This is a genomic window from Gordonia sp. LMA484 (assembly GCF_058129505.1).
Genome location: NZ_CM176700.1, coordinates 3,506,368 through 3,564,038 on the forward strand (window position 1 = coordinate 3,506,368; position 57,671 = coordinate 3,564,038).

50 protein-coding genes, 1 tRNA gene and 1 pseudogene (1 of these 52 running past the window's edge) are annotated in these 57,671 nt (G+C 66.9%); 28 read left to right on the top strand and 24 right to left on the bottom strand.

Annotated elements, in window-relative coordinates; genetic code table 11:
• Positions 1-237 carry the 3' end of a ClpP family protease gene (locus tag AC4AMJ_RS15435; RefSeq protein ID WP_489900272.1) on the top strand. The gene continues 354 nt to the left of window position 1, outside the view, so the window shows 237 of its 591 coding nt (coding positions 355-591); its start codon lies beyond the left edge, outside the window; the stop codon is at positions 235-237.
• 3 nt (positions 238-240) lie between these two features.
• On the opposite strand, the gene AC4AMJ_RS15440 is transcribed toward AC4AMJ_RS15435, so the two are convergent.
• Both AC4AMJ_RS15440 and AC4AMJ_RS15445 read right to left on the bottom strand, forming a co-directional pair.
• The gene (locus AC4AMJ_RS15440; RefSeq protein ID WP_489900271.1) at positions 241-594 is read right to left on the bottom strand and encodes a helix-turn-helix domain-containing protein; all 354 of its coding nucleotides are present in this window, start codon (positions 592-594) and stop codon (positions 241-243) included.
• 96 nt (positions 595-690) lie between these two features.
• A complete protein-coding gene (locus tag AC4AMJ_RS15445; RefSeq protein ID WP_489900269.1) occupies positions 691-1,779 on the bottom strand; it encodes a 3-deoxy-7-phosphoheptulonate synthase in 1,089 nt (362 codons plus the stop codon).
• A 376-nt stretch (positions 1,780-2,155) separates the two neighbouring features.
• On the opposite strand from AC4AMJ_RS15445, the gene AC4AMJ_RS15450 reads away from it, so the two are divergent.
• Complete coding sequence (locus AC4AMJ_RS15450) at positions 2,156-2,794, top strand: LysE family translocator (RefSeq protein ID WP_489900268.1); 639 nt, start codon at positions 2,156-2,158, stop codon at positions 2,792-2,794.
• Positions 2,795-2,827: 33 nt separating this feature from the next.
• On the opposite strand, the gene AC4AMJ_RS15455 is transcribed toward AC4AMJ_RS15450, so the two are convergent.
• Positions 2,828-3,274: an Lrp/AsnC family transcriptional regulator gene (locus AC4AMJ_RS15455; RefSeq protein ID WP_489900267.1), complete on the bottom strand. Its 447-nt coding sequence runs from the start codon at positions 3,272-3,274 to the stop codon at positions 2,828-2,830.
• Between the two features lie 97 nt (positions 3,275-3,371).
• Here AC4AMJ_RS15455 and rocD point away from each other — a divergent pair, with 97 nt between their 5' ends.
• The gene (gene rocD, locus AC4AMJ_RS15460; protein WP_489913139.1) at positions 3,372-5,420 is read left to right on the top strand and encodes an ornithine--oxo-acid transaminase; all 2,049 of its coding nucleotides are present in this window, start codon (positions 3,372-3,374) and stop codon (positions 5,418-5,420) included.
• Complete coding sequence (locus tag AC4AMJ_RS15465) at positions 5,417-6,058, top strand: histidine phosphatase family protein (protein ID WP_489900265.1); 642 nt, start codon at positions 5,417-5,419, stop codon at positions 6,056-6,058. The genes rocD and AC4AMJ_RS15465 overlap by 4 nt, the downstream gene beginning before the upstream one ends.
• 440 nt (positions 6,059-6,498) lie before the next feature.
• Here the strand turns inward: AC4AMJ_RS15465 and AC4AMJ_RS15470 are convergent, their stop codons facing one another.
• The 6 genes from AC4AMJ_RS15470 to mca all read right to left on the bottom strand — a co-directional run bounded on the left by AC4AMJ_RS15470 (position 6,499) and on the right by mca (position 12,064).
• Positions 6,499-7,800 (bottom strand): RNA polymerase sigma factor, encoded by a 1,302-nt coding sequence (locus AC4AMJ_RS15470; protein WP_489913141.1) that lies wholly within the window; start codon positions 7,798-7,800, stop codon positions 6,499-6,501.
• A 6-nt stretch (positions 7,801-7,806) separates the two neighbouring features.
• A complete protein-coding gene (locus tag AC4AMJ_RS15475; RefSeq protein ID WP_489900259.1) occupies positions 7,807-8,193 on the bottom strand; it encodes a YciI family protein in 387 nt (128 codons plus the stop codon).
• 140 nt (positions 8,194-8,333) lie between these two features.
• Positions 8,334-8,837, bottom strand: a complete 504-nt coding sequence (locus AC4AMJ_RS15480) for a GNAT family N-acetyltransferase (protein ID WP_489913143.1) — start codon at positions 8,835-8,837, stop codon at positions 8,334-8,336.
• Between the two features lie 2 nt (positions 8,838-8,839).
• A complete protein-coding gene (locus tag AC4AMJ_RS15485; RefSeq protein ID WP_489900803.1) occupies positions 8,840-10,828 on the bottom strand; it encodes a thioredoxin domain-containing protein in 1,989 nt (662 codons plus the stop codon).
• A gap of 37 nt (positions 10,829-10,865) precedes the next feature.
• A complete protein-coding gene (locus AC4AMJ_RS15490; RefSeq protein ID WP_489900257.1) occupies positions 10,866-11,171 on the bottom strand; it encodes a hypothetical protein in 306 nt (101 codons plus the stop codon).
• A complete protein-coding gene (gene mca / locus AC4AMJ_RS15495) occupies positions 11,168-12,064 on the bottom strand; it encodes a mycothiol conjugate amidase Mca (RefSeq protein WP_489900256.1) in 897 nt (298 codons plus the stop codon). Before mca ends, AC4AMJ_RS15490 begins: the two co-directional genes overlap by 4 nt.
• 48 nt (positions 12,065-12,112) lie before the next feature.
• On the opposite strand from mca, the gene AC4AMJ_RS15500 reads away from it, so the two are divergent.
• The 3 genes from AC4AMJ_RS15500 (at position 12,113) to greA (ending at position 13,976) form a co-directional block, all read left to right on the top strand.
• The gene (locus AC4AMJ_RS15500) at positions 12,113-12,604 is read left to right on the top strand and encodes a DUF4307 domain-containing protein (protein WP_489900255.1); all 492 of its coding nucleotides are present in this window, start codon (positions 12,113-12,115) and stop codon (positions 12,602-12,604) included.
• Positions 12,601-13,356, top strand: a complete 756-nt coding sequence (locus AC4AMJ_RS15505; protein WP_489913145.1) for a queuosine precursor transporter — start codon at positions 12,601-12,603, stop codon at positions 13,354-13,356. The genes AC4AMJ_RS15500 and AC4AMJ_RS15505 overlap by 4 nt, the downstream gene beginning before the upstream one ends.
• Before the next feature lie 125 nt (positions 13,357-13,481).
• Positions 13,482-13,976, top strand: coding sequence for a transcription elongation factor GreA (gene greA / locus AC4AMJ_RS15510; protein WP_489900253.1), 495 nt, complete (start codon positions 13,482-13,484; stop codon positions 13,974-13,976).
• Between the two features lie 90 nt (positions 13,977-14,066).
• Here greA and AC4AMJ_RS15515 read toward each other — a convergent pair whose 3' ends face one another.
• Positions 14,067-14,942 carry a hypothetical protein gene (locus AC4AMJ_RS15515; RefSeq protein ID WP_489900252.1) on the bottom strand — a complete coding sequence of 292 codons (876 nt, stop codon included), beginning with the start codon at positions 14,940-14,942 and terminating at the stop codon, positions 14,067-14,069.
• 124 nt (positions 14,943-15,066) lie between these two features.
• On the opposite strand from AC4AMJ_RS15515, the gene AC4AMJ_RS15520 reads away from it, so the two are divergent.
• On the top strand, positions 15,067-15,387 hold the full coding sequence (locus AC4AMJ_RS15520) for a hypothetical protein (protein ID WP_489900251.1): 321 nt from the start codon (positions 15,067-15,069) through the stop codon (positions 15,385-15,387).
• Here the strand turns inward: AC4AMJ_RS15520 and AC4AMJ_RS15525 are convergent.
• Positions 15,330-16,172 carry a phosphatase PAP2 family protein gene (locus AC4AMJ_RS15525; RefSeq protein WP_489900250.1) on the bottom strand — a complete coding sequence of 281 codons (843 nt, stop codon included), beginning with the start codon at positions 16,170-16,172 and terminating at the stop codon, positions 15,330-15,332. The two genes, AC4AMJ_RS15520 and AC4AMJ_RS15525, sit on opposite strands and share 58 nt — an antisense overlap.
• Positions 16,173-16,259: 87 nt before the next feature.
• On the opposite strand from AC4AMJ_RS15525, the gene AC4AMJ_RS15530 reads away from it, so the two are divergent.
• The 3 genes from AC4AMJ_RS15530 to AC4AMJ_RS15540 are packed head-to-tail and all read left to right on the top strand — an operon-like array spanning position 16,260 to position 19,425.
• Positions 16,260-17,561 carry a hypothetical protein gene (locus tag AC4AMJ_RS15530; RefSeq protein ID WP_489900248.1) on the top strand — a complete coding sequence of 434 codons (1,302 nt, stop codon included), beginning with the start codon at positions 16,260-16,262 and terminating at the stop codon, positions 17,559-17,561.
• A gap of 56 nt (positions 17,562-17,617) precedes the next feature.
• Positions 17,618-18,589, top strand: a complete 972-nt coding sequence (locus AC4AMJ_RS15535) for an ATP-binding cassette domain-containing protein (RefSeq protein WP_489900247.1) — start codon at positions 17,618-17,620, stop codon at positions 18,587-18,589.
• Complete coding sequence (locus AC4AMJ_RS15540) at positions 18,589-19,425, top strand: ABC transporter permease (RefSeq protein ID WP_489900246.1); 837 nt, start codon at positions 18,589-18,591, stop codon at positions 19,423-19,425. Before AC4AMJ_RS15535 ends, AC4AMJ_RS15540 begins: the two co-directional genes overlap by 1 nt.
• Before the next feature lie 37 nt (positions 19,426-19,462).
• On the opposite strand, the gene AC4AMJ_RS15545 is transcribed toward AC4AMJ_RS15540, so the two are convergent.
• Positions 19,463-22,750, bottom strand: a complete 3,288-nt coding sequence (locus AC4AMJ_RS15545; RefSeq protein ID WP_489913147.1) for an AfsR/SARP family transcriptional regulator — start codon at positions 22,748-22,750, stop codon at positions 19,463-19,465.
• 60 nt (positions 22,751-22,810) lie between these two features.
• Here AC4AMJ_RS15545 and AC4AMJ_RS15550 point away from each other — a divergent pair, with 60 nt between their 5' ends.
• Entirely contained in the window at positions 22,811-23,329 is a 519-nt protein-coding gene (locus AC4AMJ_RS15550) for an SRPBCC family protein (RefSeq protein ID WP_489900244.1), read from the top strand.
• 328 nt (positions 23,330-23,657) lie between these two features.
• Here AC4AMJ_RS15550 and ilvA read toward each other — a convergent pair whose 3' ends face one another.
• The 3 genes from ilvA to AC4AMJ_RS15565 are packed head-to-tail and all read right to left on the bottom strand — an operon-like array spanning position 23,658 to position 28,633.
• Positions 23,658-24,857 carry a threonine ammonia-lyase gene (ilvA, locus tag AC4AMJ_RS15555; RefSeq protein WP_489900243.1) on the bottom strand — a complete coding sequence of 400 codons (1,200 nt, stop codon included), beginning with the start codon at positions 24,855-24,857 and terminating at the stop codon, positions 23,658-23,660.
• 47 nt (positions 24,858-24,904) lie between these two features.
• Positions 24,905-27,862 carry an ATP-binding protein gene (locus AC4AMJ_RS15560; protein WP_489913149.1) on the bottom strand — a complete coding sequence of 986 codons (2,958 nt, stop codon included), beginning with the start codon at positions 27,860-27,862 and terminating at the stop codon, positions 24,905-24,907.
• Between the two features lie 18 nt (positions 27,863-27,880).
• Positions 27,881-28,633: a PIG-L deacetylase family protein gene (locus AC4AMJ_RS15565; RefSeq protein ID WP_489900241.1), complete on the bottom strand. Its 753-nt coding sequence runs from the start codon at positions 28,631-28,633 to the stop codon at positions 27,881-27,883.
• A gap of 155 nt (positions 28,634-28,788) precedes the next feature.
• Between AC4AMJ_RS15565 and AC4AMJ_RS15570 the strand changes: the two genes are divergently transcribed.
• A complete protein-coding gene (locus AC4AMJ_RS15570) occupies positions 28,789-29,859 on the top strand; it encodes a methyltransferase domain-containing protein (RefSeq protein ID WP_489913151.1) in 1,071 nt (356 codons plus the stop codon).
• A gap of 66 nt (positions 29,860-29,925) precedes the next feature.
• On the opposite strand, the gene AC4AMJ_RS15575 is transcribed toward AC4AMJ_RS15570, so the two are convergent.
• Both AC4AMJ_RS15575 and AC4AMJ_RS15580 read right to left on the bottom strand, forming a co-directional pair.
• Positions 29,926-31,098: a cystathionine gamma-synthase gene (locus AC4AMJ_RS15575; RefSeq protein ID WP_489913153.1), complete on the bottom strand. Its 1,173-nt coding sequence runs from the start codon at positions 31,096-31,098 to the stop codon at positions 29,926-29,928.
• A 9-nt stretch (positions 31,099-31,107) separates the two neighbouring features.
• Positions 31,108-32,502, bottom strand: coding sequence for a cystathionine beta-synthase (locus tag AC4AMJ_RS15580; protein ID WP_489900238.1), 1,395 nt, complete (start codon positions 32,500-32,502; stop codon positions 31,108-31,110).
• Positions 32,503-32,638: 136 nt separating this feature from the next.
• On the opposite strand from AC4AMJ_RS15580, the gene AC4AMJ_RS15585 reads away from it, so the two are divergent.
• Together AC4AMJ_RS15585 and AC4AMJ_RS15590 are read left to right on the top strand one after the other, a co-directional pair.
• Entirely contained in the window at positions 32,639-33,565 is a 927-nt protein-coding gene (locus tag AC4AMJ_RS15585) for an SGNH/GDSL hydrolase family protein (RefSeq protein WP_489913155.1), read from the top strand.
• 187 nt (positions 33,566-33,752) lie between these two features.
• Positions 33,753-34,976 (top strand): acetyl-CoA C-acetyltransferase, encoded by a 1,224-nt coding sequence (locus tag AC4AMJ_RS15590; RefSeq protein ID WP_489900236.1) that lies wholly within the window; start codon positions 33,753-33,755, stop codon positions 34,974-34,976.
• A gap of 125 nt (positions 34,977-35,101) precedes the next feature.
• Here AC4AMJ_RS15590 and AC4AMJ_RS15595 read toward each other — a convergent pair whose 3' ends face one another.
• From AC4AMJ_RS15595 to AC4AMJ_RS15605, 3 genes are all read right to left on the bottom strand, one after another.
• On the bottom strand, positions 35,102-36,607 hold the full coding sequence (locus AC4AMJ_RS15595) for an MDR family MFS transporter (RefSeq protein ID WP_489913157.1): 1,506 nt from the start codon (positions 36,605-36,607) through the stop codon (positions 35,102-35,104).
• Between the two features lie 225 nt (positions 36,608-36,832).
• Positions 36,833-37,690 (bottom strand): Bax inhibitor-1/YccA family protein, encoded by an 858-nt coding sequence (locus AC4AMJ_RS15600; protein WP_489900234.1) that lies wholly within the window; start codon positions 37,688-37,690, stop codon positions 36,833-36,835.
• 120 nt (positions 37,691-37,810) lie between these two features.
• Positions 37,811-40,099, bottom strand: coding sequence for an MMPL family transporter (locus tag AC4AMJ_RS15605; RefSeq protein WP_489913159.1), 2,289 nt, complete (start codon positions 40,097-40,099; stop codon positions 37,811-37,813).
• A 191-nt stretch (positions 40,100-40,290) separates the two neighbouring features.
• On the opposite strand from AC4AMJ_RS15605, the gene AC4AMJ_RS15610 reads away from it, so the two are divergent.
• From AC4AMJ_RS15610 to AC4AMJ_RS15625, 4 genes and pseudogenes are all read left to right on the top strand, one after another.
• Entirely contained in the window at positions 40,291-41,409 is a 1,119-nt protein-coding gene (locus AC4AMJ_RS15610; RefSeq protein ID WP_489913161.1) for a phosphotransferase family protein, read from the top strand.
• A complete protein-coding gene (locus AC4AMJ_RS15615; RefSeq protein WP_489900230.1) occupies positions 41,410-42,531 on the top strand; it encodes an Rv3169 family protein in 1,122 nt (373 codons plus the stop codon). It begins immediately after the preceding gene.
• Positions 42,532-42,548: 17 nt separating this feature from the next.
• A pseudogene (locus tag AC4AMJ_RS15620) lies at positions 42,549-44,053 on the top strand (alkaline phosphatase family protein).
• A 44-nt stretch (positions 44,054-44,097) separates the two neighbouring features.
• Positions 44,098-44,171, top strand: a tRNA-Leu gene (locus AC4AMJ_RS15625).
• 136 nt (positions 44,172-44,307) lie between these two features.
• Here the strand turns inward: AC4AMJ_RS15625 and AC4AMJ_RS15630 are convergent.
• Positions 44,308-44,754: a Rieske (2Fe-2S) protein gene (locus AC4AMJ_RS15630; RefSeq protein ID WP_489900227.1), complete on the bottom strand. Its 447-nt coding sequence runs from the start codon at positions 44,752-44,754 to the stop codon at positions 44,308-44,310.
• Between the two features lie 187 nt (positions 44,755-44,941).
• Between AC4AMJ_RS15630 and AC4AMJ_RS15635 the strand changes: the two genes are divergently transcribed.
• From AC4AMJ_RS15635 to AC4AMJ_RS15665, 7 genes are all read left to right on the top strand, one after another.
• The gene (locus AC4AMJ_RS15635) at positions 44,942-45,832 is read left to right on the top strand and encodes an AAA family ATPase (protein WP_489900226.1); all 891 of its coding nucleotides are present in this window, start codon (positions 44,942-44,944) and stop codon (positions 45,830-45,832) included.
• Positions 45,829-46,923, top strand: coding sequence for a vWA domain-containing protein (locus tag AC4AMJ_RS15640; protein WP_489913163.1), 1,095 nt, complete (start codon positions 45,829-45,831; stop codon positions 46,921-46,923). The genes AC4AMJ_RS15635 and AC4AMJ_RS15640 overlap by 4 nt, the downstream gene beginning before the upstream one ends.
• Before the next feature lie 144 nt (positions 46,924-47,067).
• Positions 47,068-47,547, top strand: coding sequence for a (2Fe-2S)-binding protein (locus tag AC4AMJ_RS15645; protein ID WP_489913165.1), 480 nt, complete (start codon positions 47,068-47,070; stop codon positions 47,545-47,547).
• A complete protein-coding gene (locus AC4AMJ_RS15650; RefSeq protein WP_489913167.1) occupies positions 47,544-49,952 on the top strand; it encodes a xanthine dehydrogenase family protein molybdopterin-binding subunit in 2,409 nt (802 codons plus the stop codon). Before AC4AMJ_RS15645 ends, AC4AMJ_RS15650 begins: the two co-directional genes overlap by 4 nt.
• Entirely contained in the window at positions 49,949-50,803 is an 855-nt protein-coding gene (locus tag AC4AMJ_RS15655; RefSeq protein WP_489913169.1) for an FAD binding domain-containing protein, read from the top strand. The genes AC4AMJ_RS15650 and AC4AMJ_RS15655 overlap by 4 nt, the downstream gene beginning before the upstream one ends.
• Positions 50,804-50,805: 2 nt before the next feature.
• Complete coding sequence (locus AC4AMJ_RS15660; protein ID WP_489913171.1) at positions 50,806-51,471, top strand: SRPBCC family protein; 666 nt, start codon at positions 50,806-50,808, stop codon at positions 51,469-51,471.
• A 254-nt stretch (positions 51,472-51,725) separates the two neighbouring features.
• Entirely contained in the window at positions 51,726-53,330 is a 1,605-nt protein-coding gene (locus tag AC4AMJ_RS15665) for a hypothetical protein (protein ID WP_489913173.1), read from the top strand.
• 164 nt (positions 53,331-53,494) lie between these two features.
• Here the strand turns inward: AC4AMJ_RS15665 and AC4AMJ_RS15670 are convergent, their stop codons facing one another.
• Together AC4AMJ_RS15670 and AC4AMJ_RS15675 are read right to left on the bottom strand one after the other, a co-directional pair.
• Positions 53,495-54,142, bottom strand: coding sequence for a cation diffusion facilitator family transporter (locus tag AC4AMJ_RS15670; protein WP_489900219.1), 648 nt, complete (start codon positions 54,140-54,142; stop codon positions 53,495-53,497).
• Between the two features lie 156 nt (positions 54,143-54,298).
• A complete protein-coding gene (locus AC4AMJ_RS15675; protein ID WP_489913175.1) occupies positions 54,299-54,913 on the bottom strand; it encodes a pyridine nucleotide-disulfide oxidoreductase in 615 nt (204 codons plus the stop codon).
• A gap of 269 nt (positions 54,914-55,182) precedes the next feature.
• On the opposite strand from AC4AMJ_RS15675, the gene AC4AMJ_RS15680 reads away from it, so the two are divergent.
• Complete coding sequence (locus AC4AMJ_RS15680) at positions 55,183-55,944, top strand: DUF4386 domain-containing protein (protein ID WP_489913177.1); 762 nt, start codon at positions 55,183-55,185, stop codon at positions 55,942-55,944.
• On the opposite strand, the gene AC4AMJ_RS15685 is transcribed toward AC4AMJ_RS15680, so the two are convergent.
• Positions 55,921-56,574, bottom strand: coding sequence for a TetR/AcrR family transcriptional regulator (locus tag AC4AMJ_RS15685; RefSeq protein ID WP_489900216.1), 654 nt, complete (start codon positions 56,572-56,574; stop codon positions 55,921-55,923). The two genes, AC4AMJ_RS15680 and AC4AMJ_RS15685, sit on opposite strands and share 24 nt — an antisense overlap.
• A gap of 217 nt (positions 56,575-56,791) precedes the next feature.
• Between AC4AMJ_RS15685 and AC4AMJ_RS15690 the strand changes: the two genes are divergently transcribed.
• Positions 56,792-57,595, top strand: a complete 804-nt coding sequence (locus AC4AMJ_RS15690; protein WP_489900215.1) for an SDR family NAD(P)-dependent oxidoreductase — start codon at positions 56,792-56,794, stop codon at positions 57,593-57,595.
• Positions 57,596-57,671 lie beyond the last annotated feature (76 nt).

Here is a 57,671-nt window from a genome sequence, read left to right on the forward strand (position 1 = left end):
CATGCCCGCGTGTTGCTGCATCAGCCGTCCGGGCAGGGACGCGGCACGATTCCCGATCTGATCCTCGCGGCCGAGGAGATCCTCCGCATCCGGGAGGAGATCGAGAAGGCGATGAGCAGGCACACCGGTCAGGACGTCGAGACGCTCCGACGTGACACCGACCGGGACCGGGTGCTGCGCGCCGACGAGATCGTCGCCTACGGCATCGCCGACCAGATCATCGACAACACCCGATGAGGCTCACGCGGCCAAGGCCACCGGCCCCCGTAGGTCGCGCATCGGCACCACCGCGGGGACCGATACGAGGTGCGGGGTGGCCCGCAGGACCGGCACCGGAGCCATCCGGGACAACTCGCGGGCGACCTCGCGGGTCAGGTCGAGCAGGGTCAGTCCGAGCGCACCGGACACCGCCGCCAACAATTCCGACGACGCGTCCTTGCGCCCTCGCTCGAGTTCGGAGAGATATTGACTGGACACTCCGGCGCGCCTTGCGGTCTCCACCAGGCGCTCACCGCGCTCGTGGCGGTGTCGGCGGATGATCCGGCCGGTCACCTCACGCCACAGCGGTTCCGTTTCCGGGAGTCGGCGGTCCATGAAGCGATGGTAGGTCGGCGCCGGCCGGACGCACCGCCGGTTCTGCTATGAGCAGAACCGGCGGCCACTCACCACACTCCGTGTCGGACGTCGCGGTCAGCTGCGGGCCAGCGCCGCCAGCACGGTGGCGCTGGCCTCCCAGTCCATGCACTTGTCGGTCACCGACTGACCGTAGGTCAGCGGCCGGGCGTCGGGCGACTGCGCGCCGGCTTCCAGGAAGCTCTCCAGCATGACTCCGCTGATCCGTGGCGTCTCACCGGCGGCACGGGCGGCCCGCACCGATTCGGCGATCTCGCGGGCCACCTCGGCCTGACGCACGTGGTCCTTGCCCGAGTTGGCGTGCGAGCAGTCGATCATCACGCGTTGCGGCAGGTCCGCCTTCCCCAACGCCGCAACGGCACCGGCGATCGACTCGGCATCGAAGTTGGGGCCGGCGGTGCCACCGCGCAGGATCACATGGCAGTCGTCGTTACCGGCGGTCTCCACCACCGATCCATGGCCGAAGTCGTCGACTCCGAAGAAAACGTGCTGGGCGGCCGCGGCCTTCACACCGTCGATCGCCACCTGAACGTTGCCGTCCGTGCCGTTCTTGAATCCGATCGGCATCGACAGACCGGACGCGAGCTGCCGGTGCACCTGCGATTCCGTGGTCCGCGCGCCGATGGCTCCCCACGCGACCGCATCCGCGATGTACTGCGGGCTGGTCGGCTCCAGGAACTCACACCCGACCGGCAACCCGAGATCGATGATGTCCAGCAGCAACGAGCGGGCAGTGCGCAGGCCCCGCTCCACGTCGAACGATCCGTCCATGCCGGGATCGTTGATCAGACCCTTCCACCCGACGGTGGTGCGCGGCTTCTCGAAGTACACCCGCATGACGATCTTGAGACGGTCGGCGTGATCCCGCGCCAGCGGTGCCAGGCGACGCGCGTAGTCGAGGGCGGCGATCGGATCGTGCACCGAGCACGGACCGACGACCACGAGCAGGCGCTCGTCGCGACCCGCGAGGATGGCAGCGATCTCGTCCCGGTCGGCCTGCACGGTGAGCGCACGTCGTGACGTCAGCGGCAGCTCGCTGCGAATCGTGTCCGGCGAGGGGATGGAACGGAAGGACTTGATCCGACGATCCGAGGTCGATTCGGCGGTCGTTCCTCCGCCAGCGGTCAAGTCTTGGATGGTGGTCACGTCATGCCTTTCGGGGTCAGGCCCTGGTCGTTGCGGGTGGCCCCTGGTTGCTCATGGAGCTATTGCTCGTGGTGAACCGGAGGCCTGAAATGACGAAAGCAGCAACCGATTGGTTGCTGCTCGGGGCTCCGGGTGTTTACGCGCGCGACAGTCAGTGCTTCATCGCGGCCCCACCCGGAGCCTCGATAAAGCGCCAATAGACGCGTGCGGTCTTCATCACGCCGAATAGGCTAACACGACACTCGTCGACGACAAATTGCGTCCCGATCGGGTTGGACGCACGCGCGGTCCATCGGGGTCAGGGAGACACGATCGCGAAGCCGCGCCGATCGATGAAGTGCAGTGTCCGTGCGACCACGGCGATAAGATGCGCTCCATGCCGACCACCCACCAGATCGCGGCGTTCGCGGTGGCCGCGTTCGTGATCATCGTGATCCCCGGCCCCAGTGTCGTCTTCGTGGTCGGACGTGCGCTGGCACATGGCCGACGCACCGCACTCGCAAGCGTGTACGGCAACAGCCTGGGGCTGCTGTTCGTGCTGGTCTTGGTCGCGGGCGGCCTCGGGTACGTGGTGCAGGCGTCTGCCGGTGTGTTTCTGACCATGAAGCTGGTCGGCGCCGGTTACCTCATCTGGCTCGGGGTCCAGGCGTTCCGTCACCGCACATCGCTGCTGTCAACGGCGGATCCGGCGCTCTCCGAGGGCGTTCCAACGGGACGCGCGATCGGCCAGGGCTTCGTGGTCGGGGCGACGAATCCGAAGGCCTATCTGATGTTCGCGGCGGTCATCCCCCAGTTCATCGACCGGTCAGCGGGTCATGTCTCCGCGCAGATGTTGCTGCTGGGCCTGATCGCCTTCGTCATCGGTCTCACCTCGGACAGCATCTGGGCGCTTGCGGCGGGGCAGTTCCGTTCGTGGTTCGTCTCGTCTCCGAGTCGAGCGTCGGCTGTCGGCGCGACGGGAGGTCTGTCCATGATCGGACTGGGGGTCGGGCTGGCCGTCTCCGGGCAGCACTGACCGACGGGAGTTCGCGGACAGAAGCGTCGGTCACTACGGATGCCCGCGATCGATCAGCTGGCTCAGCACGATGATCGACTCGGAATGGTCGACGGGACCGGCACTGCGGATTCGCTCCAGAGCCTGTTCGAGATGACGCACATCCCGAGCACGCACCCGGAGGATCGCGTCGGCCTGTCCGGTGATCGTGGCGGCGCTCACCACTTCCGGAATCGGCTCCCACGCCTCCTTGAGCGCCTCCGGTGAGATGTTGCCCCTACACGACACCTGCACGTACGCCTCAGTGGTCCACTGCATCGCATAGGGGTCGATCACGGCCGTGAAGCCTTTGATGACGCCGTCGTCGACCAGTCGGTCCACTCGACGCTTCACCGCCGGAGCCGACAGCCCCACCGCGTCACCAACCTGCGCGTACGTCGCGCGCGCATCACGAGTCAGGCACGCCAGTACCTTTTCGTCCAGATCGTCCAGCTGGCGCAATGTTTCTCCATCGTCAGGTACTCATACGTTTATCCGTTGCACAAATGCGCAATGTTCGTCGATTGATTGCATTCACGGTCCACGATAGCGTCGATTCATGACGATCACGAGCCCTTCCTTCGTGTCCGCAGATCGGCGATCCGCCCGTCTGCGCACCTATGCGATGACTCCGCCGGTCCATTTCACGGTCTCCTACGCGATCAATCCCTGGATGGACCCGGCCGTCCCGGTCGACACGGAATTGGCGATCAGCCAGTGGCTCGCACTTCGCGAGGTCTACGAATCGCTGGGGCATACCGTGCACACCGTCGACCCTCATCCAGGGCTCCCGGACATGGTCTACGCGGCCAACGGAGGGTTGAGCCTGGCGGCCGGCACGATCGCGGCGCGGTTCGCCTTTCCCGAGCGCGGTCCCGAGGGAGACCACTACGCCGACTGGTTCGCCGCCAACGGCCGCGGGCCCGTGCACCGGACCGAGGGAATCCAGGAGGGCGAGGGAGATTTCCTGGTGGTCGGAGGGCACATCCTCGCCGGAACCGGGTTCCGGACCCATCGCGACACCCACGCCGAGATCGCGGAACTCGCCGGAATGCCGGTCGTCACGCTCGAACTCGTCGATCCGCGCTTCTATCACCTCGACACCGCGCTCGGCGTCCTCGACGACGAGACGATCGCCTACTACCCGCCGGCGTTCTCGGAGACGTCGCGCGCGGTGCTCGCCGACCTGTACCCGAACGCGATCCTCGCCTCCGATGATGACGCCGCCGTACTGGGCCTGAACCTGGTGTCCGACGGTCGCCACGTCGTCATGACCGACGGGGCCCCGCAGCTCGCGACCGCGGTGCGCGCCGCCGGTTTCGAGACCATCTGCGTCGACCTGTCCGAGCTGCTCAAAGGCGGCGGTGGCGTCAAGTGCTGCACCTTAGAATTGAGGAGCACCGACAAGGAGGTCGCCGTGCAGACTCTCGTTGAACCCCATGTGGCGCATAACTATTCACCTCTTCCGGTGTCGGCCGCGACGGCCGAAGGAGCCTGGATCACCGACGTCGATTCGCGGCGCTACCTCGACTGCCTGGGCGCGTACTCGGCCGTCAACTTCGGTCACCGTCACCCGCGGATCGTCGCCGCGGCGATCGAGCAGATGAACCGGGTCACGCTGACCAGCCGGGCATTCCGATCAGATCGACTCGAGCCGTTCTGTGCGGCACTGGCCACGTTGTGCGGCAAGGACATGGTGCTGCCGATGAACACCGGCGCCGAGGCGGTCGAGTCCGCGATCAAGGTCGCTCGCAAGTGGGGTTACGACGTCAAGGGCGTACCCGACGGCATGGCGAACATCATCGTCGCGAGCGGCAACTTCCACGGCCGAACGATCAGCATCGTCAGCTTCAGCGACGACCCCGACGCGCGGAACGGGTTCGGTCCGTTCACACCCGGGTTCACCCGAGTGCCCTACGGCGACGCGGAGGCGATGGCGGCCGCGATCGACGACAACACCGTGGCAGTGCTCGTGGAACCCATCCAGGGTGAGGCCGGCATCATCGTCCCGCCGGACGATTACCTGCCCCGGGTCCGGTCGATGTGCGACGAGAACAATGTCCTGATGATCGCCGACGAGATCCAATCCGGCCTCGGTCGCACCGGAAAGACCTTCGCGGTGCAGCACTGGGACGTCCAACCCGACGTGTACACGCTGGGCAAAGCCCTCGGTGGCGGCATTCTGCCGGTGTCGGCGGTGGTCGCCGACAGCGTTATCCTGGGCGTGCTCCATCCCGGCGAGCACGGCTCCACCTTCGGCGGCAACCCGTTGGCCGCGGCGGTCGGACACACGGTCGTCGACATGCTCGCCGAGGGCACCTGGCAGGCCCGGGCCGCCGAGCTCGGCGATCGGATGCACGCGCGGCTCCGGGGGCTGGTCGGGCACGGCGTGGTCGCGGTCCGCGGCGTCGGCCTGTGGGCAGGCATCGATGTGAACCCCGAACTCGGCACCGGCAAGGACATCTGCCTGCGGTTGGCCGACCGCGGTGTGCTCGCCAAGGACACCCACGGCTCGACCCTGCGGCTCGCACCGCCGCTGGTGATCACCCCCGAAGAGATCGATTGGGCAATCGATCAGTTGGCGGAGGTCGTAGGCTCGGCAGGGTGACCGACGATCGAGGCGAAGTTGTCATCCCGACGAACCGACGCGTGCTGCTGATCCGGCACGGGCAGACCGAGTGGTCATTGTCGGACCGGCACACCGGGCGCACCGACATCGACCTGACCGCGCGCGGCGAAGAGGACGCGCAGGCGCTGGTCGGCATCGCCGACCGGCTCGGATTGGTCGATCCGTACATCTTCGCCTCGCCGCGGAAACGTGCGCGACGAACCGCGCACCTCGCCGGCCTGACGGTCGACGAGGTGGATGATCGGTTCGCCGAATGGGATTACGGCGACTACGAGGGACTCACCCGCGCACAGATCCACGCCGACGGCGACCCACACTGGGCGATCTGGACCTCGGGTGGCCCGCACGGCGAATCGGTCGAGGAGATGACACGGCGCGTCGACAGTGCGGTCGAACTCGTCGAGCATCGGCTGACGAAGTCCGACGTCATCGTCGTGTCGCACGGACACTTCTCCCGGTCCTTCATCTGCCGGTTCCTGGCGTGGCCGATCGCCCAGGGCGCCGCGATCGATCTGCGACCCGCGGGCGCCGCGCTGCTGATGCAGTTGGGACAGGATCGCCGACTCTGCGCCTTGGTGGGCCCCGAGGGCGCGGCGGCCACCCACATGGCGGTCTGACGGTCGCTGCCCCTCACCGCGTCGCCGCTTGCGGAAACGACGCCCCGCCCGCTCACTCCTCAGCAACCGGTGGTTGCGCAAGCCCGCTCCCCAGCAACCAGTGGTTGCGCAAGCCCCGCTCCCCCCGATCCCCAGCAACCGTGGTTGCGCAAGCCCGCTCCCCAGCAACCGGTGGTTGCGCAAGCCCGCTCCCCAGCAACCGGTGGTTGCGCAAGCCCGCTCCCCCCGATCCCCAGCAACCGGTGATTGCGCAAGCCCGCTCCCCCCGATCCCTGAGGAGCCTCCGAGCCTGCGAGGATGCGTCACGAAGGGCCCTTCGTGACGCTCGCAAGCTCGCTCCTCAGGGACCGGGTGGGGACGCTCGCACGCTCGCTCCTCAGGGACCGAGTAGGTACGCTCGCACGCTCGCTCCTCAGGGACCGGGTGGGGACGCTCGCTCCTCAGGCACCCGGGTCGGTTTCCCACGCGCGTCGCGTCTGTGGTCGCATGAACTGCTCGCCGACCGCGCATTGCGCGATGCGACGGTGCAGATGGCGACGTTCCACCGGATTGTCGGTGAGGGCGGCCGCGCGCCGGAAGGCATCGGCGGCATCGGCGAGACAACCTGCGCGGGAGAGCATCTCACCACGGGCGGCGTGCCATAGGTGGTATCCGCCCAGTCCGACGATCGCGTCGACCTCGGCGAGTCCACGTTCGGGACCGTCGACCATGGACGCCGCGATCGCCCGATTCAGCGCGACCACCGGACCGGGGTCGATCCGCTCCAAGATGCGATACAGGTCGACGATCGCGGGCCAGTCCGTGTCCGCCGACGTCTCGGCGGCCGCGTGCAGGGCGGCGATGATCGCCTGGATGCGGTAGGCGCCGACACCTGGAAGCGCGATTGCCGACCGCAGCACCTCGCGGGCACGGCCGATCATGTCCGTGTCCCAACGGCGTCGGTCCTGCTCCGCCAGGACGATCAGATCCCCGGCCCCGTCGAGTCGTGTATCGAATCGCGCCCGGTGGAAGAGTTCGAGGGCCAGCAGTCCACGCGCCTCACCGTCCGCCGGGACGAGTTCGATGACCTGTTCGGACAATCGGATCGCCTCATCCGCGAGGTCGACTCGGACGAGTGACGATGACGCCCCTCTCGACAGGTAGCCCTCGTTGAAGATCAGGTACAGCACTGCCAGCAGTGCACCGACGCGTTCGTCGATGTCGGCCGGGATGGTGAGTGGGATCCGCGCGTCCCGGATCTTGCGTTTCGCCCGTACGATCCGTTGTGCGAGCGTGGGTTCCGGTACCAGGAAGGCCGCCGCGATCTCGGCTGTGGTGAGACCTCCGACGAGGCGCAGGGTCAGGGCGACCTGGGCGTCGCGATCCAATGCCGGATGGCAGCACAACAGCAGCAGCCGCAACCGCTCGTCGCCGACCTCGCGATCGTCGACGATCAGGACGGCGCCGGGCGCGGGATCCGGTTCGGAGATCAATTCGGGCGCAGCTGCGACGAGACGTCGCCGCGACGTCGCGCGCCGCCGCAACTGGTCGACGATCCGGTTGCGCGACACTGTGTAGAGCCACGCCCCGGGGTTGTCCGGGACACCGCGGTCCGGCCACGTCTCGGTCGCTTGCAGCAACGCGTCCTGGACACAATCGTCGGCCAGGTCGACGTCGTCGAACCGGGCCGCGAGGAGGGCGAGCACACGTCCACTCTCCTCGCGGGCCAGCCGGGTGATGGGTGTCGAGACGGTGTCGGTCACCGCGGGTCAGCTCTCGACGAGCGTCGGTGTCCCGTCGTCGGCGGCGAACAACCGAATCGGCCGGATCTCGACGACACCGAACGGCAACGGAATCCGGCCCGCCCATTCCAGTGCGACGTCGAGGTCGGGGGCCTCGATCCGGTAATAGCCACCGAGTTGCTCTTTGGCCTCGACGTATGGTCCGTCGCTGACCGTCGGGGCCTGACCGAGGGTCAGTCGCATCGTGGTCGACGAGCCGCTGGGCTGCAGGCTCGCACCCTCCACCAGCAGGCCGGCGGCCGCAAGTGCCTTCCCGTACCCGGCCCACGCCGCTCGTGTCTCGTCGAAGCCGTCGTCACCCTCCTGCGGCATGGGGACGGACTCGTCGACGGTGATCGCAAGCATGTATTGCATGTCGGTTCCTCTCTTCGGCCGATCGATCGGCGATGATGTCGGCCCGATTGCCTCCATCTGCTCCCATGACGCAGCGATCACCGAAGATCGACAGAGTTCACGAAAAGAATTCTGACAGAAAATTGCCGGCTGGGACCCGACTACCGGAGTAGGAGACCCATCACGACCGCATCCCAGAGCTCTCCGTCACGGCGCCGGTACTGCTGCCGGAGCAATCCCTCCCGCACGAATCCTCGCGATCGGTACAGCGCGATCGCGGGATCGTTGTGTGGCCAGACCTCGAGCATCACCTTGTGCGATCCGCGATCTCGGCTCCAGCGGACGACCTCGTCGAGCAGGGCCGCCCCCACCCCGCGCCGGCGAAATCGGGGATCGACCTGCATGCCGAACTCCACCGGGCCAGGTGATCTGTCGGTCATCCCGGCGCTGCCGATGACGGTGTCGTTCTCGTCGACGGCGATGACGACATGAGCGGTCTCCACGGATGCCATCGCACGGAACTCGTCGGCCAGTTTCTCGATGTCCACGGGCGGCTCGGTGAGCAGCCACCGCCCTTCCGATGCGACCGTCGCCCGTAATCTGCTCACCGCCAATGCATCAGAGGCGCGCCCGTCGCGAAGGCGAAAAGCCGGCCACGAGTCCATGATCAGCCGAGCTGTGCGGCGAGTGCGTCACCGTCGGTGACCGGCAACGCGCACACCGTACCGCGACAGACGTAGGCGGCGTCTGCGCCGTCGACCGGGCCGCGTCCGTCCAGGAGCGGTAGCGAATCCCTTTTCCCGGCAACCACGATCGTCCCGCCCGGTGCGACGGCGAACGCTCGGCCGGCCAGTTCCCCCGAACTTCCCGGCTCCTGGGCGATCGCGATCTGCAGCGGACCCGACACCCGTGCGAACGCCACGGACATCCAATGCCCCGCCGACCGCGGCACTTTTGCGAGCAGCACCGCGCAGCGGTCGAGCGTGTGGTCGAGCAGTTCGGCATAGCGCGTCGCCGGGCCGAATCGGGCCAATGCGGAGGCACCCAGCAGCGCCTCGGCCATCAGCGAGGCACCCGACGGCGTGGCTCCGTCGACGGGATCGCGCGGGCGAGTGATCAACTCGCCATCGGCGGCGTCGTACCAGGCACCGGCCTCCACGGGATCGGCGAACAGGTCGATGGCGGAGTCGAGGAGCGCCAGGGCCTCGTCCCGCCACCTGGTGTCGCCGGTCGCCTGGTGCAACGTCAACAGTGCAGTGACGAGGGCTGCATGATCGTCGAGCGCTGCCGCGGCGAGTCCGACCGAGCCGCCCAGCGAGGAGCGGCGCAGTCGCCCATCGACGATGTGATGGTCGACGAGCTCCCGCGCGCACCACGCGCCGAGTCGGATCCACTCCGGGCGCGAGAGACCAACGCCCGCCTCGACCAGTGCGGTGACGGTCATCGCGTTCCAGCCGGTGACCACCTTGTCGTCGCGAGCGGGTTGCGGGCGGCGTGCCCGCGCCGCGAGCAACGTGCTTCGCACCGCGTCGAATCGGCCCAGGTCATCGGGATCGGTGGGCAATTGCAGAGTCGACGAGCCGTGCTCGAAGGTCCCACCGTCGGTGACTCCGAAAAGGCCTGCCGCCCAGCGTCCGTCGTCTACCCCGAGAACGTCGGCGAGTTCGGTGGGAGTCCACACGTAGGTCGAGCCTTCGACGCCGGCGGCGTCGGCATCCAGCGAGGATGCGAACCCTCCGGCCGTCAGCAGGTCACGGCGCAGGAATTCGACGGTCTCCTCGGTGATCCGATGCGCCAGACGATCCCCGGTCCGTCGTGCGAGATGCGCGTAGACCCGCAACAGCTGTGCGTTGTCGTACAGCATCTTCTCGAAATGCGGTACCACCCAGTCGTTGTCGACCGAATAGCGCGCGAAGCCACCGGCGAGTTGGTCGTAGATGCCGCCACGGGCCATCGCCGCACCGGTCCGGACCGCGGCGTCCAGACCCTGCGAGTCGCCGGTGTGTTCGGAGGACCGGATAAGCGCCTCGAGCAATGCCGACGGCGGGAACTTGGGAGCGCCTCCGAAGCCTCCGGCCTCGCGGTCCTCGTCGCCGAGGGCCGTCGAGACCGCGTGTGCGAGCAACCGAGCGTCGACCGGCACGTCGGCCTTCGGCAGCGCGGCTGCGTTGGCCTCCACATGCTCGCGCACCTGGATTCCCATCGCATCGATCTCCTCGCGGCGGTGCACAAAGGCCTCGGTCACCGCGGTCATTATCTGGGCGAATGACGGCATGCCGCCGCGCGGTGCGGACGGAAAGTAGGTTCCGCAGTAGAACGGTTGCCCGGTGGGTGTCAGGAAACACGTCATCGGCCAACCGCCCTGGCCCGTCATCGCGACGGTCGCATTCATGTAGATGGAGTCGATGTCCGGTCGTTCCTCGCGGTCGACCTTCACGCAGACGAAGTCGCGGTTCATCTGTGCCGCGGTGGCATCGTCGGAGAACGATTCGTGGGCCATGACATGGCACCAGTGGCAGGCGGCATAGCCGACCGACAGCAGGATCGGGACATCGCGGCGCGCGGCATCCGCCATCGCGGCCGCTCCCCATTCCTGCCAGTGCACCGGATTGTCGGCATGTTGACGCAGGTAGGGACTCGTCGAATCGCCGAGCATGTTGCGGGCACGGCTCTGCGCACCGCGCGCGGCTCGGTCAGGTCCCGGCGGACTTTCGTTCATCGGCCTGCACCTCATCAGTGGCTTCGGCGGTGGCGTCGTCTTCGGGGTCGACGGTGTCGGTACCGTCGTCGAACTCCTGATCCGCTTGCGGATGATCGGTGTCGAAGTTCTTGGGCAGTTTCTTCAACCGCTTGTTCATCGACCGGATCAGGAACGCCGTCGCCACCAGCAACACGATGATGATGAGCAGACCCAGCGGCGACGCCTTGCCGAACTCCGGCCCCTCGGGCTCCTGCGCGGCGAGTATCTGGAGGCCGGCGGCCAGGTTCATCGGGTTCATGGTTCCTCAATTCCGGCGAACAGATCGGTTTCCGGAATCGATGTCTTCACACGCGTCTGCGCGAGTTCGAACTCCTCCGTCGGCCACAGTCGCTGCTGCCACTCGAGCGGAACGGCGAAGAACACCCCGTTCGGATCGATCTGGGTCGCGTGCGCACGCAAGGCGTCGTCGCGATTCGGGAAGTACTTCGCACACTCGACCTGGGTGGTCACCCGGCCCATGAGGTCCCCGCGGCTCGGGTCCCACTTGCTCAGCCACTCCTTGAACGGGCTCTCCTGCCCGTTTCGCTCGAACTCGTCCGAGAACAACATCATCCGGTCGCGGATGAATCCGTGCGTGTAATACAGCTTCGACACCGACCACGGTTCGCCGGTTCCCGGGTAGGCGTCGGGATCGCCGGCTCGCTCGAATGCGGCGATCGAGACCTCGTGATCGCGGATGTGGTCCGGGTGGGGATAGCCTCCGCGCTCGTCATAGGTCACCATCACGTGCGGCCGGAACTGGCGAACGACGCGGACGAGCGCTTCGATCGGCCCCTCGATGTCGATTGCGGCGAACGAACCCTCCGGGACGGGCGGGAGGGGGTCGCCTTCGGGAAGACCCGAGTCGACGAAGCCGAGCCACATCTGGTCCACGCCGAGCGCGGCCGCGGCGGCGGCCATCTCCTCCTTGCGGACCTCGCTCATCCGCTCCTTGATGCCGGGACGATCCATCGCGGGATTCAGTATGTCTCCGCGCTCACCCCCGGTGAGCGTGACAACAAGCACATGATGGCCTTCTGCCGCGTATTTGGCGGTCGTCGCGGCACCCTTGCTCGACTCGTCGTCCGGGTGGGCATGCACCGCCATCAGACGAAGACCGGCGTGGGGTCCACCAGTGTGAGATTCGGTCACGCTTCCTCACCTTCGGATCGATACTCCTCCCATGGTAGGTATTGACGCGTGAACAGTTCAGTCGGGGGCACCGGCAACGGTGACGATCGGCCGCACAGCGAAGCCACCGATCAGCCCCGAAGCGGACCCCGGGCCACGTATCCGAGCACCCAGTCCGCGTCGAGCCGCCGCGGCTGGTTCATCGCGATGTCGGTGCTGGTCGTCGTGGCCGGAATCGGGATCGCCTGGCTGGGCTACACGAAGTTCGCCACACCGGATGTCTCCGGCGAGGCAACGGGCTACGAGATCCTCAATCCGTCGACCGTTGCGGTGCAGTTCACGGTCACCCGAAGTGACCCGGCGAAGACCGTGGCCTGTGTCGTTCGCGGACGGTCGCTGGATGGCGACGAGACGGGCCGGCGCGAGATCCTCATCCCCGGCGGCACCCAGACCCAGGTCGGGATGCGCACCGAGGTGGCGACCTCGAAGCCACCGGTCATCGGCGAGGTCTTCGGCTGCACCACGGACGTCCCCGCCTATCTGACCACCTCGACACCGTGACGCAGAAGGTCCGTGATCGAGCGGTCTTCGCGACCGTGTCCAGCCCGAACTACGCGTATCTGATCGCACTGTTCGTCGGCGTGATGCTGATCAGCAACATCACCGGCACCAAGGGCGTGACCCTGTTCGAGAACTGGCTACACGTCTCGCTGGGGCCCATCCAGATGGACGGACTCGTCACCGACGGTGCGTTCTACCTGTTCCCGCTGGCCTATGTACTCGGCGACGTGATCAGCGAGGTCTACGGCTTCCGGGCGATGCGCCGTGCGATCCTCGCCGGATTCGTCGTGCTGTTGATCGCCTCGATCTGCTTCTGGCTGACCATCGAATTGCCGGCCGCCGAGTTCTACGAGGGCCAGGAGGCCTTCCGAACGGTGGCCGGGGTGGTGCCCCAGTTCCTGTTGGCAGGCCTTGCGGGATACCTCGCCGGCGAGTTCCTGAATTCGTTCGTACTGGTCAAGATGAAGGAGCGCGCCGGCGAGCGACGTCTGTGGGCTCGCCTGATCGGATCGACCGTGGTCGGCGAGTTCGCCGACACCCTGGTCTTCTGTTCGATTGCAGCGTCTGCCCTGGGCATTTCCACCTGGGGTGATTTCATCAACTACACCGCAGTCGGATTCGTGTGGAAGACGTTGGTGGAGATCATCATCATGCCGGTGACGTATCTGGTCGTGGGCCGGCTGAAAAAGCGTGAGCCCACCTACCAGGAGGCACTCCGAGAGGTTGCCGAACAACGATCGGATGTGCTTTAGCTCTCAGCGGCTGGTATCCTCGTTTGATACACGGCTCCGCGAGGGGTCGTGTTGCTGCATTTAGAGCAGTCCATATGCCCAGGTGAAGACTGCGCGTGGGCGCGGACGACACAAAGGAGTAACCGATGACCGACACACAGGTGACGTGGCTGACGCAGGAGTCGCATGACCGCCTCAAGGGCGAACTGGACTCGCTGATCGCCAACCGACCGGTCATTGCTGCGGAGATCAACGAGCGTCGCGAAGAAGGCGACCTCAAGGAGAACGGCGGCTACCACGCAGCCCGCGAAGAGCAGGGCCAGCAGGAAGCGCGCATCCGCCAGCTCCAGGAGCTGCTGAACAATGCCAAGGTCGGTGAGGCCCCGACCCAGTCGGGCGTGGCACTGCCCGGTTCGGTGGTCAAGGTCTATTACGACGGTGACGAGAGCGACACCGAGACCTTCCTGATCGCGACCCGCGAAGAGAGCGCGAAGGGCGGGTCCATCGAGACCTACTCGCCGAGCTCTCCGCTGGGCGCCGCATTGATCGACGCCAAGGTCGGCGAGACCCGCGAGTACAGCGTGCCCAGTGGCGCGCTCGTCAAGGTGACGCTGGTCAGCGCCGAGCCGTATCACGGCTGATCTCAGCAAGAAACCCGTTCAACTCCCACAAACACGCGATGCGTTGCGTGTTTGTGGGAGTTTTGCGTGGCGGGCCGGTCCGAGAGGCGATCACGCGGCCGCGATGACATTGAGCGAGCGCAGCGGTGGCAGAGCTTCCCAGCCCGACCGCTCGTAGCTCTGCTTGCCCGGGGGCAACGTGAGCTCGTCGAGTCGAAGCGCCGCCGATCTCTGTGCGGCGCCGAGCCGTTGCATGAAGGTCACGACCGGACCGAGCTCCTCCTGCTCGGGCACAGTGGCGTCGCTCCGACGGGGTACCACGATCGACGTCACATCGGTGAGTGTCGACTCGTACCACGGGTTGAGCTGTGGGATGAGTGATGTCGAGCGACTCCGCGTCAGAATGTGCATGACCGTTGCTTCCGGGCGCAGGGGCGCGACGTCGTCGTCCGAGTCGCTGCTGCCATCCGACGGATCGTCGCCGAGTGACCACCACAGAATGCCGTCGATCCCGATGGCCGTCGGCGTCGGGTCGAACAGACACACTCGTTCGGTGATCCGGTCGACCGGCTCAGAGAAGAGCGCAAAGCCCGCGTTTCCGAGTCCCGCCGCTTGTGTGGTGTCCCGGGGATCGACCGGTGTCGACCGCACCGCGGAGATCGACGGGGGTGGCAGCCACATCGGGGTGAAAGTCCTCAGCACGGCCGCCGCGATCCTCGCATACGCCCGCTCACTGCGCAGTCGGGTGAGTTGATCGGCCCACGCCTCCTGGTCCTCCTCCAATTCCATGTGGAGGTCAGGTCGCACATCCTGCAGCACACCCTCGTCGAGGATCGGCGCGATCTGATCCAGATTCGTTTCGTACCGATGTATGGATCGTGTCTGCGCCACGATGGCGTTGTGGTAGCCACGAGCGAGTTCCGCTCTGATGCGCACCACGTTCTGCGGCGCCCAGAGCTGTTCGGGTTTCCTGTTTCGTCGTCCCATGCAGCGAACGTTAGAGCGGTTCGACGACACCTCAGGATCTTCGTCCACAGCCCTCCGAAGCATCCACAGGCAACCCACAGCCATGCTCAAGATCGTCCCCAACCTGCGGCATCATCCTTGGATCATGAGAAAGAACACATCAACACCCACCGTTGCACTGGTGGTCCTCGACGACGACCCGGCCGTCCTCGACCACGCCCGCGCGCTGTTCCACGCCGACATCCCCTTGGGTGTCGTCAGCAGCCAGTACTCCGCCGTCGTGCCGTTCATGCTCGGCAACAACGGGCACACGGTCGCGCTGGTCGCCGACGTCGACGACCCGGATCAACTCGCGGAGGCGATCGTGCTCGTGGAGCGCAGGCTGGGGCAGGTCAGTGCGGTGATCCGTTACGCCGCGGATCTCCCGGACGGCACCACGGTGCGACGCACCGCCTCTGCCGCCTGACGCCACGGCGCGTAGACAATCGCCATCGCGACCGCGATCACGGCGATGATCGCCACGATGTCGAGCAGATAGTGGTTGGCCGTGCCGACGACGACGAAAACTGTGGTCATCGGGTAGATCACGCCGAGCACCCGCACCCAGGTCCGGCGGGCATAGATGGCGATCGCCAGTCCCGCCCAGATCGCCCATCCGCAGTGCAGCGACGGCATCGCGGCAAATTGGTTGGTCATCGACTCCGGCCCCGGCGATCCGGATGACTCCCACCATCCCCAGGTCGAGGTCTGCGCCATGATGTCGACGTAGCCCGGGTACATCCGTGGCGGCGCGGTCGGGATCAGATAGAAGCCCGCGAGGGCGATCAGCGTGGTGAGCGCCAAGACCAGCGACGCGCGACGATATCCCGGTCGATTCGTCCAGTACAGCCACACCGCGGCTCCGATCGTCACCCACCAGTGCAGCGTGTGATAGTGCAGCGCACAAAGATCGGCGACGAATGGGTGCTCGTGCACCCATTGATTGACCGCCGGTTCGATCTCGATGTGTAGCGTCTTCTCGATATCGGTGATGGCCGTGCCGTTGGCGAAGGCCGGTTCGACGTCCTTCCCACCGAGATTCCGAACGTAGGTGTAGGCCTGGTAGATCCCCCACACGAGGGCGATCTCCAGCCACCACCGCGGTTGTGCCAGGTATCCGCCGACGCGCGAGAGCCAGAGCCGAAGGCGCAGCCACCTCTGGGCCGCCACCCACTCCTGAGTGCGCGCTTCCTCCTGCGCCGTTGTGGCCATCGCCTCCCCGCCGGTTAACATGCAACCAACAACAGTGGTTGATATGTACAACTAAGAGTTACTCCAGAGTAGACCCTGGGGGTTCACGTGGTCGAGAACATTACGCGCCACGGGGTGGTGCCGGACGGCACCGCGGCCGGCGAGAGCGCAACCGATACAGGAATCCGTGCACAGCATGTACCGGTTCTTCGGCGTCTCGGACGCCACCGACTCGAGGCGGTCACGTATCTGGCGTTCGGTGCGGGAGCCTATGTCCTGTTCGCGCTTTCAGGTCTGGACGCCCACATCGCCTGGGCACATTCGGCAGCCATCGGCTATTGCCTGGCCGCGGCGATCTCGGTGACGCCGCTGCCCGCGCATGCTCGACGTGCTCGACTGGCGCGTATCGCAGCCGTGACCGGTGCGCTGATCGTGCCCTTTGTCACACTTCTGACCGGACACCATCAGATTCAGGACGAGGTCGGGGTGATCTCCCGATCCGGTGATCTGCTGTTGTCCAGCGGGATTCCGTATGTACACCACGCCTCGTCGGTCACCGACATCAACCCGTATCTGCCGATGATGGCCGTCTTCGGTCTCCCGGGCGCGCTGCTGAGCAAGGCCGGTATCGATCCGGAGAGTGCCTGGGACGTCGTCGGTGATCCACGGATCTGGTGTGCGGCCATCGCCATCGGTGGCATCGCGGGATCCATTCGGCTGCTCAAAGCGCATTCCCGATGGTCGGCTCATGTGGCCGTCCTGATGATCGCGTCCCCGACCATCGCCCTGGAAATGTGTGCCAGTGGCGTGGATCTCCCTCTCGCCGGGTTCCTGCTGCTCGGACTCGCGCTGGCGGCGACCCGACGTCCCGCACTCGGCGCGGCGTGTCTGGCCGCCGCATTCGCCATCAAATGGGTCGCGCTGCTGTGCATCCCGATCGTCATCGCGTTGCTGATCACCCGGTACGGCCGGGCCGTCACCGCACGATTCGTCGTCGTCTTCGCCGCCGCGTCGGCGATCTTCATCCTGCCCGCCATGCTCTCGATCTCCGACACGATCGCCCAGGTCCTCGAGTTCCCCACCGGTCACGGCGCCGTCCCGACACCGGCGCGCAGCCCGATGCCGGGCGTCCTGCTGGCATCCTTCGGTCCGGCGGGGCACAACGCCGACATGGTTCTCCTGGCCACCTGCGCGGTCTTGCTGGCGGTGTCCGTAATCCGGCGACCGCCCAGCACCTTCGCGTCCGCAGCCACCTTCGCCGGGGTCGGTTTCACCTGCTTCTTCCTGCTCGCCCCGGTCGGCCGATTCGGCTACCTGCTGATCCCGATGCTCTTGTTCGGGCTCGCCTTCATCGCCTACCGGAGTGAGCGCGTGCGCCAGTCGATGTCAGCGGTCGTCGGACTGCCGTAACCACCACGCAAGTGGCTGCAAGGCCCACGACAGCAGCGCCGGGCATGGTCATCGGCATGACAACCACCATCTCGACCGGCCTGGCGATCGAAGCGCACGGGCTGGTCAAACATTTCGGATCGACCCGCGCCGTCAACGGCGTGGATCTGGCCGTCCCGACGGGCTCGGTGTACGGCGTGCTCGGCCCGAACGGGGCCGGGAAGACGACCACGGTGAGCATGCTCGCCACCCTGTTGCGGCCGGATGCCGGCGAAGCGAAGGTCTTCGGCTATGACGTCGTCGAGGACTCCGTTGCCGTGCGTTCCCTGGTCGGGGTCACCGGGCAATACGCCTCGGTCGACGAGGACCTGACGGCGTCACAGAATCTGGTCCTGTTCGCACGATTGCTGGGCATCTCCCGGCCTGCCGCGCGGGCCCGGGCCGACGAACTGCTCGAGGAGTTCTCCCTGACCGAGGCCGCCAACCGTCCGCTGAAGAACTTCTCCGGCGGTATGCGCCGGCGTCTCGACCTCGCCGCCAGCTTGATCGACACTCCCCCGCTGCTGTTCCTCGACGAGCCGACGACCGGTCTCGATCCGCGCACCCGCGCCCAGATGTGGAACACCATCCGCAATCTGGTCAAGCAGGGATCGACGGTCCTGCTGACCACCCAGTACCTCGATGAGGCCGACCAGCTCGCCGACCGGATCGCCGTCATCGACCACGGTGTGGTGATCGCCGACGGCACCGGCGACGAACTCAAGCAGTCGGTCGGCTCGAGCACCCTGCAACTCGTCCCGGTCGACCGCACGAAGGCACCGAGGGTCTGCGAGATCGTCGAAGCCGTGCTCGGTGAGACCGCGACACTCAGCCCGGAAGCCGCCCGCGTGACGGTCGGTCTCCACAAGCCCGACCTGGTCCCGGATGTCCTGATCGCGTTGCGCGAGCACGACATCACCATCGACGAGATCAACGTGCAGAAACCCAGCCTCGACGAGGTGTTCCTGACCATCACCGGCAAGCCGGCAGCAGAAGAGGAGGCGGCGTGATGACCACCACCATCGACCGCGGCGCGCCCGCGTCCGCCATCACCACGAAATCGGCTCGGCCGGAGGCGAAGACGTCGGTCAGCCTGACCGAGACCATCCGCCAGTCCTTCTCGATGGCCTACCGCGGCATCCTGAAGATCCGGCACAACCCCGAACAGCTCTTCGACGTCACGATCCAGCCGATCATCTTCACCCTGATGTTCACCTACATCTTCGGTGGCGCCATCAGCGGCAATGTGTCGGCGTACCTGCCGGTGATCATCCCGGGCATCATGGTGCAGACCGTGATCACAACGTCCATCGTCACCGGCACCCAGTTGCGCGAAGACATGGACAAAGGTGTCTTCGACCGCTTCCGGTCGCTGCCGATCGCACGGATCAGTCCGCTCGCCGGAGCTTTGCTCGCGGATATGATCCGCTACTTCATCGCCACCACACTGACCATCGTGATGGGCCTGATCATGGGGTGGCGACCGGACGCCTGGGGCACGATCGGCGCCGCCGCTCTGATCATCGTGTGCAGCTTCGCGGTCTCGTGGATCTTCGCCCTCATGGGCTGCCTGATGAGCAAAGCTTCAGCGGTCCAGGGTGTCTCGATGCTGATCTTGTTCCCGCTCACCTTCATGTCCAACGCGTTCGTCCCGGTCGACACGATGCCAGGCTGGCTGCAGGCCTTCGTGAAGATCAACCCGGTCAGCCATATCGTGACCGCGGTCCGCGAACTGACGGGTACCGGTCACGCCGGCATCCACGTGCTCTGGGCCCTCGTCGGCGCTGCGGTGATCACCGCGATCTTTGCGCCGCTGGCCGTGCGTGCCTACATGCGGAACACATGATGTGACGGTGTCGACGGGCGCGTGACCGCGCCCGGGGTCACCGCACGGCGCGTCGCGGCGCCAGGAGGGTCCGGACTTCGTCCACCGCCTGGCGCCGCGACATCGTCTGTGTCTGTGCCATCAGCGATTCCCACTGTGTGGGTGAGAGTCCGGAGATCTCGGCCATGTTCGAATACACGAAATGCAGGGCCGGGTAATCCTGTCGCGCGCCGAGCCGCCGGGACACCGCCAACAGACGCGGACCGTCGGTCCCATCCGAATCCGACTCGCAGAGCAGATATCCCGCGGCCATCGCCATCGATCCCGCCTGTGGCTGATCGTGCCAACCGATCGCTCCGAACGTCTCGTTGATCCCGGTTGCCAGCAGTGCGATGAACTCGCTCGCCCGCTCGGTCGCGCCGACCCGGACCAGCCCGGCAACCGATGTGCTGACGAGCATGACCATCCCCGGGTCCTGGGCGCCCAACGGATGATCGGTCTTGATGAGACGCGCTGCCCGCCAGAACAACTCCGCCGACCGTTCGACTCGGCCGCGCGCGAACTCCAGTTCGGCGTAGCTGATCATCATCGCCCCGATGACCTCGGGGTTGCCCTGCGGGTCGGGATCACCCGGCTCCCAGCCGTCGGCGACCACGTCGAGTTCCCTTGCGGCCTCGTCGAGCCGCCCGAGCGCCACGAGCGTGGCGACCAGGTAGCCCCTGGTCTGCAGCTCGTCGTCGCGCGCGCCGAGCCTCCTCAGATTCTCGATACCCTTGCGGTAGTAGCCGACCGCCGTCTGCCATCGCCCCTGCTGACCGTAGAGACTGCCGATGGTCACCTGTGTCATCGCCGACATCCACGTGTTGTGCTGCCTGCTCGCGATCTCGCTGAGCGCGAGACCGTCGGACAGTGCGTGGTCGAGGTTCCCGAAGTTCTCCCGCGCATTCATGCGGATCGACAGTGCCGCGGTGCGCACCTGCTCATCGGCCACGCGTGCGCCGCGGGCGACGAAGCGCATCGCCGCCAGCGGACTCTGACTCAGCGCACACGCGGAGATGAGATCGGTCGGCTCGACGTAGGTCTGATCGGGTCGATGGAGCCGCCTGATGTAGAACCGCCCGGTGGCCACGCCGCGGAGTTCCTTGCGCAGGATCAGGTGGGCCATGCAGGCGAGCACGGTGAATTGCCAGCGCCGACGCATCGCGTCGTCGAGATCGGTCGGCGGTTTCGGCAGCGCACTCAGCAGGCGCGACCCCCACGACATCACCTCACCGTGCAGTCCGCGGGCCATCCAGAACCCGGCGAGCACGGGGAACACCGAGATGATCGTGTCGACGGCCTCCGGATGTCGGGGCTCCGCCGCCCCGGCGACACAGCGGCGCAGCACCCAGACGAGATTGTCGACGTCGGCGGCGATCCAGGCGAAGAGCCGGTCGTCGACGGCGAGTCCGTACCGCGCCACCGCGGTGTCGGCGAAGTCGCGCGCCCACCGCGCCATCGCGCGATCCACCGCATCGGACTCGCCGACTTCGGATTCGCCACCATCGGCGCCGACCAGTTTCCCTTCACCGAACTCGCGGACCATTTCCAGCATTCGATAGCGGATGTGCGTCTCCGTCTCGACGACGGTCAGCAGCGATTGGTTCACCAAGGCCTCGAGGACATCGTCGAGGAGCAAACCCTGCTGACCCACCACCGCGGCCGCGGCGTCGGCGGTGAATCCGGCCGGGAAACGACACAGTCGCCGCATCGCGGCCTGCGCATCCGGCGTCAGCAGGTCCCAGCTCCACTCGATGACCGCATAGAGAGTTCGATGCCGATCGGGTGCCGTCCGGTCCGTGCCACGTAACAGCGCAAACCTCTCCCGCAGTCGCGCGGAGATCTCGGCCACGGTCATCGTGCGGATGCGCGCCGCGGCCAGCTCGATCGCCAGCGGCAGGCCGTCGAGGTGGCGACACAGAGTGGCAACCTCCTCACGCACCATCCGGGCGTCGGGCCGGATGGCGCGCGCCCGACGCTCGAACAACTCGACCGCCGCTCCCCCCACCCCCACGTCGAGAACCGGAAGCAGATAGATCCGTTCGGCGGCGAGCAGCAGTGGTGATCGGCTCGTGGTGAGGATCGACAACTGCGGTTCGGCGGCCAGCAGATCGGCGGCGACCTGCGCACACCTTTCGATGACCTGTTCGCAGTTGTCGAGGATGATCACCGCGTGCTGTCCGCGCACCGCATCGACGAGCCGGTCGGCGAGATCACCGACGGCCAGTCTCGGACGGCCACCGCCACCGATGTCGGTCTCGCCCACACCGAGTGCCGCCGCCACCGCCCCGACGACGTCGTCGTCGTTGCGGATCGGTGCGAGCGGTACGTAGAAGACCGGCCGGCCGGCCGAGGCGAACTCGTCGCCGACACGATGGGCCACCCTGGTCTTCCCGATTCCACCCGTTCCCTGGATGGTGACGAGGCGATGGCTGTCGAAGAGCGCGACGATCGCCGCGATGTCGTCATCGCGGCCGATGAGGTCGGAGGCCTCGACCATCAGTCCGACGGTCCGGCCGCGCTTGGGTCTCCCCGGTGGCTCGTCGGTCCGTCGGTGCGTCGTGTCGGCCGGAATCGATCGAGCCGAGAGCAGTTCGGCGTTGAGAGCGATCGTCTGCGGGCCCGGATCGGCACCGAGCTGTTCGGACAGGGAGCGTCGCAGACGTGCGAACACCGCCAGCGCCTCCGCGACGCGCCCTTCGCCCGCGTACGCGCGCATCAGGTCCACGTGCGCCGATTCGTCCAACGGGTCTGCACGGCATCGCTTGTCGGCGATCACACGGGCGGTGGTGAAGTCCCCCGATGCGAGTGCCGCACCGACGCGACGTTGGTCGAGCGTGTCACGCAGCCGGTCCGCGCGGCCGCGCACGTCGAGGTCGAGACCGTGATCGCCGTCGTCACCGAGATCGTCCCCGGGAATGCCGCGCCACCACCGCGCCGCCCGGTCCAGTCCGTCGACGTCGGGTCCGTCGATCAGGTCGGCGACGATCTCGATGTCGGTTCGGCAGCCGACGAGGCGGTAGCCGTTGGCCACTCCTTCCAACCGGCCGGGGCCGACGAGCGGACGAAGCCGCGAGATCTGGGTGTGCAATGCCGACATCGGGGACCGGGGCGGTTCCTCACCCCAGACGTCGTCGATGAGTCGCTCCGCGGACCGGGTACGACCGTCGGCCAGAGCGAGTGATACGAGCAACCGACGCGCGCGGATGCCGGGCACGGGAACCAGTTCATCCGGCTCGCCACGGCCCTCGCCGACGGCAACGGGTCCCAGCAACCCGATCACCGTAACGCTGGCGGACGCAGACACTCCGCCAGATTAGCGCCAGACGACCTCGCCGATCCGATGCGGACGTGTATGAATGAACGCATGGCGCGCAGCTACGCTCTCGAGTCCATCGACCTCGGCTTCTTCGACACCGCACCGGTGACGTATCGCATGGATGTGAATCTGCCGGTGACACCGCAGCGGGCATGGGCCGAGCTCACCCGGCAGAACACGCTCGACTGGTGTCGCGCAATCAAATCCATCGAGTTCACCTCTGATCCGCCGTACGGTGTCGGCACCATGCGACAGGCAACACTCGGCCCGGGTTTCGCCAATGTGTCCGAAACCTTCTTCGTGTGGGACGAGGATGCGGCGACGGGCAACTATCGCAATGCCTTCCACGCGGTGTCGGCGAACACGCCGGGCCTGAAGAGGTTCGGCGAGTTGACCGAGGTACAGCCCGCCGACGTCGGCTGCCGGCTCGTCTGGTCGTTCGCCATGGAGTTGTCGACGTCGGCGAAAGCGGTCACCGCGTTCTCCGGTCCGACAGCCGCAACCGTGTTCAAGACCGTCGAAACGGACACGATCCGGCATTTCGCGAAGCTGTCGCCACAGACCTGAGCAGGGCGACGGAACCGGTTTCGCGCCACGAGGGCCCCTGCGGCCGCCGAGCGATCCGAGGCGTGGTTCTCTCGGCGCGATTCGGGCGTGTCGCGGCCGGTCATCGATCGATCATCGGTCCCGCACAGACCGCAGAGCCGAACGCCTCCAACGGAAAACCACCCGTCAGCGGGGTGCTGTCGGCGCATCGCCGACGTCGGCCCGCTCGAGGGCGGATTTCAGCGGCGGCCATCAGCTCACCCCACCCCGCGTCGCACCAGCAACGACCCGATCCCCTCCGTCGGCGCGATTCGGGGTTCCGTCGGCGCGAATCGGGGTTCTCTCGACGCTACTCCCGCAGGAAGCCCGCCTCCGACAACGCGCGGCGCACCTCGCGTTGGTGCTCGGGTCCGCGGGTCTCGACACTGACCGTCACCGCCACCTCGTCGAGATACAGATCGTCGGCGACGCGAGAGTGGACGACGTCGACGACACTGGCTCCGTTGTCGCGCAGCAGCTCGAGTACGGCGATCAGGCCGCCCGGACGATCCGATACGGTCGCCGTCACGGTCAGGAACCGTCCCGCGGCGGTGAGCCCGTGGGTCGTCACATGACTCAGCAGCAGCGGGTCGATGTTGCCGCCCGACACCACGACGCACACCTTGCCGGACAACTCGAGATCACCGGCTGCCACCGCGGCGACACCGGCGGCCCCGGCCGGCTCGACCACGAGCTTGGCCCGTTCCAGCATCAGGAGCAGGGCAGTACTGATCGCCTCTTCGCTGACCGTGACGATCGAGTCCACCAGCTCGCTGACGTGCGCGAAGGGGACATCGCCGGGCTTGGCGACCGCGATCCCGTCCGCCATGGTGTTCATCGACGGTAGGGCCACCGGATGTCCTTCGGCCAGCGAACCCGGCCACGCGGCCGCCTGTGCCGCCTGCACCCCGACGATGGTGACCTCGGGCCGCCGGGCCTTGACCGCGGCGGCGATCCCGGCCAGCAGCCCGCCGCCGCCGGTCGGTACGACGATCGCATCGACATCAGGCATCTGGGTGAGGATCTCCACGCCGACGGTCGCCTGCCCGGCGACGATGTCGGGGTGGTCGAACGGATGAATCAACACCGCGCCGGTCTCGTCGGCGTACCGCTTCGCGGAGACCAACGCCTCGTCGACGGTCGATCCTTCCAGGATCACCTCGGCACCATAGGATTTCGTCGCAGCAACCTTCGGCAGAGAAGCGCCGGTGGGCATGTAGACCCGCGCCGAGATACCCAGCTCCTTCGCCGACCACGCGACGCCCTGCGCATGGTTGCCGGCGCTGGCCGCGACGACACCGCGGGCGCGTTCCTCTGCGCTCAGCCGCGAGATCCGCAAGTACGCGCCCCTCGGCTTGAACGACCCGGTGCGCTGCAGGTTCTCGCACTTGAGCCAGACATCGCAGCCGATGCGTTCGGACAGCACCCGGGACGCGACCATCGGGGTGCGGCGCATCACGCCGGACAGCGCGTTGGTGGCGTCTTCGATCGCAGCCGAGTTCAGCATCATGATCCGAGTATCCGCGTCGGGTCGTACAGATGCGTGCAGAAGCGCACTCACATCTCATCGAGTGTCGTGTCCGCAGCGATATCGCGAAGTTCCGCGGCCGCGCGGTCGAGCACCGCCTCCGTTCCCATCACCGCGACGGCCTGGTCCACGTCGGTCACCGACACATCGTCACCTGTCGCCGAAGGTTCGCCGAGCGGGGCGGCAGGATCGCGGCCGGCGCAGGCGAGGAGAAGCAGGGCGGTCTGCCCGCGGCCCGCCGATTCGAGCAGGTCGGCGGCATTGCGCGCGGTGGTCCACAGTTGTGTGAGTTGCCCGGACTCCCGCCATACGCCGAACAGATACGCGAACGCCCCTGCCGCTGTGGGCCGGTCACCGACTCTGGCCACCGATGCCGCGACACCGACTCGCGCGATACCGGCCACGAAGCTCGCACCGACCGTTTCCGCGGTATGGACCGCGCGTCGGTACAGAGCGAGGGCGGTGGACGGATCTCGGGCGGCGACGAGTTCGCCCTGCACGTAATCGAGGAATGCGTACTGCGAGGGCCCGGCGGACGCACCGAGCCGTGCTCGAGCATCCGCGAGCAACGTGGCCGCGCGCGCGTGGTCGCCGTCGTACGACGACGACAGAGCCGCGGAGGCGACATAGGCCGAGCCGATTCTCGGATCTTCGGTCGCGCTGCGCATCCAGTGCTCGGCGGCGAGGCGGTACTGACCGCGGAAATGCGCGACAGCGCCGATCGCGGCATGCGCCTGGGCCACCACGCTCCCACCCGCGTTGTCGCCGTGCACTCGGATCGCACGCGTGGCCAGGTCGACCGCAAGGTCGAACTCACCGATCAGGCGCGCCGCCTCAGCGGCTGCGGAAAGGACCTTGACGTGCCCGGGATGCCCGACCAGGTCCGGATCATCGGCGAGCTCGACAGCCCACGACCACAGTTCCCTGATGTTGCGCCATATGGCGAAGAGCCCGAGTGATGCCGTAAGTTGCACGAGGACATCGATGTCGGATTCAAGTAGCGCGAAATCTCTTGCCGCTCTGAGGTTATCAAGCTCGGCGCGCAACCGGCGATCGGCCTGGGACTCCGACGGCCCAAGCCACTGTTCCCCGACCTCGCGTGCCATCACGACACACCGATCGACGAAACGGGCCTCCGCCGCCCTGCGGCCTCCCACCGAGTCGAGTCGCTCCAGCAGGTACTGTCGCACGATGTAGAGAAGCCGATACCGCCCGTCCGTGTTGTCGAGGGTCACCAGCGAACTCTCGACCAGCCGGTGCAGGGACTCCATCGGATCGACCGGATGCTCGAGAGCCGCAGCGACGGCCTCGAAAGTGCGCAGGTCGACCCCGGCGGGAAACGGTGCGATCGCAGCGAGCAGTTCGCGGTCACCATCGGCGAGGAGATCCAACGAGATGTCCAGGCTCACACGCAGACTCTGCTGACGACGGTCGTCGACCCCCCGCCCGGTCGCCAGATCCAGTGCGCCATCCAGCCTGCGCGCCACGTCTGAGATCGGCATCACCGCGGCCTGGCGAGCGGCGAGCTCGATGCCCAGCGGCAGACCGTCGATCCGACCGAGCACCTCGAGCAACGACGACAGTTCGGATTCGGCGACATGATAATCCGGGACTCGTCGACGCGCGTGTTCGACGAAGGCACGGATCGCCGGCTGCCGCAACGCCGAGTCGAAATCGATGTTCTGGCGTGGAGTCTGCAACGGTTGCAGCCGCACCACGTACTCGGCCACCGACCCGAGCACCACCCGCGAAGTCGCGAGGATGCGCACCTGGGACGCGGATCGGTCGATGGCCCCGCACAGTTCGCGACACGGTTCGACGAGATGCTCGCAGTTGTCGAGCACGAGAAGCATCGGCTCGGGTGGCAATGCCTCCGCGATCACGTCGCTCGAACAGTCCGGGTCGATCTCCAGATGCAGCGCCGATGCCACCGCCTGCCCGACCCGTTCCGGACGGCTGACCGCCGCAAGATCCACCACGTGAACTGAATGGTCGGACAGCACAGTCGGATCGGACGCGATGTCCAGTGCAAGTCTGGTCTTTCCGACCCCGCCCAGCCCGGTCAACGTCAGGAGCCTCTGCTCGGTGAGGATGCGACGGACCTCGGCGCGCTCGCGGTCGCGGCCCACGAGCGGCCCCGTCGGACGGGTCGGACGGGTCGGGCGTCGGCCGGGCCGACCGACCTCCGTCGGACCTGCTGCGCGATCTTCGTCCGCGGGAAGCGCCGCCCCCGCGGCCACCTGGGCTTCCAGTTCGGCCAGGGCCGGACTAGGGTCCAAGCCGGTCTCGTCGGCCAGGCGAGCCCGGAAGCGCTGCCCGGCGGCCATGGCCTCGACCGGACGGCCGTCGCCGGCGAGCGCACGCATCAACAAACGCGTGCTGCTCTCGCGCAGTGGCGCGGCCGCCACCACGCTGGCGGCGACGGCCGTCGCATCGGCCGAACGCGTGCTGATCAGCCCGTCAAGATAGAGGTCGTCCATGCGCAGACGGAGTTCGGCGAGTGAACATCTCTCCGCTTCGAGTTCGAGAACGCCGGCGAACTCGGCAAGCGCGTCCCCGCGCCACAGGCGACGAGCCCTGGTGATCAACGCGAGGCGTTCGGCGGGCACCATCGGCGCAGTCGCCGCGGTGACCAGTCGACGCGCGATGGCAGCGTCTACCGCGTCCGACGCCAGGAGCAGCGTGTATCCCGCTGGTCGTAGCTGCAACTGTGCAGCGTGACCGCCCAGCTGACGACGCAGACGCGAGACCTGATTGTGCAGCGCCGCAGCGGGATCCTCGGGTGGACCGCCGGCCCACAGAGCGTCGATGAGCCGGTCGATCCCCATCCCGTCGCGGCCGGCCATCGCGAGCAGGGCCAGCAGCGTCCGCCGCCGCCTCCCCGGCACCGTGACCTCGATGCCGTCAACGCACAACTGGAGGGGACCCAACACACCCACCCGCACCATCGGGGCGGTGTCATCCCGACTCTCTCGTTGATCGCGCATCCTGTGACCGACCCGACCTCACTGCAACGTGTGCCCCGGATAAGCGTAGGTCTCGACCGAGACCCACGCTCGATATCGGTCCAGGCCGACTGCCTCGGCCAACTCCGCGGTCTGGGACCGCTGTTGCAGCAGTGCACTGACCTTGCGGTCCAGAGCCTCGCCACACAGGTCCACCCGTAGCACCACCTTGTCGACGCGGCATTGCCGTGGTCCGCCGAGCATCCACATGTCGAACTCCTGCGCGAGCTCGACCTCGATGGCGCGCCCGGACGCAACCGGATGCAGGATGACGGGGGAAACCCCGGAGACGTCGATCGCCCCGTGCACCCACCGGTTGACCGCCCGATGATCGGGGTGGCCGGTGACCCCATCCGGTCCGAACGTCAAGACGGTATCGGGCGCAACATCATCGAGCAGGTCGACGATCCGCTCGATCGGACCCGACGAATCGAAGCGGTCCATCTTCCCATCCGGCACGTTGAGCCAGTGATGCTCGTCGACACCAAGTGTGGCGAGAGCCGCCGACAGTTCGTGAGAGCGCACGGCCGCGAGTTCGACGCGTTCCTCTGGCGTGGCCAGATCGTCGGCAGACTCGCCGCGGCTCGCGGTCACGCAGACAACACGCTGCCCGCGATCGCGCAGCGCTGCCATCACACCACCGGCGAGATAGGTCTCGTCGTCGGGGTGCGCCCAGATCGACAACACGGTGCCGAGCCGCCGGAGGTCGAGCGTGAGGTCATCGGACGTTGCTGCCGGTTGTGTCGCTGTCATGCCCTGATGGTGGACAACGCCGCTGTCACCGCCCTGTCATCGGTCTCACCGGTGAGCCGACGTCACGAGGTCTCGGTGACAGTACCGGGACGGCGAAGCAGATCACGCTCGACCGAGACACCGAACGAGTGTCACCGAAAGGAAGTAGCGACATCATGACCACTACCTCATCTGCGCTGGATCTCGCGGCGGTCGAGGCGTTCGCCGGGAAGGTGAGCACCGACCTCACCCACGCGTATCACAGCATCAGCGTCTATCTGGGGGATCGACTCGGACTCTGGGCCGCCCTTGCCGGGATCGGCGAGGCAACCATCGACGATCTCGCCGAGCGCGCGGGCGCGGCGCCGCGTTACGTCGAGGAATGGCTGTGCGCGCAGGCGGCCGCCGGCTATGTCACCTACGACCCGACCACCGAGACATTTCGACTCCCTGCAGAGCATGCGATGGTATTGGCCGAGGAGACCAGTCCGGCCGCCATCGTGGCGGGCTTCGAGGTCGCGGCCTCGGTGTGGGCATCCGTCGATCAACTCGCCCACGCATACACGACGGGCGAAGGCGTGGCCTGGGATGCGCACGACTCGCGCCTGTTCACCGGCGTCCAGCGTTTCTACGGAACCATCTACCGAGCTTCTCTGCTGACGGAGTGGGTACCGTCCATCGACGGGCTCGAGGATCGACTCCGAGTCGGAGTTCGCGTCCTCGACGTCGGATGCGGCCTCGGCGTCCCCACCATCCTGCTCGCAGAGGCATATCCGAACTCGACATTCGTCGGCGTCGACTCCCACGAGGAGTCGATCGTCCAGGCGCGGGCGGCCGCCGATGCGGCCGGCGTCTCCGATCGAGTCCGATTCGAGGTCGCCGACGCGCAGACCTACCGCGGGAACTACGACGTCGCGTTCTTCTTCGACGCACTGCACGACTTCGGCGAACCCGTCGATGCGCTCGTGCATGCACGATCGATGATGAACGCCGGTGGCGAGGTGATCGCTGTCGAGCCGTTCGCGCACGACGACCTGGCCGACAATCTCGCCAACCCTTTGGCGCTGCTCTTCTATTCGGGCAGCTCATACCTCTGCGTCCCGCATGCCGTCGCCGACGGTGGTACCTCATTGGGAGCGCAGGCGGGACCCGCTCGGTTGCTCGACACCTTCCGTGCTGCGGGACTGGAGTCGGTGAGAGTCGCCGCGACAACGACGTCGAACCTGCTCTTGGTGGCGAACGTCTGACGCCGCCGAGTCCCCGGGGGCCTCACCACAGAGGTGGTCAGGCCCCCGGTTCGACGCGGTTATCCGTCAGCCGAGCGCGTTCTCGAGATCACCGAGGAGATCGGCGATGTCCTCGATCCCGACCGACAGCCGCACCAGGTCGGCCGGCACCTCGAGCAGCGAACCGGCCGTCGATGCGTGGGTCATCGCACCGGGGTGTTCGATGAGCGACTCGATACCGCCCAGCGACTCGGCGAGGGTGAACACCTCGGTCCGGGCGCAGAACTCCTGTGCGGCAGCCTGTCCGCCCTTCACCCGCACCGACACCATTCCACCGAACCGACGCATCTGCTTACCCGCGACGTCGTGGCCGGGATGTTCGGCCAGGCCGGGATAGAGCACACTGTCGATCTTCGGGTGCCCCGACAGGAAGTCGACGACCTTCTCGGCGTTGTCGCAGTGCCGGTCCATGCGTACGGCGAGCGTCTTGATGCCACGCATCGTCAGATAAGCGTCGAACGGCCCGGGCACCGCGCCGGCACCGTTCTGCAGAAACGCCACCGCCTCGTCGAGTTCCTCGCTGTTGGTGACGAGCGCTCCCCCGACGACGTCGGAGTGGCCACCGAGATACTTCGTCGTGGAATGCAGGACGACATCAGCTCCGAGCGTGATCGGCTGCTGCAGGTACGGCGAGGCAAAAGTGTTGTCCACCACCAGTTTTGCGCCCGCCTCGTGGGCCACCGCGGCGATCGCCTCGATGTCGCCGACGTTGAGCAGCGGATTGGTCGGTGTCTCGATCCAGACGAGCTTGGTGGCCTGGGTGATCGCCGCGCGCACGGCGTCGACGTCGGACACCGGCGCGGGCGAGTAGGTGATACCCCACTGCGAGAACACCTTGTCGATGAGCCGGAACGTACCGCCGTAGGCGTCGTTGGGGATCACCAGGTGGTCACCGGGACGCAGCGAAGCGCGCAGCAGAGCGTCGGTGGCGGCCATGCCCGACGCGAACCCCCGTCCGTAGGTGCCCTTCTCCAAGGCCGCCAGGTTGGCCTCGAGTACCCGGCGGGTCGGGTTGCCGGTCCGGGCGTACTCGAAACCGTCGCGCAGGTTGCCGACTCCGTCCTGGGCGAAGGTCGAGCTGGCATAGATCGGGACGTTGACCGCCCCGGTCCGCGGATCCGGCTCGTACCCGGCGTGGATTGCCTGGGTCGAAAAGCCTTGCCAGCGGGACGAATCGGCAGAACTCTGCTTCTCACTCACGGTGTGTTCCTATCCGACGATCGGGTGACTGGAGACAAAGGACAGCAGGTCGTGGCGGGTGATCACACCGATGGGCTTGCCGTCCTCGACCACCATCAGGGCGTCGGACTCCGACAGAGCCTTCGTGGCCGCCGACAGCGGCTCACCGGAACCGATGAGTGGGAACGGGTCCCCCATGTGTGCCGAGACCGGATCGGCCAGGCTCGCGCGTCCCTCGAACACCGCGCTGAGCAGATCACGTTCGGTCACCGCACCGGCCACCTCACCGGCCATCACCGGCGGTTCGGCACCGACGACCGGCATCTGGGACACGCCGTATTCACGCAGGATCTCGATGGCGTCGCGCAGGGTCTCCTGCGGGTGGGTGTGCACCAGGTCGGGCAGGGCGCCGGTCTTGCCGCGCAGCACGTCGCCGACGAGGGACTCCTTTGCCTTGCCGTCCAGCGGGCTGCGGAGGAATCCGTAGCTGCTCATCCACTCGTCGTTGAAGATCTTCGCCAGATAGCCGCGGCCGCCGTCGGGCAGCAGCACCACGACCACGGCGTCGGGGCCCTCACGCTCGGCGACCTGCAGGGCGGCGACGACCGCCATCCCACACGAGCCACCGACCAGGAGGCCTTCCTCGCGTGCGAGACGCCGGGTCATGTCGAACGAGTCGGCGTCGGACACCGCGATGATCTCGTCCGGGATCGACGGATCGTATGCGGTCGGCCAGAAGTCCTCGCCGACTCCCTCGACCAGGTACGGACGACCCGTGCCGCCCGAGTACACCGATCCCTCCGGGTCGACGCCGACGACCTTCACCTTCCCGCCCGAGACCTCCTTGAGGTAGCGGCCGGTGCCGGTGATGGTGCCACCGGTGCCGACGCCGGCGACGAAATGGGTGACCTTGCCCTCGGTGTCGGCCCAGATCTCTGGGCCGGTGGTCTCGTAGTGACTCTGCGGACCGGCCGGGTTCGAGTACTGGTCGGGCTTCCAGGCGCCGTCGATCTCGTCGACGAGGCGATCCGAGACGCTGTAGTAGCTGTCGGGATGCTCCGGCGGCACCGCGGTCGGGCACACGACCACCTCGGCGCCGTAGGCACGCAGGACGTTGCGCTTGTCCTCGCCGACCTTGTCGGGGCACACGAACACGCACTTGTAGCCCCGCTGCTGTGCCACCAGCGCCAGACCGACACCGGTGTTGCCGGAGGTGGGTTCGACGATCGTGCCGCCGGGTTTGAGCGCCCCGGACTCTTCGGCTGCCTCCACCATCCGCACGGCGATGCGGTCCTTGCTACTGCCGCCCGGATTGAGGTACTCGATCTTTGCTGCGACCAGGCCCGAGCCGGGTTTGGTCACCGAGTTGAGCTTGACCAACGGGGTGTTGCCCACCAGGTCCACGACGTGATCAGCGATACGCATACCGTCCATGGTCCCAGAGTCGCGGAAAGCGATCGGAACCCGGGATGGAATCGGACTCCGGCCATCTGTGGCGGGGACTTCGTCCGGCCCGCGACTAAGCTGGGCGCCGTGTCCGAGATCCAGTGGCCAGGTCGTCATGGACAGCAACCGACTGCTGCGTGACGTCGGCGCCACCGTGGCGGCGACCGCGGCGAGCGCAGGCGCCTCGTGGGCGGCCTACAACTACCTCAACGGTCAGGCCGCCGAGGCGCGCACGGTGATCCCGCATCGCACCGACGACGCCCCCAACGGCGACGGCCTCTACCTACCGGACGGCACCGGGCCGCACCGGTACACCCGAGACACCGAGTTCGATCTGTACCTGGTCGTGTTCGGGGATTCGACGGCGGCCGGCCTCGGCGTGGACACCGCGGATCAGACGCCCGGCGTCCTGGTCGCACGTCGGGTGGCCGCGGAGACCGGGAAGGTCATCCGCTACGCCAACAAGGCCATCGTCGGCGCCACCTCCAAGGGGCTGGCCGCACAGGTCGACGCGATGCTCATCACCCGCGAGCGCCCGGACGTGGCGGTGATCCTGATCGGCGCGAACGACGTGACCGCGACCAACGGCATCCTGTCGTCGGCGCGGCGGCTCGGCGAGGCCGTCACGTTGCTGATCGACAACGGCGCCGAGGTGGTCGTCGGGACCTGCCCCGATTTCGGTGTCATCACGGCGATCCCCCAGCCGCTGCGTTCGGTACTGCGCCGCTGGGGCCTTCGGTTGGCGGCCGCGCAACGCAGCGCGGTGCGCGCCGCAGGCGGCAGGCCCGTGCCGATGGCGGATCTGCTCGCGAAGGAATTCCTCGCCAAGCCCGAGCACATGTTCTCGCCGGATCAATATCATCCGTCGGCCGCCGGATACGCGCTGGCCGCCGACATTCTGATCCCCGAGGTCCTCGAGGCCATCGGCGAATGGGGCCCGGTACCGCTGCCGCAGCCACCCGAGGTCTCCGAGTCCGTCGAACAGAATCGCGTCATCAGCCGGGTGCGACGCCTGGTCGGACGAAGTCCCGACCGTCCGTAGAGGCCAGGCGGACGAAGTCCCGACCGTCCGTAGAGGCCAGGCGGACGAAGTCCCGACCGTCCGTAAAGGCCAGTCGGACGAAGTCCCGACCGTCCGTAGAGGCCAGGCGGACGAAGTCCCGACCACTGACGAAAGCGCAGTCGGACGCGGACCGAACCAAGCAGGTGCTAGGGGGTAATCTGACCCCATGCCTGAAGCAGTGATCGTCGCCCATGCCCGCTCCCCGATCGGCCGTGCCGGAAAGGGATCCCTCAAAGACGTCCGCCCCGACGAACTCTCCCGTCAGATGGTGGCGGCAGCCCTCGCCAAGGTTCCGCAACTCGACGTCGCCGACATCGAGGACATCCACTGGGGCATCGGTCAGCCCGGTGGCCAGGGCGGCTACAACATCGCTCGCGTGATCGCCGTCGAACTCGGCCTCGACCACGTGCCGGGAGTCTCGGTCAACCGCTACTGCTCGTCGTCGCTGCAGACCACGCGGATGGCGATGCACGCCATCAAGGCCGGCGAGGCGGATGTGATCATCTCGGGCGGCGTGGAGAGCGTCTCCAGCTTCGGCGTCTCCGGTGGCGCCGACGGCGCACCGAACTCCAAGAATCCCGTGTTCGACGACGCCATGGCCCGCACCGACAAGACCGCCGAGGGCGGCGCCGGAGCGTGGCACGACCCGCGTCAGGACGGCTTGATCCCCGACGTCTATATCGCCATGGGGCAGACGGCGGAGAACGTCGCGAGCTTCACCGGCATCTCCCGTGAGGATCAGGATCGTTGGGGTGTGCTGAGCCAGAACCGTGCCGAGGAGGCCATCAAGGCCGGCTTCTTCGAGCGCGAGATCGATCCGGTAACACTGCCCGACGGTACGTCGGTGACCACCGACGATGGTCCCCGCGCGGGCACCACCTACGAGAAGGTGTCCCAGCTCAAGCCTGTGTTCCGGCCCGACGGCACCATCACCGCCGGCAACGCCTGCCCGCTCAACGACGGTGCGGCCGCGCTGGTGATCATGAGTGACACCAAGGCCAAGGAACTCGGCCTCACCCCGCTGGCCCGCGTCGTCGCGACGGCGGCCACCGGGCTGTCCCCCGAGATCATGGGCCTCGGACCGATCGAGGCGATTCGCAAGGTGCTGCGGATCGCGGGCAAGACGATCTCGGACATCGACCTCGTCGAGATCAACGAGGCCTTCGCCGTGCAGGTGCTCGGTTCGGCGAACGAGCTCGGCATCGACCACGACAAGCTGAACGTCTCGGGTGGCGCGATCGCGCTCGGCCACCCGTTCGGCATGACCGGTGCGCGTATCACCACCACGTTGCTCAACAACCTGCAGACCCACGACAAGACCTTCGGCATCGAGTCGATGTGTGTCGGTGGCGGGCAGGGCATGGCGATGGTGCTCGAGCGCCTCAGCTGACCCGGCTTCCCGGCGGCCGACGCCGCTCACCCAGTTCGTTCCTGCTCATCCGTCCGGGTGCGCGGGAACGAAATGGGTGAGCGAAATCGTCTCAGACGGGGTCAGGTCTCACACGGGGTCAGGTCTCACACGGGGTCGGGCAGCTGGGTGTCCGGCACTTCGGCCCTCTGTTCGACCGGCGCATCGGCGGGCTGGGCGACCGTCGGTTTGCGGACGAACAACACGATCACGATCAGCACGAGGCTGAGCAGGCCCGCGACGGTGAAGACGCGCTGCACGCCGTGGCTGATCGCCTCGGTCTCCGCCACGCCCGCGCCCTGATCTGCCGTCGACACCACGGTCATCACGGTGATGAACAACGCGGTACCCGCGGCGCCGGCAACCTGCTGGAAGGTTCCCAGCACCGCCGAACCGTGCGAATACAGTCGCGGCTCCACAGATCCCAGGGCGAGCGTCATCAGCGGCGTGAACGTCGCGGCCAAGCCCAGACACAACAGCGCATTGGCGCCGAGCAACAACCACACCGTCGTCGACGGGCTCACCCCCACCAGCATCCACACCCCTGCGCTGACGGTGAGCGCTCCCGGGATCGCCAGCACCCGCGGTCCGCGCAGGTCGTAGATGCGGCCCACGATCGGGCCGGCGAGACCCATGATCAGACCGCCCGGCAGCGTCAGCAGGCCGGTCGTCAACGGGTCGAGCCCGAGGACGGTCTGCGCGAAGTAGGGCACCACGATGAACGTGCCGAGCATGGTCGCCATGGCCACCACCATCGCCGCCATGGCCAAGGAGAACTGTCCGGAGCGGAACACCCGGAGATCCAGCAGTGCGCGGTCACTGCGTTGGAGCACGAACTGACGGCCGATGAACGCGCCCAGCGCCAGCACACCGATGGTGAACGGAATCCAGACGGGCACCGCGGAATCAGACTCGGCGGACTCACCGATTCCGGCGAGTCCGTAGACCAGACCGCCGAATCCCAGGACGGCCAACGGGATCGACCAATAGTCGATCGGGCTCTTCGTCCGTTCGCCGACCGGTCGCACGAACACCGCGCCGAGGATCAGCGCCGCCGCCGCGATGGGGGCGACGAAGCCGAAGATCCATCGCCATCCGAAGTGATCGAGGATGAAGCCGGACACCGTCGGGCCCAGTGCCGGGGCCACGGCGATGACCACCGAGATGTTGCCCATCATGACGCCGCGACGCTGCTCGGGGACCACGGTCATGACCGTGGTCATCAGCAGCGGCAACATGATCGCGGTTCCGGTCGCCTGGACCACCCGGGCGAGCAGCAGGACTTCGAAACCGGGCGCGGCGAAGGCGATCACGGTTCCGGCGGTGAATGCCGACATCGCCGCGACGAACAGGGTGCGGGTGCCGAAACGTTGGATCAGGAATCCCGTCAGCGGGATCACGACGGCCATGGTCAGCATGAAGGCGGTGGTCAGCCACTGACCCACGCTGGGCGGGACGTCGAGGTCACGCTGCAGCACCGGGATCGCGATGGTCATCACGGTCTCGTTGAGGATGACCACGAACGACGCCACGAGCAGCACGGCGATGACGAGCAGGTTCTCGCGGGAGAGGCGCGCCTCGGAGGGCGGAGGCGGCAAGGGGGCAGCGGTCACGGAATGTCCTTCCAGGGAGGAACATCAGCCTGTCGGCGATGGCGTCTGATGATGTGACTCGGTTCGACGACGAATCTCATCGGCCGTCGTGACGCTGCTCAGCACATGGCAGGCAACGCTACCGACATCGCCGCGAGGACGTCGACTCAATTTTCGGCGGCACCGGCCCGGACACGACGAAACCCCGCACCGTGGCAGCGCGGGGTCTCGTCGGTGTCGGAGCTCCTAGTCGGAGTTGAAGTAGCTCAGCAGGCGCAGGATCTCGACGTAGAGCCACACCAGGGTGACGGTGAGGCCCAGTGCCACACCCCACGCGGCCCGCTCGGGGGCGCCGGCACGGATCAGACGGTCGGCGGCGTCGAAGTCGAGCAGGAAGCTGAACGCGGCCAGCGCGATGCACACCAGCGAGAAGATGATCGCCAGCGGACCGCCGTTGCGCAGTCCAAAGCCTTCCCCGCCATTGAAGAATCCGATGACCAGGTTGCCCAGCATCAGCACGATGACGCCGATCATGCCGGCGAACAGCATCCGGGTGAAGCGCGGGGTTACGCGGATCGCGCCGACCTTGTACACGAGCAGCATGCCGAAGAACACACCGAACGTGCCCAGAACCGCCTGACCGATGAGCGCTCCGGCGGAGGTGTCGTCGGCGACCACCATGTTCGCGAACACGAACGAGATGGACCCGACGAACAGACCTTCGAAGGCCGCGTAAGCGAGCACGATCGCCGGGTTGTCCTGCTTGCGCCCGAAGGACGCGACCAACACGAGCGCGAGGCCGCCGAGCGCGCCGACGAGCATCAGCGGCGAGGCCAGCGCGACGTTCGAGTTCACCGCGAAGTAGGTGGCGATCGCGGAGATCGTCAGCACACCGAGCGTGATGGCGGTCTTGGTCACGACGTCGTCGATGGTGAGTTGGCGGCTGACCGCGGGCGCCTGACGCGTGTACGGATCGGTCGGCCGTCCCTGCTGGTTCCACATGGCACCCTGGCCGGCGGCGGCCGTCCCGGCGCCGAAGCCGGCGTAGCCGGTCTGGTTATCGCGGACCACGCCGCGCATAACCGGATTGCTGCTCTCTCGCACCTGTGTGCTCCTTCGTGCTTGTTGGTCTGCAGTGACAACGGGTACAGATGCCGTCGAGTTCCGACTTTACCTTCTCTTGACTTTCGTGTCGTGCGGCAGCGGCCGGTTGCGGTCCACAGCTCACCCGATGCGCGGCGCGACCGGATCCTTCTCGTCCGGCCCCGCGAGGCCTTGCCGATCGCCTGCGGTCACGGCGGGCCCCTCGGACAGGCCGATGCGGTCGTGCAGTCGCCGCAGCGGCCCCGGCGCCCACCAATTGAGGCGGCCCGCCAACCGCATGAACGCCGGCACCAGCAGCATGCGGATCAACGTGGCGTCCATCAGTACCGCAAGGGTCAAACCTACGCCGAACATCCGCATGAAGGAGACCTCGGACGCGACGATACCGGCGAAGACGATGCTCATCAGCAGCGCCGCGGCGGTGACCACCCGTCCCGTGCGCGCCAACCCGACCGCGACCGCATGATCGCTGCTGGATTTGCTCCGGTCAGAGGCCAGCCACTCCTCCCGGATACGACCGAGCAGGAACACCTCGTAGTCCATCGACAGTCCGAACGCGATACAGAACATCAGCACCGGGATGGTCGCGACGAGGTAGCCGGTCGGGGTGGTGCCCAGCGCACCGAGGTGACCGTCCTGGAAGAACCAGACCATCGCGCCGAACGTCGCCGACAGCGAGAGCACGTTGAGGACGAGCGCCTTCAGCGGCAGCACGACACTGCCGGTGAACAGGAACAGCAGGACGAATGTCGCGGCCGCGATGATGGCCAGTACCCAGGGCAGGTGAGCGTAGATGGCGTCGACGGTGTCCTTGTTGGTGGCCGCGAGCCCGGTGAACAGCACCTCGGCACCGTGTGGGGGTTCCACGGCACGCAGGTCGTCGAGCTGGGCCAGCCCTTCGTCCCGCATCGGTTCCACCGCGGTCGACACCGTGATGATGGAGGTGTCACCGCGGGTGTCGGCCGGGTCGCCGGGGGCGACGGCCCGACCATCGACGAACGCTCCCGCCGACGACGCCGCCGCGTCGACGCGGTCGACTTCCGACAGTGCCGACGTGTATGCCGCAAGACTCTGCTCGTCGGCGACACCTGTGACCACGATGGTCACCGTCGACGCCATGTCGTCGGCGAAGTCCTCCCGAATCTCCTGTTGGATCGCGTGTGACGAGGCCGACTCGGGAAGGACGCGATCGTCGGGGAACCCGAACCGGAGTCCGAGGAACGGCGCGCCGAGGACCAACAGGAATATCGTTACGACCAGCGCGACGGGCGCCGCGTGGGCCATCACGAACCGGACCAATCGATACCATCGCGACTCCTCGATCGGCCGCTGGGGCGGTGGCGGCCGTCGCAGCAACCGCCGCGCCAGTCGTCGGACGTCGAGCGCGTCGACCCGCGGTCCGAGAACCATGAGCAGCGCCGGGGTGAGGATCAACGCGGCGAGCGATGCCACCACCACGACACCGATCCCGGCGTAGGCGAACGAGCGCAGGAAGTACATCGGGAACACGATGAGCGCGGTCAACGACAACGCCACGGTCAACGCCGAGAACGCCACCGTGCGCCCTGCCGTGGCCATGGTCGTCAGAATCGCGGCGGGCCGCTCGGCGCCACCGGAGACCTCCTCGCGATAGCGGGTCACGATCAGCAGCGTGTAGTCGATGGCCAGCGCCAGGCCCAGGGCCGTGGTGAGGTTGAGGGCGAAGATCGAGACGTCGGCGAACTCGGAGATGAGGCGCAGCAAGGCGAACGTGCCGACGATGGCCACGAGGCCGATGACCACCGGCAGCGCGGCGGCCACCAACCCACCGAACACGACGATCAGCACCACGAAGCTGATCGGGATCGCGATACCCTCCGCGACGGCGAGGTCCTTGGTGGTCTGTTCGTTGACCTGGTTGAACACCAGGGCAAGGCCGCCTACCCGGACGGAGATCCCTTCTCGCTCACCGGTGAAGGCCTCGGCGATCTCCTTCGCGTATGCCGGGGCGTTCTCCTCCCCACCATCGATCGCGATGACGATCAGGGCCGACGTCGCGTCCTCGCTCACCAACGCCGATGCCATGTTCGGGTTCTGCCAGACCGACAGGATCGGACGCTGGACATGGTCGATTCCCTCGAGCTCGCCGACGATGCCCAGGCCGACCTCGCGTGCGGTCGGATCGGTTGCCATGTCCATCCCTGCCGGACCGTCGAGTTTCACGACCACCTGCATGCCACCGCGGTCGAACGTGTCGGACAGGATGTTCTGGGCTCGCGTCGATGAAGCGTTCGGATCGCTGTAGCCACCGGCGAGGAGATGCGACGCGGCGCCGGCTCCGTACAGCCCGGCGAGCACGAGCAGGAGGACTGCAACGCCGAGGACGACACGCGGCGCCCGGATGATCAGCTCGGTCGACCTCGCCAACATGGGTGCTCCCGACGGTTTGATTGCGAGCGTTGAGCATCGGCGCCGCCGACGCTGGTCAATTGTCCCATCTCGGACCACGGAGCCACAGTCATCGAATCGGTCGACCGGATCTCGTCGACTCCGCCCGCCCGACGCCTGGAACGTGTTCTAATTCTCTCCGCCCGACCCCTACTCGCCCACGGGATGTCCTGATGCCGGAAACCGATTCAACCGACCCCAACGAGGTCGCACGTCCCACGTCGTCACGACGCGATCCCGATTGGCTGAGGTCCCGCCTTGCGCGGTGGCTGCCCGGGGTCACCGGTGCCCCCACCACCGTGACCCGTCTCGAGATCCCCTCGGCCAACGGCATGTCGAGTGAGACGATCGTGCTCGACGCCGAGTGGGACGACTCGGCCCACCAGCTCGTCGCCCGGGTGGCCCCGCTGCCCGAGAGCGATCCGGTCTTCCCCGCCTACGACCTGGACCGCCAGTTCCGGATCATCGGGCACGTCGCGTCCACCACCTACACGGCGTTGCCGCCGCTCTACTGGTCCGAGCCCGATCCGGAGCCACTCGGCGCACCGTTCTTCATCATGGGCCGTATCGACGGCGTGGTACCGCCGGACGTGATGCCGTACACCTTCGGCTCCTGGCTGACCGAGGCGTCCGGCGGTCAGCGGGCGACGTTGACGGAGAAGACGATCGAGACGCTGGCGATGATCCATTCCGCTCCCGTTCCGAAGGAGTTGCTCGATCAGCCGGGTCCGGGCGAGACACCGTTGCGGGCGCACGTGAGGCGTCTGCGCGAGTTCTACGCGTGGGCGTCGCAGGGCCGTCGCGGTTCACCGCTGATCGACCGCGGATTCGATTGGGTCGAGACCAACCTCCCTGCCGAGTCCGAGCCGGTGCTGACGTGGGGTGATGCGCGGATCGGCAATGTCATCTACCGCGACTTCGTGCCCGCAGCGGTACTCGACTGGGAGATGGCCGCCTACGGGCCACGAGAACTCGACGTCGCGTGGTTGATCTTCCTGCATCGCTTCTTCCAGGATCTCGCGGAGATGGCAGGCATGCCCGGGCTGCCCGACTTCCTGCGCCGCGACGAGGTGGCACAGATCTACCAGCGCACCAGCGGTCACGAACCGCGCGACCTCGGGTTCTACCTCACCTACGCGGCACTCATCCATGCCGTGGTGATGTTCCGCATCCAATCCCGCGCAATTCATTTCGGCCAAGCCGAGGAACCCGCTGACACCGACGACATGATCCTGCATCGCCCCACCCTCGAGGCGATGCTGGCCGACACCTACTGGGAGAAGGTCCGCTGAATGCTCTCACCCATGGACGACTACCCCATCCATCAGGTCGCCGAGGTCATCCGACATGTGCAGACCTCCGACCGCAACTTCTATGATCGGTACTACTTCAACTGCCATGGACCGGATGCGGATTCGCCGTGGCTGATCGTGGGACTCGGCGTCTACCCCAACCTCGGTGTGACCGACGTCTTCGCGGTCGCCCGGCTTCACGACGAGCACATCGTGGTCCGGGCGTCCCGCGCCCTGGGTGCCGACCGTGCCGACCTCACCGTCGGCCCCTTCCGCATCGACATCCTGGAAGGCCTACAGCGGCTGAGGGTTTCACTCGCGCCGGGACATGGCGACCTCTCGTTCGACCTCACCTTCGAGGCCGACGGTCCAGCAGTTCTGGAGCCACGGCACTTCCTGCGCCAGATCGAACGGGTCACCTTCGACACCCAGCGATTCGTCCAGACCGGCGGCTGGTCGGGGTCGATGACGGTCGACGGCCGACAGTTCGAGGTCGCCGCTCCCGCATGGCGCGGTAATCGGGACCGGTCGTGGGGTGTGCGTCCGGTGGGTGAGCCGGAACCTGCCGGCCGCAGAGCCGATGCGCAGGTGTCGGGCACGTTCTTCTGGATCTACTCGGTGATGAGGTTCGCCGACCATGCCATCGTCGTGGTCGTGCAGGAGACCGAGACCGGCGAACGCGTCATGGACGACGCACGCAAGGTCTTCGACGATCCGGATCGCGAACCCGAATGGCTCGGGCATGTCTCGCACGAGATCTCGTTCATCCCGGGCACCCGCGAGGCAGCGGCGGCCACTCTGCGTTTCGTCCGGCCCACCGGAGCCGTCACCACCGTGACCTGTCAACCCGAGATCGCGAACTACCTCGGCATCGGAACCGGTTACGGCCTCGAACCCGACTGGCGACACGGAATGTGGCAAGGCGAACTCAAGGTTTCCGATCTGCACCTGAAGATCACCGACCTGGACCCGATCATGAAGATGCTGTGCGTGACCGACCATGTCGCCCGATTTGTCGTATCCGACGGCGAGACAGACCAAACCGGCGACGGGTTGTTCGAATTCGCGGCGATCGGACCACATGAGCAATACGGCTTCACCGAGTATGCTGACCCGGCCTGACACGTCCGAGGAGTCTGATGTCCAACGTTCCGTTCGCCGGTTTGTCGCGGCGCGAGTTCCTGGCCCGGGTGGCCGCCGTCGGCGGTGGTGGACTGCTCACCTCGTGGGCCGCGCCGATCATCGACAAAGCCTACGCATCGGCCGACCCCGCGGGCACCGGTTCCCTGAAGGACATCGAGCACATCGTGCTGTTCATGCAGGAGAACCGCTCGTTCGACCACTACTTCGGAACCTATTCCGGGGTACGCGGTTTCGGCGAGAAGTCCAAGGTGTGGAAACAGCACGGCTGGGCTCCGGGCGCCGGGCCGTCCACCGGCTACACGCTCCCGTTTCGCTTGGACACGCGCAACGACGCCAATCTCGACGGCGAGTGCATCAACGATCCCGACCATTCCTGGGCGGGGTTGCATCAGGCGTGGAACGGCGGCCGAAACGACGCCTGGTTGCCGATGTCGATCAAGTCGGTCGGTCCGGCGAACGCGCCGGCGCTGATGGGGTACTACGAGCGTGAGGACATTCCTGTCCACCGGGCACTGGCCGAGGCGTTCACCTTGTGCGACAACTACCACTGCTCGGTCCTCGGACCGACCGATCCCAACCGCCTCTACTGGATGAGTGCCAGCATCGACCCGGCCGGTACCCACGGCGGTCCCCTGCTGGAAACACCTGGCGGACCATGCCGGAGAACCTTCGTGACGCTGGGGTGAGCTGGAAGATCTACAACAACAAGGACCTCGGGCCGGTGTCGAGCGTGGCTCTCGACGGGATGATGGGCTGTTTCAAGCAGGCCCAGAACCCCGACTCGGAACTCGCCCGCCGCGGGATCGCACCCACCTACCCCACCGGGTTCGCGGCCGATGTCGCCACCGACCGCCTGCCCAAGGTGTCCTGGGTGATCCCGTCGGCGATCAACTGCGAGCATCCCGCGCTGCCCGCCGCCCTCGGCGCCGTCGGCATCGTCGAACTACTCAACATCCTGACGTCGAATCCGAAGGTCTGGGAGAAGACCGCCCTGATCATCAGCTACGACGAGAACGGCGGCTTCTTCGATCACGTCACCCCGCCAACCCCGCCCCCGGGCACCAAGGGCGAGTTCGTCAGCGTTCCCGACATCAACAAGGTGCCGTCGTCGGGCGGAATCCGCGGTCCGATCGGACTCGGCTACCGCGTCCCGTGTTTTGTGATCTCGCCGTACAGCCGCGGCGGACTGGTCGCCTCGGAGACCTTCGACCACACCTCGCAACTGCGGTTGATCGAGAAGCGATTCGGTGTCGACGTGCCGAACCTGACCCCGTGGCGGCGGTCCGTCGTCGGCGACATGACCTCGACCTTCGATTTCGCGCATCGCCCGAACGCGGCGCGCCCCCGTTTCGGTGATCCTGTTCCCGACGCACAGAACGCGCTGCGGCAATGTGGACCGAACATCGCCGCGGGCACGCTCGGGTACGGACGCCCGTACCCGGTACCGCCGAACTCGATGCCTCGCCAGCAGCCCGGCACGCGTCGTTCGCCGAGCGGATAGTCCACGCAGAGGACCCAACCGCGACGTGGCACGATGGTCGGCGCGCCCCCATAGCCCAATTGGCAGAGGCAGCGGACTTAAAATCCGCCAAGTGTCGGTTCGAGTCCGACTGGGGGCACTGGTGGATCGCCGCAAGTACACGAAGAACTCCCAATTACACGCGATGCTTTGCGTGTAATTGGGAGTTCTTCGTGTCCTTGTGAGGCCAGGGCTCCACGTCCAGAACAGCCGTCGGGTCAGGCACCCGCGTGCCCTCAGCCGAGCGTGATCTTCCCGTCCGCGATGCTCACCGGTCGCGATGCCAGTGGCTCGGTCGCCGGACCGTGGACGACGCTGCCATCTTTAGCCGAGAACCTGCTGCCGTGGCAGGGACAGATGATCTCGTTGTCGGTGACGTCGCTGACGGTGCAACCCTTGTGGGTGCAGATCGCGGAGAAGGCCTTGTACTCCCCGTCGGCGGGATGGGTCACAACCGTTTTCAACGCGTCCATGACGACGCCCCCACCGACGGCGATCGACGCCGCGTCCGGGAGAAGTCCGCCACCGCTTGACGAGTCGGCACCGGCCGTCGTGCTCGAGGATGCGCTGCTGCTGTCGTCGGACCCGCAGGCGGCGAGCGCGGCCGCGCCGGCCACGGCAATCGCCGCGCCGCCGAGGACCTTGCGTCGTCCGATGCCGGTTGGGGTGTTGGGGTTGCTCATGTCTCTCCCGGGGCTGTGGGTGGCTGGCATGATCTGCGTTCATCGTGCCAAAGATCGAGGGTCGGCACATGCCGGCTGCGGATTTTCCCCGATTACGTCATCGCCCCACCATCTCCGCATGTGACGCATGTTGGCTTTGTGCACGGTCTCCACCGTGCACGGTCACGACTGGGCATAGGCTCGCGACGTGACCGATGCACGATCGCTCCCGGGATCACCCCGCGAACTGGCTGCGGCGCTCGAATCGACCGGCTATCTCGCCGAGGACGGCCTCGCGATGGCCGCGTTCCTCGCGCTCCGGATGGGCCGACCGTTGTTCTGCGAGGGTGAGCCCGGCACCGGCAAGACCTCGCTCGCGGTCGGGCTGGCGCAGGCGCTCGAACTCCCGTTGATCCGACTGCAATGCCATGAGGGCATCGACGCCTCGCAGGCCCTCTACGACTGGGACTTCCCGCGCCAGCTCCTTCACCTGCGCACGCTGGAAGCGGCGAGCACGGGCGCACTCGATGCCGACGCCGCCGAGTCCTCTCTCTACACCGAGCGCTTCCTGCTCGCCCGGCCCCTGCTGCGCGCGCTCACCGAAGCACCGTGCGTTCTCCTCATCGACGAGATCGATCGCGCCGATGACGAGTTCGAAGCGTTCCTGTTGCAGTTGCTCGACGAGAACGCGGTCACGATCCCCGAGCTCGGGCACGTGCAGGCAGCAACTCCGCCGCTGGCGATACTCACCTCCAACCGCACCCGCGAGGTGCACGACGCGCTCAAGCGCCGCTGCCTCTACCACTGGCTCGAACACCCCGGGCTGGCCCGCGAGATAGCGATCCTGCAGCGCCGGGTGCCCGGCATCGGCGACGAGCTGGCCGCACAGGTGGCGCAGGCGGTTCATGCGTTGCGCGGGCTGGAGTTGCTCAAGCCGCCGGGAGTCGCCGAGACGCTCGACTGGGCCCGCGCACTGCGTGAACTCGACCGCGACGAGCTCGACGCCGAGATCGCCGCGGCGACCCTCGGTGCCGTGCTGAAGTATCGCGAGGACCTCGATCGCGTCACGCGCGTCGGGCTGGAACAGCTGTTCGCATGAGCGGCGAGCTCGTCGGCATCGCGGGGTTCGCGCGGAGCCTGACACACGCCGGGCTACCGGTGGCCACCGACTCCGCGGAGGCGTTCGTCCGCGCGTTACGCGAGATCGACATCGCCGACGCCGAACAGGTGTACTGGGCCGGCCGGGCGACCCTCTGCCGCGATCCGGATGATCACCCACGCTTCGATCTGGCCTTCGACGCGTGGTTCGGCGACCGGATGCCGCGTCCGACCCGGCGGCCCACCCAACCGCGACAGAGCCGGATTGCTGCGCTGCGCACGTCGGGTGAGCAATCCACCGCCGGCTCGGGGCCCCATCTCGCGGTGGCCGCCGACGACACCGAGGTGCTGCGGCACCGGGACATCGCGTCGCTGTCGGCGGCCGAGCGCGCGCACCTGGCCGAGCTCATCGCCGAGCTGCGTCCGCGACCACCACGCCGAGCCGCGCTGCGGCGCACCCCGGCTCGGCGTGGACAGGTGGACCCGCGTCGTACCGTTCGCGAGATGCTCGCCGCCGGCGGGGAGCCGGTGCGCCCCAGCCGACATCGGCGCGCGACCCGGGCGCGGCGGGTGGTGCTGCTGATCGACGTCTCCGGCTCGATGAGTCCGTACGCAGATGCCCTGCTGCGCTTCGCACATGTGATGACCCGGGCCAATCCGGCCGGGACCGAGGTGTTCTCGGTCGGCACCAGGCTGACCCGGCTGTCGCGGGCACTGCGCGCCCGAGATCCCGAGCTGGCCCTCGCCGCGGCCGGTCGTGCGGTGCCGGACTGGGCCGGTGGCACCCGGCTCGGCGAGACGATGCAGGCGTTTCTGGACCGATGGGGCCGGCGTGGATTGGCTCGCGGAGCGGTGGTGGTCATCTTCTCCGACGGCTGGGAGCGCGGCGATCCGACGCTGCTGGCACAACAGATGGCTCAGTTGCGCCGTCTCGCCCGGGCCGTGTTCTGGGTCAACCCGCACGCGGGTGCCGCGGGCTACCAGCCGGTGCAGGGCGGGATCGCCGCTGCCCTGCCCCACATCGATCGCCTGCTCGCCGGACATTCGTTGGCAACCATGCAGGAGCTGCTCGCGGACGTCCACGACGCCTGACGCCGTACAGAACACCGGCGAATCCGCCGCACTGGATACGGATTCCGCGATTTCGGCTATCTGGTCCCAAGCGGTGGCGCAGAGTGACGTTGGAAGGTTTCGCCTGGCACCAGCCCACGATTGCCGGCAATCATTGGAGGCCCCATGCGCATCACAGTCACCGTCGACGGCACGACCTACACCGACGAGGTGGAGCCGCGAAAGTTGCTCGTACACCACCTACGAAACCAGCTCGGCAAGGTCGGCACCGTGATCGGCTGCGACACGAGCAATTGTGGCGCGTGCACCGTGCTGATGAACGGCCACAGCGTCAAGTCGTGCTCGGTACTCGCCGTACAGGCCGACGGCGCCGACATCACCACCGTCGAGGGCCTGGCCAGAGACGGCACTCTCCATCCTGTCCAGGAGGCCTTCCGCGACAATCATGGACTGCAGTGCGGGTACTGCACACCAGGCATGATCATGTCCACCATCGACATGCTCGGCGACAATCCGAATCCCGACGAGCATGATGTGCGCGAAGGACTCGAAGGAAACCTCTGTCGCTGCACCGGCTACCAGAACATCGTGCGGGCGGCACTCGACGCAGCCGACCGCATGCAGGGCACGGGAGGTGCTCGATGACCGCGACCGTCGAACCAAGTGCCGCCGCCGAACACGAGATCGGCAAAGCCCGGGTCCGCAAGGAGGACGACCACCTCATCACCGGTCGCACCCGCTGGACCGACAACCTCGTGTTGCCCGGAATGCTCCACATCGCGATCCTGCGCAGTCCCATGGCGCACGCACGAATCGCGAGCATCGACGTCGAGGCCGCCAAGGCGATGCCCGGCGTCGTCGCCGTCTACACCGGCGCCGACCTCGCCGAGGAGCAGGCCACACTGCCCAACGCGATGCAGATCACCCCTGACATGAAGGTCCCGCCGGCCCCGTCGATCGCGGTCGACACCGTCCGATTCGCGGGCGAGGCGGTCGCGATCGTCGTGGCGCGCGACACGTATGCCGCCCACGACGCTCTGGAGAGCATCGACATCGACTACGAGGACCTGCCCGTCGTCCTCGACATGGCCGCCGCGGCACAGGACGGCGCCGACCTCGTGCATCCCGACCTGGGGACCAACGTGCAGGCGGTGTGGGTGTTCGACTCCGCCGAGGCGGGCACCGGCGAGAACGTCGAGGACGCGATCCGAGACGCCGAGGTCGTCGTCGAGCGCACCCTTCGGCAGCAACGTCTGATCCCGGCATTCATGGAACCGCGTTCGGTGGTCGTCGACCCGACCGCGGCCCAGATCACCATGTGGTCGGCCACCCAGGTTCCGCACATCCTGCGTCTGATGCTGGCCATGACGCTCGGCATCCCCGAACACAAACTCCGGGTCATCGCGCCCGACGTCGGCGGCGGATTCGGCGGCAAGCTGCAGGTGTGCCCGGAGGAGGTCCTCGCGCTGCTGATCGCGCGACGCCTCGGCAAGCCGGTGAAGTACACCGAGTCCCGCAGTGAGTCGATGCAGGCGGCCCACCACGGCCGCGACCAGATCCAGAAGCTGACGCTGTCGGCCCGCCGCGACGGCACGGTCACCGGCATGAAGGTCGAGTTGCTCGCCGATATGGGCGCAACTCTGCGCGTGTTCACCGCCGCGGTGCCCATCCTCGGCGCATTCATGTACAACAGCATCTACAAGTTCCCCGCCTATCACTTCTCCTGCACCAACGTCTTCACCAACAAGGTGCCCACCGATGCCTACCGCGGCGCCGGACGCCCCGAGGCAACGTTCGCGATCGAGCGGATGATGGACGAGCTGGCCACCGAACTCGACATGGACCCGCTCGAACTCCGTGAGAAGAACTGGATCAAGCACGAGGAGTTCCCCTTCGACACGGTGGCCGGGTTGACCTATGACTCCGGAAACTACGAGGCGGCCACCGAGAAGGCCAAGGAACTGTTCGACTACGACGGGTTGCGCCGCGAACAGGCGGAACGACGCGAACGTGGCGACACGGTACAGCTCGGCATCGGCGTCTCCACCTTCACCGAGATGTGCGGACTCGCGCCGTCACGGATCATGGGCCAGTTGGGTGGCGGCGCCGGCGGCTGGGAACACGCGGCGATCCGGATGCTGCCGACGGGCAAGGTCGAGGTCGTGACCGGCAGCTCGGCACACGGCCAGGGCCACGAGACCGCCTGGAGCCAGATCGTGGCCGACCGGCTCGGTGTCCCCTTCGAGGACGTCGAGGTGTTGCACGGCGACACCCAGACATCGCCGCGCGGGCTGGACACCTATGGCTCACGGTCGCTGGCGGTCGGCGGCATGGCGGTCATCGCGGCGGCCGACAAGGTGGTCGACAAGGCGCGTCCGATCGCCGCACACCTGATGGAGGCGTCCGAGGACGATCTCGAGTTCACCGAGGGCAAGTTCACGGTGAAGGGCACCGAGAAGGCCATGGGCATCACCGACGTGGCGCTCGCGGTGTTCGCCGCACACGACATGCCCGAAGGAGTGGAGCCGAACCTCGATTCCGAGGCGACCTACGACCCGGAGAACTTCTCGTTCCCCCACGGCACACATCTGTGCGCCGTCGAAGTCGACACCGAGACGGGCTTCGTGAAGATACGCAAGTACGTGTGCGTGGACGACATCGGCAACGTGGTCAACCCGCTGATCGTGGAGGGACAGGTACACGGCGGTCTCGCCCAGGGCATCGCACAGGCCCTCTACGAGGATGCGATCTACGACGAGGCCGGCACCCTGCTCTCCGGTTCGTTCGCCGAGTACCTCGTGCCGGGCACACCTGATCTGCCGCACTTCACCACCGACCGCACCGAGACCCCGGCCACCGGAAATGTGCTCGGTGTCAAGGGAGTCGGCGAGGCGGGCACCATCGCCTCCACTCCGGCGGTGGTCAACTCGGTCCTCGACGCGGTACGTCACCTCGGCGTGCGGGACGTCGAGATGCCGTGCAGTCCGATGCGGGTGTGGAAAGCCATCCAGGCAGCCCAGTCCTCGTCCACACAGGGAGGTGCCCAGTGATTCCGTCCGAATTCGACTACGTCGCCCCGACCAGCCTGGCCGAGGCGGTGTCGGCTCTCGCCGATGCCGGTGAAGACGCCAAGGTCATCGCCGGCGGGCAGAGCCTGATGCCGGTGCTGCGGCTGCGGCTGAACTCGCCGAGCACAGTCATCGACCTGGGCCGTATCGACGAGCTGCGCGGTGTGCGCGACGACGGCGACGCGATCGTCGTCGGTGCGATGACCACGCATCATGACGTGATGACCGATGCCCTCGTCGGCGAGCACGCGGCGCTGCTCGCCGAGGCCACCGCGACGGTGGCCGACCCGCAGATCCGCCACCGCGGCACCTTCGGCGGCTCACTTGCCCACGCCGACCCGGCCGGCGATCTCGGTGCGGTGGCTGTCGCGCTGGACGCGACACTGACCGTCGCCGGGCCCAACGGGCAGCGCAGCCTCGACGCCGAGGAGTTCTTCACCGACATCTTCACCACCGCCCTCGAACCCGACGAGATCCTGGTCGACATCCGCATCCCCAAGCACACCGGCTGGACCGCTCACTACGAGAAGTTCCACCGGGTGTCGCAGAGCTGGTCGATGGTCGCGGTCGCCGCAACGGTCGACGTCGACGGCGGGGTGATCCGCAAGGCCGCGGTCGCGTTGACCAATATGGGAGCGGTACCGGTGCGGGCACGCGGCGTGGAGCAAGCTCTGGTCGGACAGTCCGCGGACGTCGACGTGATCCGCGCGGCTGCCGAACACGCGGCCGAGGGCACCGAACCCATGAGTGACCCGAACGCCGACGCCGAATACCGCACCCACCTGGCGAAGGTGCTCACCCGCCGCGCCGTCGTCACCGCAGCGGGGGTCTGACCATGCAGATGGAACACACTCTCTCGGTCGACGCGCCCATCGCGGACGTCTGGAAAGCGCTGATCGATCCGGAGCGGGTCGTCGACTGCATGCCGGGCGCCTCGCTGTCGGGCGTCGACGGGGACAGCTTCAATGGGCAGATCAAGGTGAAGATCGGCCCGGTCGCCCTCGTTTACAAGGGCGTCGGCACGTTCATCGAGAAAGACGAGAGCGCGCACCGCGCCGTGCTCGAGGGCAGCGCGAAGGAGTCCCGCGGCCAGGGCACGGCAAAGGCCACGGTGACGATGTCGCTGAAGGACGAGGGCGATCGGACAACCGGCACGGTCGTCACCGATCTGGCGATCACCGGCAAGCCGGCGCAGTTCGGCCGGGGAATGCTCTCAGACGTGGGCGGCAAGATCATCGAGCAGTTCGCCTCGTGCATGTCGCGCAAGCTCGGCGCACCGGAGCCGGCCGCGGAGACCCCACCCCAGACCGATGCGGCGCCACAGACCGGCGTGACCCCACCGCAGACCGGTACGACAACACAGCCCGCGTCCGAACCCGAGGCTCTCGATCTGATGCAATACGCCGGCGGTTCGGTCCTCAAACGGGTCGGACCGCTCGTGGGCGCGATTGCGATCGGCGCGATTCTGTTCGTGCTCGTGCGCCGGCTCAGAAACCACTAGGCCCTGCGGCCCGGCCGGCCTGCGCCGGCCGAAATCCCCACTGCTGGTTGAGCCGTTCGAGTCGTCAGGTGGCTCCGGCCTGCTCAACCGGCAGTTGTGTTGCGCCGCGTCGCGCCACGTTCGTCGTCTTTCTGATGAGCGAGTGGAGGCACCGCTGTGTCCTTCTGTCGATGACGTTTCTTGTCGGTGCCGCCCGTTAGCCTGGGTGGCAGTTCCACATTCGACCTGGTGAGTTCGTCCGTACAGGAAGGCGCGTGGTGTTCTCGTTCTCCGATCATGCCGGCGACGCCGCGGCTTTGTCGGCGCCGTGTGAGGGTGTCGAGGCGGAGATGGCGCGTACGGATGCGGTGCGCGATGTGTTGCAGCTGAGTCGTCAGGCCGAGGCGCGTGCGGTGTTGGGTGCCTATGAGATCGGGATGTCGGTCTACAACCAGTTGGTGAACCGTGACGGGCCGTACACGTCGAATTCGTCGTTGGTGAAGGCGCACAAGATGGCGACCGGGGAGATCTCGTTGCAGCTGAGACTCTCGCGCTCGAAGGCCGGTGATTGGTTCAAGCTGGGTGAGTTGCTGCAGGATCTGCCCAAGTTCCAGCTGGCCTACCTGGCCGGTGATTTCAGTACCCATCGGATGTCGGAGATGGTGCGGGCGGCGCAGGTGGCCCCCAAAGGTGATCTGCGCGAACGTATCGACGCGATCATCGATGCCGCCCTGGGGCCGGGACCCGAGGGTGCCGCCGGTGACGAGGACGCCGACACCGCAGATGGCGAGGGTGCCGCCGACTCCGCAGACGGCGCGGGCGCGCCCGATTCCGCAGACTCCGCCGACGACCACTCCGCCGACGACTGTGCTACCGACGATGACGCCGCCGACGATGATTCTGCCGGCGACTCCGGCGACTCTGGTGACTCTGGTGATTCCGCTGATACTCCGGGTAAGTCGCCGATCGATTTCGAGGACATCGCGCTGGAGTTGGGTTACCGTGCGACGACCGATCCGGTGTTGCGTGATCAACTCGGTGAATCGGTGATCTCGTTGGATCCCGATGGTTGTGCCGAGGCTCGTGAGGATGTCGCGCAGACGTTTCAGAACGTGACGTTCGCCAAGGAAGCGTTCGGGCACATGCAGATGTCGGCGTGTATCAGTGCCGAGCACGGGGTGTTCGTGCAGCAGCGTATCGCCGCGATGATCTGCGAGCGGGTGTGCCGGCGTGACCCGCGGCGTATCGGCGTGCAACGTGCGCTGGCCCTTGCGGAAATCCATGGTGTGCCCGGGGCGAAGCTGGCGTGCACATGTGGCTTCGACACGTGTCCCACCACGCAGGCCGAGCAGTCAGAGCCGCACAAGCAGACTGCCCAGGCCCCGCAGCAGCGCGCGCAATGCCGCAAGCCGTTCGATGAGCCGGAAACGGCTCCGATCGTCGAGCCGGAAGGCTGCGAGCAGGTCGTCGAACCGGAATGCCGCGGGCAGGTCGTCGAGCCGGGGGCAGCTCCGATCGGCGAGCCGGAGTTGGTGACCGAACCGACCGGCGGCCCGATCGAATCCAGCGCCGAGCCGGCGATACTGACCGAAACATTCGCCGGCCCAGTCGAATACAGTTCTGATCCGGAGCGCGCTGAGCCCGAGCGTTTCGCCCGGCCCGAGCGCCCGGCGTCGTCCGACAATCTCCCCGAGTCGGTCGAGACCGGGGACGACCATGTCTTCAGCTCACCGGATACGCTGGTCATCGACGTCATCGACTTCCCACTCGACATCGCAGGCACCGAGGCGGCGGCCGACGGGCGCGGATACCGACCCGCGGCAACGCCACGCGTCCGCAAGATGTATCTCTACCGCGATCGGCGATGTCGACATCCGTAGTTCAACGAGCTCCCATGTGGTCACCACAACCCCGGGTCGAGTAACCCGGGCCCCTCGGTGAGGGAATCAAATCGAGATTCCCCTGCGCCCCAGGGGTTTCGATGCAGCCTCCATCGGAGCCGCGACCGTGTCGAAACCCCGGACCCGACCTGGCCACCGGCGACTCAGTCGTCGTCACATACCAACTCGCCCTCCCACGCCTCGCGGCCCTCGTGGATCGCGAATGCGGCGATGACGAATCCGGCGACCGGATCGAACCAGGCGGCTCCGGTGAGCTCGAACAGAACAACGCCGGCCAGGGTTGAAACACTCAGCAGGACACAGATCTTGGTCTCGGCCGCATCGGCGAGGATGAGGTTGTCGTCGAGCCGACGCCCGACGCGTTTCTTGGCCGCGGCCAGGACCGGCATGACGATCAACGAGGCGACGAGCAGGCCGATGGCCACAGGTGATCGCTCGGGTTCCCCACCGTCGACGAGGCGACGAACTCCTTCGACGGTGACGTAGACCGCGAGCAGGAAGAACGTCGCGGCGACCAACCTCAGCGCGAGCCTTTCCTTGCGCTCGTCGGCGTGACCGTGGCGCAGCCGGGCCGCGAGTCGGACACCGACCAGAACCGCAGAAATGGACTCGATACCGGAGTCGATGCCGAAACCGACAACCGACACCAGTCCCGCCGCCAGACCTGCGGTGATCGCGACCGCACCTTCGACCAGGTTGTAGCCGACGGTGAACTGGGCCAGACGCAGCCCGCGCCGGGTGAGGCGTCGGGTCTCTGCGGGGGCGGGTGGGCCCTCATGTTCGGTCCTCACCGGTTGCATCCTCCTCCTGCGCCGCTGGATCGTCTCCGGGCAGTCGCTGTCGGTCCGTCGTGAGCGGTCGATGACACCGACGCGACCGATGCGTTGCTCGAGGTCTATCAGTATCCCGACAACGCCCACACTGCGCTGTGCCAGCCGTATCGGGAGTCAGGTCACGTCAACCGCGCGGAGGCAATAGCCGAGTGACTCGGGGTTCGAGAAGGCCCATTTGGTCTGGTCTTGGGTACAGGTGACCGACTCGTCGGATCTCGTGACCGCCTCGGCGATGACGCTGTTCGAGGCGGCGACCGCTGTGCAGTCGGCCTCTCGGTAGTCGACGAGCCGGCCTCCCGACACCGGGATCTGATAACACTGTCCTCCAACAAAATTGGGGGTCATACAGAGCTTGTCGGAATCTCCGTCGAAGGAGAGGCTGGCACTGTTGTCGCCGGCGCAGTCGCTCTCGGCGGCCACCGTGGAAGCGGCATAGAAGGTGAGTCCCTCGGCATCGCAAGAGACCTTGGTGGCACTCACCTTCCCCTCGTCGTCGGGCTGGTCGCCGATCTGCAGGCATTCACCCACGGCGATATCGGAAGTGCTCTCGACCGACGGATCGGTATCGGTGCCGATCGACACGCTGCACGCTGTCATCGCGGCGGCAAAACCGAGGCTGACGAGCAGCAGCCCACAGCGTAGGGCGAGCCGCCGGTGCGGACGGGTGGTCGACTCGTCATCGCCGATGTAGGTGATGACCGGACGGGGTGATGAATCCTGGAATGACATTGGTTGAGCCTTTCGGTGTGCTGGTCTGACGACGAGCATGTCGATCGGCTCTTGTGATGGGCTTGGGGTCGGCTTGGCCTGAGCGGGGCTGTCATTCGTTCATACGAAGAGTGGTCGGGCCCACTGACGTGCGCGACCTGCTCACTGTCGACATTCCGAAGCCCTTGACTCGACTTACAACGTAAGGCTACGTTGGATGCAAGCCAAACTTACAACGTAAGGACGATGGCCCGCTCCTGGCACGCCACCGACGATCGGAGAACCAACAGATGCCCCCCTCACCCGCCACCCATACGCCCGGCCCCACGGCCGCCCTCTGGGCCGGTCTGGGCTACCTCGCGATCTTCGTGCTCGCCGTCTTCGCCAACTTCTTCGTGGTGAACACGGTGTTCGACCTCCGGGACCCGCAGGCAACCCTCAACGGAATCGCCGAATCAGAGACGCTCCTCCGACTCGGGATTCTGGCGTTCCTCATCGTCTTCCTCGTCGATGTCGTGATCGCCTGGGGCCTGTTCGTGCTGTTCCGGCCGGTCCACCGCGACCTCTCGCTACTGGCGGCGTGGTCGCGTCTGACCTACACGCTGTTCCTCGGCGTCGGACTGGTCTTCGCGTTTCGCGCCCTCACGCTCGTCGGCGAGGGCACCGAACGGCCCGGACTGGCCGACAGCGTGCAACTGGAGATGCGGTCATTCGACGTCACCTGGATCGTGGGTCTCGCGGCTTTCGGCCTGCATCTGATCGTCGTCGGCCGCTTGCTCCACGCATCCGACGGCACACCCCGGTGGCTCGGCATGGCCCTTACCGTCGCCGGCGCGGCCTACATGGGCGACACCGCACTGCACATCCTGCTACCCGACTATGCGTCCTACGCCGATCTGTTCGTCGTGTTCGTCGCGGTTCCCTCGGTGATCGGAGAACTCGGCCTCACCGTGTGGCTGCTGCGCGTGGCGGCCGGACGACGCAGCCTTCCCACACCCGAAATCACTGTCCCACAAACTGCTTCAGCGTCAAATGCCGTTGTCGGCGGCTGATCGCTCGCGCCGTACGAGCTCGAACGCGGCATCCAACTGCGCACGCGCATCGTCGATCTCATCGGTGCGGCCCGCAATCTGATGCAGCAACGCGCGTTGAAAGATCCCGTCGATGGTGATGTAGGCAGTGGCCGACGATGCGGCCGGCTCGGTACCGGAGAGTTCACAGTACCGCTCGACGACCCGCCAGATCATCTGTTCGCGTCGCGCCTCGATCTCGAGTACATCGTCGCGGAACGAGTCGTCGAACAGGCTCTGGTTGCGCAGGTCGTACCAGAGACGATGGATGGCGGCATCGCTGCGCAGGGTCCCGAAGAACGTCGCAGCAAACTCGGTGCGCAGCTGTTCCGCATCCTGCGCCCGCGCCACGACCTCGTCGTAGCGGGTGACGCAGACCGCCTCGTACTGCCGCACGGCGTGTGCGATCAGGTCGAGCTTGTCGGAGAAGTAGTAGTGCAGGACGCCGTGCGAGTATTCGGAGTTCTGCGCGATCTCTCGGAGGCTGGTGCGCGCATAGCCGAGTTCGGCGAGCGTGTGCAGGGTGGCCAGGGCCAGCTCGGTGCGGCGCGCCTCGAACTTGTCTCGAGAGCGCTCCTCCACGCGTGCTCTGGCATCCGCGACCTGTGTCACTCGTCAGGGTCCTGTCGGCTCGGTCACATCACAACTGGTTCAGCGAGTCTATCCAAGCGGGATTCACCGAAGGTTTGACAAGTGTCAAGGATTTGCTTGACGACTGTCAAGACATCGGCTTAGTGTGGCGTGCATCACAGCCGCAACCGGCTGTGCCACATCGCCCCGGGCGGTGTCGATCGCAGGATCTGTCGGCGTCACAGCGAGAGGTACGGATATGACGAGTTACGACCTGACCGGACGAACAGCCCTGGTCACCGGCGGTGCGCAGGGCCTGGGCGCCGGGATGGCACAGGCGTTGGCCGCCGCCGGAGCATCGGTCGCCGTCGGCGATGTGAACGCCGACGGTGGACACGACACGGTGGAGGCGCTGCGCGCGACCGGCGCGAAGGCCGAGTTCGTCGCACTGGATGTGACCGACGACAGTGCATGGGAATCGGCCGTGTCGGGCACCGTCCAAGCTCTCGGTGGACTCGACATCGTGGTCAACAACGCCGGCATCGAGGTGACCAGCCTCCTCGTCGATCTCGATGCGGCATCCGCATCGACAATGCTCGACGTCAACGTGCTGGGGACGGCACTGGGCATCAAACATGCGTTCCGGGCCATGCGACCGGGCGGCGCGGCCGGCAACGGTGGCGCCATCGTGAACATCGCGTCGGTCGCCGCCACCATCGCGTTCCCTGGCATCGGCGTCTACTCGGCGACGAAATCCGGGATCGACCGACTCACCCGGGTGGCGGCGGCCGAGTCGGGCAAGCTCGGGTACGGGGTTCGGGTCAACTCCATCTACCCTGCCCTCACGCCCACCGCCATGGGCAACAAGCTCGCCGTCGACTGTGCCGAGCTCGGACTCTTCCCGTCACCGGAGGCGGCCGCGCAGGCCGTCGCCGAGATGACCCCGCTCGGACGCCTCGGTCAGGTCGACGACATGGCCGACGCCGTGGTGTTCCTGTGCTCGGACGCGGCCAAGTTCATCACCGGTGTGGGCCTGCCCGTCGACGGCGGCATGGGCATGTAGCTCCCCACCTCCCCACCTCCCCACCTCCGCACCTCCCCACCTCACCACCTCCCCACCTCCGCACCTCCCCACCTCA

Excerpts from the sequence above, each read along its gene's own strand:
- AC4AMJ_RS15610 (WP_489913161.1), top strand. The coding sequence starts at position 40,291 with ATGCCGGAAACCGATTCAACCGACCCCAACGAGGTCGCACGTCCCACG.
- AC4AMJ_RS15475 (WP_489900259.1), bottom strand. The coding sequence starts at position 8,193 with ATGCAATACATGCTTGCGATCACCGTCGACGAGTCCGTCCCCATGCCG.
- AC4AMJ_RS15565 (WP_489900241.1), bottom strand. The coding sequence starts at position 28,633 with ATGACAGCGACACAACCGGCAGCAACGTCCGATGACCTCACGCTCGAC.
- AC4AMJ_RS15480 (WP_489913143.1), bottom strand. The coding sequence starts at position 8,837 with ATGGACTCGTGGCCGGCTTTTCGCCTTCGCGACGGGCGCGCCTCTGAT.
- AC4AMJ_RS15605 (WP_489913159.1), bottom strand. The coding sequence starts at position 40,099 with ATGTTGGCGAGGTCGACCGAGCTGATCATCCGGGCGCCGCGTGTCGTC.
- AC4AMJ_RS15585 (WP_489913155.1), top strand. The coding sequence starts at position 32,639 with ATGGACAGCAACCGACTGCTGCGTGACGTCGGCGCCACCGTGGCGGCG.
- AC4AMJ_RS15540 (WP_489900246.1), top strand. The coding sequence starts at position 18,589 with ATGACCACCACCATCGACCGCGGCGCGCCCGCGTCCGCCATCACCACG.
- AC4AMJ_RS15660 (WP_489913171.1), top strand. The coding sequence starts at position 50,806 with ATGCAGATGGAACACACTCTCTCGGTCGACGCGCCCATCGCGGACGTC.
- AC4AMJ_RS15645 (WP_489913165.1), top strand. The coding sequence starts at position 47,068 with ATGCGCATCACAGTCACCGTCGACGGCACGACCTACACCGACGAGGTG.
- AC4AMJ_RS15485 (WP_489900803.1), bottom strand. The coding sequence starts at position 10,828 with ATGCTCGGCGATTCGACGAGTCCCTACCTGCGTCAACATGCCGACAAT.
- AC4AMJ_RS15515 (WP_489900252.1), bottom strand. The coding sequence starts at position 14,942 with ATGGGACGACGAAACAGGAAACCCGAACAGCTCTGGGCGCCGCAGAAC.
- AC4AMJ_RS15570 (WP_489913151.1), top strand. The coding sequence starts at position 28,789 with ATGACCACTACCTCATCTGCGCTGGATCTCGCGGCGGTCGAGGCGTTC.
- AC4AMJ_RS15690 (WP_489900215.1), top strand. The coding sequence starts at position 56,792 with ATGACGAGTTACGACCTGACCGGACGAACAGCCCTGGTCACCGGCGGT.
- AC4AMJ_RS15580 (WP_489900238.1), bottom strand. The coding sequence starts at position 32,502 with ATGCGTATCGCTGATCACGTCGTGGACCTGGTGGGCAACACCCCGTTG.
- AC4AMJ_RS15680 (WP_489913177.1), top strand. The coding sequence starts at position 55,183 with ATGCCCCCCTCACCCGCCACCCATACGCCCGGCCCCACGGCCGCCCTC.
- AC4AMJ_RS15590 (WP_489900236.1), top strand. The coding sequence starts at position 33,753 with ATGCCTGAAGCAGTGATCGTCGCCCATGCCCGCTCCCCGATCGGCCGT.
- rocD (WP_489913139.1), top strand. The coding sequence starts at position 3,372 with ATGACGATCACGAGCCCTTCCTTCGTGTCCGCAGATCGGCGATCCGCC.
- AC4AMJ_RS15550 (WP_489900244.1), top strand. The coding sequence starts at position 22,811 with ATGGCGCGCAGCTACGCTCTCGAGTCCATCGACCTCGGCTTCTTCGAC.
- AC4AMJ_RS15630 (WP_489900227.1), bottom strand. The coding sequence starts at position 44,754 with ATGAGCAACCCCAACACCCCAACCGGCATCGGACGACGCAAGGTCCTC.
- AC4AMJ_RS15675 (WP_489913175.1), bottom strand. The coding sequence starts at position 54,913 with ATGTCATTCCAGGATTCATCACCCCGTCCGGTCATCACCTACATCGGC.
- ilvA (WP_489900243.1), bottom strand. The coding sequence starts at position 24,857 with ATGATGCTGAACTCGGCTGCGATCGAAGACGCCACCAACGCGCTGTCC.
- AC4AMJ_RS15560 (WP_489913149.1), bottom strand. The coding sequence starts at position 27,862 with ATGCGCGATCAACGAGAGAGTCGGGATGACACCGCCCCGATGGTGCGG.
- AC4AMJ_RS15525 (WP_489900250.1), bottom strand. The coding sequence starts at position 16,172 with ATGGCCACAACGGCGCAGGAGGAAGCGCGCACTCAGGAGTGGGTGGCG.
- AC4AMJ_RS15615 (WP_489900230.1), top strand. The coding sequence starts at position 41,410 with ATGCTCTCACCCATGGACGACTACCCCATCCATCAGGTCGCCGAGGTC.
- AC4AMJ_RS15440 (WP_489900271.1), bottom strand. The coding sequence starts at position 594 with ATGGACCGCCGACTCCCGGAAACGGAACCGCTGTGGCGTGAGGTGACC.
- AC4AMJ_RS15520 (WP_489900251.1), top strand. The coding sequence starts at position 15,067 with ATGAGAAAGAACACATCAACACCCACCGTTGCACTGGTGGTCCTCGAC.
- AC4AMJ_RS15650 (WP_489913167.1), top strand. The coding sequence starts at position 47,544 with ATGACCGCGACCGTCGAACCAAGTGCCGCCGCCGAACACGAGATCGGC.
- AC4AMJ_RS15535 (WP_489900247.1), top strand. The coding sequence starts at position 17,618 with ATGACAACCACCATCTCGACCGGCCTGGCGATCGAAGCGCACGGGCTG.
- AC4AMJ_RS15490 (WP_489900257.1), bottom strand. The coding sequence starts at position 11,171 with ATGAACCCGATGAACCTGGCCGCCGGCCTCCAGATACTCGCCGCGCAG.
- greA (WP_489900253.1), top strand. The coding sequence starts at position 13,482 with ATGACCGACACACAGGTGACGTGGCTGACGCAGGAGTCGCATGACCGC.
- AC4AMJ_RS15450 (WP_489900268.1), top strand. The coding sequence starts at position 2,156 with ATGCCGACCACCCACCAGATCGCGGCGTTCGCGGTGGCCGCGTTCGTG.
- AC4AMJ_RS15640 (WP_489913163.1), top strand. The coding sequence starts at position 45,829 with ATGAGCGGCGAGCTCGTCGGCATCGCGGGGTTCGCGCGGAGCCTGACA.